General features: G+C 66.5%; 36 protein-coding genes, 1 tRNA gene and 1 pseudogene. 18 read left to right on the plus strand and 20 right to left on the minus strand.

The window, feature by feature from the left end; genetic code table 11:
• From KUG38_RS14520 to recA, 4 genes and pseudogenes are all read left to right on the plus strand, one after another.
• A pseudogene (locus KUG38_RS14520) lies at positions 1 to 595 on the plus strand (AAA family ATPase); the annotation flags it as partial.
• Positions 596 to 707: 112 nt separating this feature from the next.
• Positions 708 to 779 (plus strand) — tRNA-Gln (locus tag KUG38_RS14525).
• A 21-nt stretch (positions 780 to 800) separates the two neighbouring features.
• Positions 801 to 1,610 (plus strand): HAD family hydrolase, encoded by an 810-nt coding sequence (locus KUG38_RS14530; RefSeq protein WP_216922848.1) that lies wholly within the window; start codon positions 801 to 803, stop codon positions 1,608 to 1,610.
• Between the two features lie 170 nt (positions 1,611 to 1,780).
• Positions 1,781 to 2,983 carry a recombinase RecA gene (recA, locus tag KUG38_RS14535; RefSeq protein ID WP_286196082.1) on the plus strand — a complete coding sequence of 401 codons (1,203 nt, stop codon included), beginning with the start codon at positions 1,781 to 1,783 and terminating at the stop codon, positions 2,981 to 2,983.
• 39 nt (positions 2,984 to 3,022) lie between these two features.
• On the opposite strand, the gene KUG38_RS14540 is transcribed toward recA, so the two are convergent.
• From KUG38_RS14540 to KUG38_RS14550, 3 genes are all read right to left on the minus strand, one after another.
• Positions 3,023 to 3,388, minus strand: a complete 366-nt coding sequence (locus tag KUG38_RS14540) for a DUF1815 family protein (RefSeq protein WP_190611513.1) — start codon at positions 3,386 to 3,388, stop codon at positions 3,023 to 3,025.
• Positions 3,389 to 3,513: 125 nt separating this feature from the next.
• Positions 3,514 to 3,765, minus strand: coding sequence for a DUF2839 domain-containing protein (locus tag KUG38_RS14545; RefSeq protein ID WP_216922850.1), 252 nt, complete (start codon positions 3,763 to 3,765; stop codon positions 3,514 to 3,516).
• 28 nt (positions 3,766 to 3,793) lie between these two features.
• Entirely contained in the window at positions 3,794 to 5,251 is a 1,458-nt protein-coding gene (locus tag KUG38_RS14550) for a helicase (RefSeq protein WP_216922852.1), read from the minus strand.
• Between the two features lie 43 nt (positions 5,252 to 5,294).
• Here KUG38_RS14550 and KUG38_RS14555 point away from each other — a divergent pair, with 43 nt between their 5' ends.
• From KUG38_RS14555 to KUG38_RS14570, 4 genes are all read left to right on the plus strand, one after another.
• The gene (locus KUG38_RS14555; RefSeq protein WP_216922854.1) at positions 5,295 to 6,173 is read left to right on the plus strand and encodes a prephenate/arogenate dehydrogenase; all 879 of its coding nucleotides are present in this window, start codon (positions 5,295 to 5,297) and stop codon (positions 6,171 to 6,173) included.
• Between the two features lie 51 nt (positions 6,174 to 6,224).
• Positions 6,225 to 7,346, plus strand: a complete 1,122-nt coding sequence (gene corA, locus KUG38_RS14560) for a magnesium/cobalt transporter CorA (protein ID WP_216922856.1) — start codon at positions 6,225 to 6,227, stop codon at positions 7,344 to 7,346.
• A gap of 149 nt (positions 7,347 to 7,495) precedes the next feature.
• Positions 7,496 to 7,894, plus strand: a complete 399-nt coding sequence (locus tag KUG38_RS14565) for a hypothetical protein (RefSeq protein ID WP_216922858.1) — start codon at positions 7,496 to 7,498, stop codon at positions 7,892 to 7,894.
• Positions 7,873 to 8,898 (plus strand): ATP-grasp domain-containing protein, encoded by a 1,026-nt coding sequence (locus KUG38_RS14570; RefSeq protein WP_216922860.1) that lies wholly within the window; start codon positions 7,873 to 7,875, stop codon positions 8,896 to 8,898. Before KUG38_RS14565 ends, KUG38_RS14570 begins: the two co-directional genes overlap by 22 nt.
• Here the strand turns inward: KUG38_RS14570 and KUG38_RS14575 are convergent.
• From KUG38_RS14575 to KUG38_RS14615, 9 genes are all read right to left on the minus strand, one after another.
• A complete protein-coding gene (locus KUG38_RS14575; RefSeq protein WP_216922862.1) occupies positions 8,850 to 9,560 on the minus strand; it encodes a hypothetical protein in 711 nt (236 codons plus the stop codon). The two genes, KUG38_RS14570 and KUG38_RS14575, sit on opposite strands and share 49 nt — an antisense overlap.
• A 121-nt stretch (positions 9,561 to 9,681) precedes the next feature.
• Entirely contained in the window at positions 9,682 to 10,392 is a 711-nt protein-coding gene (locus KUG38_RS14580) for a class I SAM-dependent methyltransferase (protein ID WP_216922864.1), read from the minus strand.
• Positions 10,393 to 10,401: 9 nt separating this feature from the next.
• A complete protein-coding gene (locus tag KUG38_RS14585; RefSeq protein ID WP_216922866.1) occupies positions 10,402 to 11,214 on the minus strand; it encodes an META domain-containing protein in 813 nt (270 codons plus the stop codon).
• Positions 11,215 to 11,221: 7 nt separating this feature from the next.
• Entirely contained in the window at positions 11,222 to 11,371 is a 150-nt protein-coding gene (locus tag KUG38_RS14590) for a hypothetical protein (protein ID WP_216922868.1), read from the minus strand.
• 54 nt (positions 11,372 to 11,425) lie between these two features.
• A complete protein-coding gene (locus tag KUG38_RS14595) occupies positions 11,426 to 12,481 on the minus strand; it encodes a metallophosphoesterase family protein (RefSeq protein WP_216922869.1) in 1,056 nt (351 codons plus the stop codon).
• Positions 12,482 to 12,551: 70 nt separating this feature from the next.
• Complete coding sequence (locus KUG38_RS14600; protein ID WP_216922874.1) at positions 12,552 to 14,036, minus strand: mechanosensitive ion channel family protein; 1,485 nt, start codon at positions 14,034 to 14,036, stop codon at positions 12,552 to 12,554.
• The gene (locus tag KUG38_RS14605) at positions 14,033 to 16,189 is read right to left on the minus strand and encodes an adenylate/guanylate cyclase domain-containing protein (protein ID WP_216922875.1); all 2,157 of its coding nucleotides are present in this window, start codon (positions 16,187 to 16,189) and stop codon (positions 14,033 to 14,035) included. The genes KUG38_RS14600 and KUG38_RS14605 overlap by 4 nt, the downstream gene beginning before the upstream one ends.
• A 131-nt stretch (positions 16,190 to 16,320) precedes the next feature.
• On the minus strand, positions 16,321 to 19,428 hold the full coding sequence (locus KUG38_RS14610; RefSeq protein WP_216922877.1) for an efflux RND transporter permease subunit: 3,108 nt from the start codon (positions 19,426 to 19,428) through the stop codon (positions 16,321 to 16,323).
• Positions 19,428 to 20,651 carry an efflux RND transporter periplasmic adaptor subunit gene (locus KUG38_RS14615; RefSeq protein WP_216922880.1) on the minus strand — a complete coding sequence of 408 codons (1,224 nt, stop codon included), beginning with the start codon at positions 20,649 to 20,651 and terminating at the stop codon, positions 19,428 to 19,430. The genes KUG38_RS14610 and KUG38_RS14615 overlap by 1 nt, the downstream gene beginning before the upstream one ends.
• Positions 20,652 to 20,824: 173 nt before the next feature.
• Between KUG38_RS14615 and KUG38_RS14620 the strand changes: the two genes are divergently transcribed.
• Positions 20,825 to 21,376 (plus strand): PadR family transcriptional regulator, encoded by a 552-nt coding sequence (locus KUG38_RS14620; protein ID WP_216922882.1) that lies wholly within the window; start codon positions 20,825 to 20,827, stop codon positions 21,374 to 21,376.
• Between the two features lie 24 nt (positions 21,377 to 21,400).
• On the opposite strand, the gene KUG38_RS14625 is transcribed toward KUG38_RS14620, so the two are convergent.
• Positions 21,401 to 21,994: an HI_0983 family protein gene (locus KUG38_RS14625; protein ID WP_216922884.1), complete on the minus strand. Its 594-nt coding sequence runs from the start codon at positions 21,992 to 21,994 to the stop codon at positions 21,401 to 21,403.
• A 205-nt stretch (positions 21,995 to 22,199) separates the two neighbouring features.
• Between KUG38_RS14625 and KUG38_RS14630 the strand changes: the two genes are divergently transcribed.
• On the plus strand, positions 22,200 to 23,348 hold the full coding sequence (locus KUG38_RS14630; protein WP_353617835.1) for a serine hydrolase domain-containing protein: 1,149 nt from the start codon (positions 22,200 to 22,202) through the stop codon (positions 23,346 to 23,348).
• Here KUG38_RS14630 and KUG38_RS14635 read toward each other — a convergent pair.
• Entirely contained in the window at positions 23,320 to 23,808 is a 489-nt protein-coding gene (locus KUG38_RS14635; RefSeq protein WP_286196084.1) for a hypothetical protein, read from the minus strand. The genes KUG38_RS14630 and KUG38_RS14635 overlap by 29 nt on opposite strands.
• A gap of 224 nt (positions 23,809 to 24,032) precedes the next feature.
• Between KUG38_RS14635 and KUG38_RS14640 the strand changes: the two genes are divergently transcribed.
• The 3 genes from KUG38_RS14640 to KUG38_RS14650 all read left to right on the plus strand — a co-directional run bounded on the left by KUG38_RS14640 (position 24,033) and on the right by KUG38_RS14650 (position 27,998).
• A complete protein-coding gene (locus tag KUG38_RS14640) occupies positions 24,033 to 25,571 on the plus strand; it encodes an FAD-dependent monooxygenase (RefSeq protein ID WP_216922887.1) in 1,539 nt (512 codons plus the stop codon).
• Between the two features lie 57 nt (positions 25,572 to 25,628).
• Entirely contained in the window at positions 25,629 to 26,210 is a 582-nt protein-coding gene (locus tag KUG38_RS14645) for a Uma2 family endonuclease (RefSeq protein ID WP_216922890.1), read from the plus strand.
• Positions 26,211 to 26,324: 114 nt separating this feature from the next.
• Positions 26,325 to 27,998, plus strand: a complete 1,674-nt coding sequence (locus KUG38_RS14650) for a protein adenylyltransferase SelO (protein ID WP_353617836.1) — start codon at positions 26,325 to 26,327, stop codon at positions 27,996 to 27,998.
• 220 nt (positions 27,999 to 28,218) lie between these two features.
• Here the strand turns inward: KUG38_RS14650 and KUG38_RS14655 are convergent, their stop codons facing one another.
• From KUG38_RS14655 to KUG38_RS14680, 6 genes are all read right to left on the minus strand, one after another.
• Complete coding sequence (locus KUG38_RS14655) at positions 28,219 to 28,452, minus strand: FitA-like ribbon-helix-helix domain-containing protein (RefSeq protein ID WP_216922891.1); 234 nt, start codon at positions 28,450 to 28,452, stop codon at positions 28,219 to 28,221.
• A 173-nt stretch (positions 28,453 to 28,625) separates the two neighbouring features.
• Positions 28,626 to 28,805, minus strand: a complete 180-nt coding sequence (locus KUG38_RS14660) for a type II toxin-antitoxin system HicA family toxin (RefSeq protein WP_216922893.1) — start codon at positions 28,803 to 28,805, stop codon at positions 28,626 to 28,628.
• Positions 28,802 to 29,020, minus strand: coding sequence for a type II toxin-antitoxin system HicB family antitoxin (locus tag KUG38_RS14665; protein WP_216922921.1), 219 nt, complete (start codon positions 29,018 to 29,020; stop codon positions 28,802 to 28,804). Before KUG38_RS14665 ends, KUG38_RS14660 begins: the two co-directional genes overlap by 4 nt.
• 130 nt (positions 29,021 to 29,150) lie before the next feature.
• Positions 29,151 to 29,327 carry a type II toxin-antitoxin system HicA family toxin gene (locus KUG38_RS14670; RefSeq protein WP_286196087.1) on the minus strand — a complete coding sequence of 59 codons (177 nt, stop codon included), beginning with the start codon at positions 29,325 to 29,327 and terminating at the stop codon, positions 29,151 to 29,153.
• On the minus strand, positions 29,324 to 29,560 hold the full coding sequence (locus tag KUG38_RS14675) for a type II toxin-antitoxin system HicB family antitoxin (RefSeq protein ID WP_216922895.1): 237 nt from the start codon (positions 29,558 to 29,560) through the stop codon (positions 29,324 to 29,326). Before KUG38_RS14675 ends, KUG38_RS14670 begins: the two co-directional genes overlap by 4 nt.
• Before the next feature lie 36 nt (positions 29,561 to 29,596).
• Positions 29,597 to 32,767, minus strand: coding sequence for a DEAD/DEAH box helicase (locus KUG38_RS14680; RefSeq protein WP_216922897.1), 3,171 nt, complete (start codon positions 32,765 to 32,767; stop codon positions 29,597 to 29,599).
• A gap of 517 nt (positions 32,768 to 33,284) precedes the next feature.
• Here KUG38_RS14680 and KUG38_RS14685 point away from each other — a divergent pair.
• The 5 genes from KUG38_RS14685 to KUG38_RS14705 are packed head-to-tail and all read left to right on the plus strand — an operon-like array spanning position 33,285 to position 40,266.
• Positions 33,285 to 35,147: an HAD hydrolase family protein gene (locus tag KUG38_RS14685; RefSeq protein WP_216922899.1), complete on the plus strand. Its 1,863-nt coding sequence runs from the start codon at positions 33,285 to 33,287 to the stop codon at positions 35,145 to 35,147.
• A complete protein-coding gene (locus tag KUG38_RS14690; RefSeq protein ID WP_216922901.1) occupies positions 35,123 to 36,223 on the plus strand; it encodes a phosphoribosyltransferase-like protein in 1,101 nt (366 codons plus the stop codon). Before KUG38_RS14685 ends, KUG38_RS14690 begins: the two co-directional genes overlap by 25 nt.
• The gene (locus KUG38_RS14695) at positions 36,220 to 38,142 is read left to right on the plus strand and encodes an ORC-CDC6 family AAA ATPase (RefSeq protein WP_216922903.1); all 1,923 of its coding nucleotides are present in this window, start codon (positions 36,220 to 36,222) and stop codon (positions 38,140 to 38,142) included. Before KUG38_RS14690 ends, KUG38_RS14695 begins: the two co-directional genes overlap by 4 nt.
• Positions 38,139 to 39,272: a hypothetical protein gene (locus tag KUG38_RS14700; protein WP_216922911.1), complete on the plus strand. Its 1,134-nt coding sequence runs from the start codon at positions 38,139 to 38,141 to the stop codon at positions 39,270 to 39,272. The genes KUG38_RS14695 and KUG38_RS14700 overlap by 4 nt, the downstream gene beginning before the upstream one ends.
• Positions 39,262 to 40,266: a PfkB family carbohydrate kinase gene (locus tag KUG38_RS14705; RefSeq protein WP_216922913.1), complete on the plus strand. Its 1,005-nt coding sequence runs from the start codon at positions 39,262 to 39,264 to the stop codon at positions 40,264 to 40,266. Before KUG38_RS14700 ends, KUG38_RS14705 begins: the two co-directional genes overlap by 11 nt.
• Positions 40,267 to 40,553 lie beyond the last annotated feature (287 nt).

Genomic DNA, 40,553 nt, shown 5'->3' on the forward strand with positions numbered 1-40,553 from the left:
CCCCCGGCGCCCCGGCCCCGCCCCCCTGGCGGTGGTGCCCCTGCCCGATCCGGCGGCCCCCCGACCGGCCGCTGCCACCCCCGCCCCGGCGCTGCCCGCCCTGCGGGTCTACGGGGTGGGGCTGGCGGCCCAGCAGCTGGAGGAGGCCGTGCGCCGCCGCCAGCTGCCGGTGCAGGTGGTGGAGGGCCCGGAGCAGGCGGATGCGGTGCTGAGCGTGCGCGGCCAGCTGGGGCGCGACCCGGAGCTGCGCCGCCAGGCCCGCGACCTTGGCCTGCCGATCCTGGTGATCAAATCCGACACCCCCCACCAGCTGCAGCGGGCCATGGAGCGGCTGCTGGAGCGGCGCCGGGGGGGAGGCGGGGCGGAGGGGGAGGAACCGGCCGCTCCGGCCCGCCTCGACGACGCCCATGCGGCCCTGGAGGAATGCCGGCTGGCGGTGGAGCAGGTGGTGCTGCCCGAGGGCCGGCCGGTGGAGCTGCTGCCCCGCAGCGAGGCGGTACGGGCCCTGCAGGCCGAGCTGGTGCACCACTACCGGCTGCGCAGTGCCGTGTTCGGGCGCGGCCTGCAGCAGCGGCTGCGGGTCTTTCCCGCCTGAAGGGGCCTGCCGCCGGGGTGGACGCCGCCGAGTTGACGAAGGACCAGCCGCTGTGGGTAACTAGCAAGGCGCCGGTTTCGGACCGACGCCTGTCCCATCCCATGGGCTTGATTGGGCCGTCGCCAAGCGGTAAGGCATCGGGTTTTGGTCCCGACATTCCTAGGTTCGAATCCTAGCGGCCCAGTTTTTTCTCTCCTTCCCACCGGTGCCTGAACGCCCGTTGCTGGTGTTCGATTTCGATGGCGTGCTGGTGGACGGCATGGTCGAGTACTGGTGGTCGGCCCGGCGGGCGGCCCTGGCCCTGGCCGCCGGGGGCTTCGGCGCGCGGGCTGCCGGAACCGTCGCCCCCTCCGCCGACTGGCACCTGCCGGAGCAGGCGCCGCCGGGGTTCGCCCTGCTGCGGCCCCTGATCCACAAGGGCTGGGAGATGGTCCTGATGGCCGCCGAGCTGGGACGGCCCGACGTCGATCTCGACGCCGCCCTGGCCGATTACGACACCTTCCTCGGGGCGGCCCTGCGGCGCTGGGGCTGGACGACCGACCAGCTGCAGCAGGCGCTTGAGGGGCTGAGGGCTGAGGCCATCGCCGTCGACCCCGACGCCTGGCTGGCCCTGCACCGCTTCTACCCCGGCGTCGAGGCGCGCCTGCGGCGCCTGGCGGCGGAGGGGGCCGACTGGGCGGTGCTCACCACCAAGGGCGGGGCCTTCGCCGCCCGCCTGCTGGCCGCCGCCGGCCTCACGCCCCTGGCCCTGTACGGCCACGAACAGGGCAGCAAGCCGTCGGTGCTGGCGCAGCTGCTGGCCGGGCACGACCCCGCTGAACGCCCCCTCTGGTTCGTCGAGGACCGGCGCCCCACCCTGGAGCTGGTGCGGCGCACGCCCGGGCTGGAGGCGGTGCGCTGCTATCTGGTGTCGTGGGGGTACCTGGGCCCCGGGGACGGGGAGGGGCTGGCTCCCCTGGGCATCCACTGGCTGGAGCCCGCCAGCTTCGAGGCCCCCCTGGCGCTCTGGCCATGAACCGCTAGAGTACGCCCGTACTACACGGGATTGATACGCCGGCCTCTCCGGGTGGCACTGGTTCTCCAGAGGTCGCAGGATGGCGCCCGGTTCCGGCCCCCTCTCCCATCCCCATCCCCCGCCTGCACGGCTCCAGCCGGCTGCGGCCCGTTCCATCACCTATCCCCACCATGCCTGCCGATTCCAGGGCCACGGCCGCCGCCGCAGCGTCTTCCTCCAGCTCCCCGTCCACCTCCTACGTGTCCGCCGCCGCCCCCAGCGGTGATCCCCGGGCCGCCGCCGAGCGCGACAAGGCCCTGGGTCTGGTGCTCACCCAGATCGAGCGCAACTTCGGCAAGGGCTCGATCATGCGGCTGGGGGATGCCTCCCGCATGCGGGTGGAAACGGTCCCCACCGGGGCCCTCACCCTCGATCTGGCCCTCGGGGGCGGCTATCCCAAGGGCCGGGTGGTGGAGGTCTACGGACCCGAGAGCTCCGGCAAGACCACCCTCACCCTCCATGCCATCGCCGAGGTGCAGAAGCGCGGCGGCGTGGCGGCCTTCGTGGATGCGGAGCATGCCCTCGATCCGGTCTATGCCGCCGCCCTCGGGGTCGACATCGAAAACCTGCTGGTCTCCCAGCCGGACACCGGCGAGATGGCGCTGGAGATCGTTGACCAGCTGGTGCGCTCGGCCGCCGTCGACATCGTCGTCGTCGACTCGGTGGCGGCCCTGACACCCCGGGCCGAGATCGAGGGGGAGATGGGCGACCTGGCGGTGGGCAGCCAGGCCCGGCTGATGAGCCAGGCCATGCGCAAGATCACCGGCAACATCGGCAAGTCCGGCTGCACGGTGATCTTCCTCAACCAGCTGCGCCAGAAGATCGGCGTCACCTACGGCAACCCGGAAACCACCACCGGTGGCAACGCCCTCAAGTTCTACGCCTCGGTGCGCCTCGACATCCGCCGCATCCAGACCCTCAAGCGCGGCACCGAGGAGTACGGCATCCGGGCCAAGGTGAAGGTGGCCAAGAACAAGGTGGCACCCCCCTTCCGCATCGCCGAGTTCGACATCCTCTTCGGCCGCGGCATCAGCACCCTGGGCTGCCTGCTCGATCTGGCCGAGGAAACGGGCGTGGTCACCCGCAAGGGCGCCTGGTACAGCTACGAGGGCGACAACATCGGCCAGGGCCGCGACAACACGATCGCCTGGCTGGAGCAGAACCCCGGGCCGAAGGACGTCATCGAGACGCTCACCCGCCAGAAGCTCACCGAGGGTTCCGAGGTCACCGCCAACTCGATGAAGCCCCTGGCGGCGGCGGCCAAGCTGGCGGCCGCCAAACCCGCGGCCGGTGCCGAGGCCGCCGAGCTGGAGGAGCTGCCGGCCGCGGGCTGACCCCGGAGGCCCCTGAGCCAGGCCCCCGGGGCGCCTGGCTCAGGGCTGGGCCGGCAGAGCTGCGCCGGAAGCCCTGGTGCTCGCCGCGGCCGGCTCGGCCGTGGGCTGCAGCACCAGCACCACCCGCTGCAGTTCCTGGATGGCGTCGGCGCCCTCGAGCTTCACCAGCTCTTGGCCGTTGCGGGACTCCACCCAGCTGATGCCGAAATCGGACACCAGCAGCCGCACCATGTGGTTGTCACCCAGGTCGGCGACGAAGGAGGCTCCATGGCCGTCGCGGCCGTCGCCGCAGGTGTAGCAGGTGGCGACATGGCCCTGTTTCCGCAGGGACACTGCCAGGGCCTGGAGGCTCAGGATCAGATCCTCAACGGCCGAGCGGTACTGCTCGGCCAGACGGAGAAACATGGGTCGTTCCCATCACGATCCGCAGATCATAAGGATTTCTTCCGATTCTCGCCAGGCGCTGCGGCGCCGATGGGGAGACCCGCACCCAGATGACCCGCACCCGGGAAGCCACCCGGCCTCCCTGCTCAGCCGTCGGCCAGGGTCCACCAGCCCACCGCCGGGCCGATGAAGCGCACGGTGACCCAGAACAGGGCCAGGGCGCCGATGCCGATCCAGGCCCCCTTGGTGGTGATCGCCACGAAGCGGGAGGCCTGGTCGCGGGTCAGGGGCAGCCAGTCGACGATCCGGGGGGACGTGTCGACGGTCTTGGTTTTGCTGGCGCGTGGCTTGTCGCGGGGCGGCAGACCCTGCTCGGCCCGGCGTTTGGCTTCCCCCATCAGGCGTTCAGTGGCAACTGGCAGCAGGCTAGGAGTCGGGCCGCAACCGGTTCAGGGCCACCCAGGGCTCCAGGGCGGTGAACACCAGCCGACCCCAGCTGCGGCCCCGCAGGCGGCCATCGAGCACCGCCAGCCGGCCGCCGCTGCGGCGCAGCCCCGCCACGCCCCGCTGCAGCCGGTTGAGGGCCTCCGGAAGCAGCAGTTCCCGGAACCAGTCACGGCCCTGCTGGCGCAGCACCCCGACCCTGGCCGCCGTGAGTGGATCCTCCAGGCTGGCGATCGGCAGCAGGCCCACCACCACCTGGCAGGGCAGGGGCAGGCGCGGCTGGTGCTCCAGCCACCAGTCCCAGCTGCAGCACACCACCCCGTTGCTTTCCGGGGCCAGGTTCTGGTGGCACACGCGGCTGCCGAACTCGGCGGCCAGGCCGCTGGCCAGGCCCAGGCACAGGGCCGGATCGTCGATCAGCACCACCGACAGGCCGCTCTGGCCCAGCACCAGTCGCCGGCCCTGCTCCAGCAGGTGCTCGGCGTACTGGGGACTGTTGGGCAGGGGCTGGCGCAGGGGGGCGTAGAGGGGCAGGGGGTCGGAGAGGGGGGGATCGGCCAGGTCCAGCACCACCGCGGGCTTCAGCCCAAGGGCGGCACCGGAGGCGGGCTGGCCCTCCGCCGCCCGGCCGGTGGCCAGCTCCCCGATCAGCACCGCACCCCGCCCCACCAGCAGGCCGGCCAGTTCGTTCAGGGGTTCGAGGGGTTGGCGCAGCAGGTTCCACTGCAGCAACGACGGATCCACCCGGGCCCAGCTGCTCCAGCCCGCCCCGGCGCTCAGCCAGCGGGGCCAGGGCTCGGGCAGGGGCTCCAGCAGCCGCAGCAGGTGGCGCAGGGGAGCCTCGTCATCGTCGGCCAGGGCCACCAGCCGGTGGGGGGAGCGGGGATGGGCGAGCACCCGGCGGCTGAGGCGCTCGTGCAGGCCCAGCAGGCAGCCTTCGGCACTGGGCTGGACGCGGCGCAGCTGGTCCCAGTGGCGCGGCTCCAGCTCCACCTCCAGGGCCTCGCGCAGGGCCGCCTCCAGGGTCTCGGCCTCGGGGATCACCAGTTGCCGTTCCCCCAGTTCGCCGTGGCGCCAGGCCGTCACCAGCTCGCGGTGGTCGAGCAGCCAGAGCGGGGTGCCGGCGGGGGCCCCGGGCCCTTCCCAGCAGGCCAGTTCCAGGCCCACGCTCCGCAGCCGGGGCCACTCCACCCGCAGCAGCCGCTGGCGCAGGGCCGGGGTGACCACCAGGGCCAGGGGGACCTCGCTGAGGGCCAGGGGCACCAGCAGGCTGATCCACCAGCTGGGGGCGGTGCCGGGGGCCAGCCGCACCAGGGTGTGGTCGGCCCGGCGCAGGCTGCGGGCCACCAGCCGGCTGAGGGTGAGGTGATGGGGCCAGCGTTCCACCCCCTCTCGCTGCAGGAGAGCCTTGAGGTGCTGGTGGGCGCGGGCTTCCAACATCGCCGGATCGTAGGAAGCTGGCTCCAGCCGATCCGCAGCGACGATGACACCCCTCTGGCAGCGCGAACCGGTGGGGGTGGTGGGCCTGGGGCTGATCGGCGGCTCCCTGGGTCTCGATCTGATGGCGGCCGGGGCCCATGTGCGGGCCCTGGTGCACCGGCCGGCCACCGCCGAGCGGGCCAGGGAGCGCGGGCTGGCCAGCGTGGTCAGCACCGATCCGGCCGTGCTGGCGGGCTGCGGACTGGTGCTGCTGGCCCTGCCCCTCGACCGGCTGCTGGAGCCGGAGCCCGCCCTGCTGGCGGCGCTGCCGGCCGCGGCGGTGATCACGGATGTGGGCTCGGTGAAGGGGCCGGTGCTGCGCCGCTGGGGCCAGCTGCTGGCGGCGAACGGCGTCGGCCCGGAGGCATCCCGCTTCGTGGCCTCCCATCCGATGGCGGGCACGGCCCGGGCCGGGGTGGAGGCGGGGGAGAGGGGCCTGTTCCGGGGACGGCCCTGGGTGGCGACCCCGGAGGCGGACACCGACCCGGCGGCGCTGGAAGCGGTGCGGGAGCTGGCGGAGGCCCTCGGGGCCCGCTGGCTGTGCTGCGACGCCGAGGCCCACGACCGGGCCGTGGCGCTCATCTCCCACCTGCCGGTGCTGGTGGGGGCGGCCCTGCTGCAGGCGGCCGATGCCGGCGGCGGTGAGGCCGGCCTGGTGCGGGCCCTGGCCTCCAGCGGCTTCGCCGACACGACCCGCGTCGGCGGCGGCAACCCGGAGCTGGGGATGCTGATGGCCCGGGCCAACCGGGAGGCGCTGCTGGAGGCCCTGGATCACTACCAGCACTCCCTGGCCGGCCTCGAAGCGATGGTGCGGCAGGAGGACTGGAGCGGACTGGAGCAGTCGCTGGCCCTCAGCCATCAACTGCGGCCTGATTTCCTTTGACCGTGGGATGCGGATAGGCTCCGTGCCACATCGATGCCTCCGGGCCCGGCGATGAAGACCAGGCCATCGCGACCGTCCCCGCGCATCCGCGGCGCCAGTGGTGCCACAGGGGGCCGAGGTATCCGCAGCCGACGGATCCGGCCCGGGTCGATCCCCGGCGCCGTCGAGTTCGTGGGCGAGCAGCGGCTGGCCAAGGTGCAGATCGATGTCATCCATTACGACGCCGATGGCTGGTCGGAGCATCACGATTTCCCGGTGAACGGCTGTGCCGATGCGGTGGTGGAGGGCAGCATCACCTGGATGAACGTCAGTGGCGTCCATGACGTCGCCCTGGTGGAGCGCCTCGGCGCGTGCTTCGGCCTGCATCCGATGACCCTGGAGGACATCGCCAACACCACCCAGCGCCCCAAGGTGGAGGAGTTTCCGGGCTATGTCTTCATGGTGTTGAAGATGATCGCCTTCAACGAAGACACCAAGACGATTGACATCGAGCATGTGAGTGTGATCCTCGGCGATCACTTCGTGATTTCCTTCCTCGAGGATGACGGCGATGTCTTCGACGGGGTGCGTGACCGGATCCGCTCCGCCGGCGGCCGGATCCGCTGGATGAAGGCCGACTACCTCGCCTACTCCCTGCTGGACGCCGTTGTCGACCATTACTTCCTGGCCGTGGAACGGATGGGCGATATCATCGAGGAGGTGGATGATCGGCTGCTGGAGGATCCCCATCCAGGCGACATCAGGGAAATCCATAACCTCAAGCGGTCCATCCTCAGCCTGCGCAAGGCCGTCTGGCCGATCCGGGAGGAGGTGGCCATGATCGTCAAGAGCGAGTCGCCCTTGCTGACGGACGAGAGCCGGGTGTTCTGGCGTGATCTTTACGACCACTGCATCCAGATCATTGATCTCGTGGAAACTCACCGCGACATTCTCGGCGGCATGCATGACACCTACCTTTCGATCCTCAGCCATCGGATGAACGAGGTGATGAAGGTGCTGACGATCATCTCCACGATCTTCATCCCGCTCACCTTCATCGCCGGCGTCTATGGCATGAACTTCAAGGAGATGCCCGAGCTGGAGTGGCGCGGCGGCTATTACTCGGTGTGGGCCGTGATGATCGTGATCGGCATCTCCCTGTACCTCTATTTCCGCCGCAAGCAGTGGCTCTGAGGGCCGTGCCGGGATCAGCCTGGCTTATGTAGCCAATGCCACCAGTTTTGGCTTTTCTTTCTCCTCGCTACGGATCATTGCCGCGCGAGGCCCTCCGTGGGCAGCGCCAGGCGTCGTTTCTACGGTTGCTCAGGATGCGTTGAACACGCGTGAGTTTCCTGAGTGATGCGATGCAGCTCCTGAGGGACGCCGGCACGGCGGCGGGCCTTTCCGAAGGGGCCATCCAATGCCATGCCGGCTGCTACCGGGAGAACCTGTCCCGCTGCAGCGAGGCGATGCTGCAGTACGAGCGGGTGTGGCTGCAGCAGCAGCTGCGGGCCCTGCGGGACTGCCAGGGCCATCCGGTGCTGATGGCGCGGGTGGGCGGCGAGGGTCGGCTGCGCGCGCTGGTGTCCCAGAGCGTGCTGTTCCAGCTGCTGCTGCAGAACGAGTTCGCCCGGCGCGGCCTGACGCCCGAGGAGCCCCGCGGACCGGTGGTGGCGGCCGAGGAGGCCTGGGAAATCACCAGCGTGCAGGTCAAGCGCGAGTGGGGGATTCTCCCCACCTGAAGCGGATCGCCCTGCTGCACCTGGGGCGGATCCACGACGAGACGCCGGCGCTGCGTGCCCATCTGGCCCAGCACGGCATCGCCAGCGAGCTGGTGCCCCTGCCCCCGCTGGCTGCGGACGCGCTGGCTGGGGGCAATCCGGCTCCGGACGAGCAACTGGCAGCCGACTCCCCTGACTGGGGCCGCTTCGATCTGGTCAGCGTGCGCGACTGCCGCGGCAGCCACCGTCACGGCGACTTCCTGCCCCGCATCCGGGCCCTGGCGCAGCGGCTCGAAGCCCTCGGGGTGCCCCTGGCCAATCCCCTGCCGGTGATCGAGGCCGGCCATGCGAAGAACGCCTACCTGCCCCAGCTCGCCCAGGAGGGGGTCGCCCTGATCCCCAGCCGTTGGCTGCCCCGCGGCTGGTGCGGATCCCTGGCCGAGCTCCTGGAGGACGGCGGCTGGCAGGAGGCGGTGCTCAAGCCGGCGGTCGGCTCCCTGGGCTGGCACACCTACCGGGTGGGCCGCGATGGAGCGCACCTGGTGGTCACGGCGGCCGATGGCAGCCGGCCGGTGGTGGCCGGCGCGATGGGGGCCGGCGCAGTCGATGGCTGGCTGGCCTCCCTGGCCCGTGACGGCGAGGTGTGCCTGCAGCCGTTCCTGCCCGGGGTCTGCCGGGACGGGGAGTTCAGCGCCGTGATGCTCGGCGGCCGTTTCTCCCACGCCGTGGCCAAGACCGTGGCGGCCGGAGGCTGGATCGCCCACGAACGCTTCGGGGGCTGCAACACCCCCTGCCAGGCCAGTGCAGCGGAGCGGCAGTGGGCCGAGGCGATCGAGGCGCGCCTGCGCCGGCGCTTCGGGGTGTTGCCCTATGCCCGCATCGACGGACTCCGCGATGGGGAAGGCGAGCTGCTGCTGCTGGAGTGCGAGCTGGTGATCCCGCGCCTGTTCCTGGGCGAGGGCGGGGCCTTCGACCGTTACGCCGAGGTCCTGCTGGGACCCGCCAGCACCCGCATGGCCTGGTAGCCGTCGAGGGTGGGGGGTTCGCTTTCGGGCAGCTCCTCGGAGCGCAGGGCCACGGCCACGGTGGCGACCCAGGGGCGGGTGCCGGCGTCGGTGGGGAACACCAGCACCACGGTGCCGGCCGAGGGGGTGGTGGCGGGATCCTCCGCCACGATTTCCAGGGCCACCCGGGTGCGGCGGCACTGGAGGGCACGGGCCTCCAGCAGGGCCACGAACTCGTCGGTGTTCCAGCGGGCCTCGGCGCCCTGGCAGGGGAAGCGCTCGCTGAGGCCGGCGGCGCTCAGCTCCTCGATGGCGCTGCCGCGGCGCCCATCCCAGACCAGCAGAAGGTTGGCGTCATGGCTGAGGGCGTTGTGCTCGACCCGTTCGCGATCGAGCACCAGACGGCGCTCGAGGCCCTGCTTCTCGGCGGGCATCGAGAGGCACACCTTGAGGGCCTGGGCCACCTCACAGCTGCGGCCTTCGCAGAACCCCCGATGGGCGGTGAGGATGTCGTCGGCAGCCGCCACGATCTCCAGGGCCGGCAGGCTCTGGGTCAGCTCCTGCATCATGGCGTTGAACAGAACACCCCCATCCCCGAAGGGGCCGCGGTCGGGATCGGTGGCCTCCAGCATCTGATCGATGGCGGAGCGCACCAGCTCCCGCCTCCAGGTCAGATACGTCATGGGGATTCACTCCGGGTGCAATTTTTTTTCAGTGTGTCCCCAGCGGCGAAAACAAGCCACGAGCTGTTACATTCACCGGCTTTTGTATCAACGGCCACTGTTCAAGGTGTTGGATTCGTGATCAAGCGGCGTCCCGTCGCAGCCGCAGCATCGGCGTTTCGCCCTCGAAACCCTCGTCGTAGGCCGTGTCCTCGAGCTGGCCCCGCCAGCCAGGGGGCAGCGTGGCCAGCAGGGGCTCCACCCAGGGATGGACCTTCGGGCGCCGCTCGATCGTGTGGGCGGGGTAGAGGCGCACCTCCCGCCGGCTCACCCGCAGCAGTTCGGCCAGGGCGCGGCGGTGCCATTCCAGGTCGAAGTCGGGTTGTTCGCTGAGCCCGCCGTCGGCGATCGGTGCGTAGCAGAAGAGCAGGTGGCCGCAGAGCACCAGATCGAAGCTGGCCGCCTCGAAGGGAAGGGAGGGCAGCGCCGCCGCCCGGTAGGCCTCCGGGTGGTCGCGCCGGTCGGCCAGGAACGCCTCCAGCGCCTCCAGCTTGCCCCGCTCGAACCGGGGCAGGTCGAACTCCGGCCGCAGCGAGTGACTGCGGGCCAGGCGCTCCATGGTGAAGGCGACGTCGTCGCGGCAGCGTTGTTCCAGCTCCGGCAGCGAGAGGTCGTAGAGGGGGTCGGCCGCCACGCTCTCCACGCCGGCGGCCCGGGCCAGGGCGGTGAACGAGCCGGGGCCGCCCGGGCAGTCGAGCACCCGCTGGCCGCGCCAGTCCGCCAGATCGAGGTTGAAGAAGGCCAGGGCGTCGGCCCCGGTGCGTCCGAAGAACACCACCCTTGGCAGATCCATACGTGTTCCTCAGGGCCCCGCGATACGCCGGAGACTCAGGGCGATGGCGCCGTCGGCGCGGCGCAGCTCAAGGGCGTCGCCCTCCAGTCGCAGGCTGACGGCCGTGGGCAGGGCGGCCAGGAACTGCCGCTCCTGCTCCATCACCCCGGCGCCCGGACAGCGCCGGCGGGTCGCCACTGGCGTGCCGATGCGCAGGCGGGTGCCCTCCAGCCGCGCCGGGGCGGTGAAGTTGTTGCAGCCCGCCGAGCCGGCCAGCTGGCCGCCCTTGAGCAGGCGCACCGACAGGGAGGTGCCCAGGATCGGGCTCACCAGGGCCTGGCGGCCGTTGTTGAAGCCCGCCACCCGCCAGGTGCTGCCCACCAGCTGCTGCGCCTGGGGCGCCAGCACCAGCAGGGGCCGGCCGTCGGCGGCGAGCAGGCGCAGGCGCTGGCCGTCGAAGCGGAAGCTCCGGCTGTTGCGCAGGGCGCTCTGGAAGGCCTCCGCCTGCTGCATCACCGCCGGCGGGCAGGCCATCTTCGTGCTCATGCCCCGTTGCGACACCTGCAGGGCCGTTCCGCGCACGGTGACGGGGGCGCCATAGCGGTTGCAGCCGTCGCTGCCGGCCACCCGGCCGTTCTCGAAGCGCAGCGTCAGGCTGGTGCTCCCCACGGGCGGGCGTTCCCCCAGCCGCTCCACGACCCAGGCGGTGTTCTCCAGCCGGGCGGCGGGTGCGGTGGAGGCGAGCGCCGGGGCCTGGGGAGCCACCGGCAGGAGCACCAGTGCGGAGAGGCCGGCCAGGACGGCCAGGGGGCGGCGCTGTTCGTTCGCTTGCATCGTGATCATGGGTGGCTCAGGAACCCAGACGGGAGGCGAGCCAGGCGCCGATGCCGCCGCGGACGGTGTGGGGCGCCACGTCGCGATCGACCCACCAGAGCGAGAGCGCCACCACGTTCAGACCGATGACCAGGGCGTAGATCCGCCAGCCTTCCGGCAGCTTCATGACGTCGGCGTGCGTTGGCGGCGACGATAGATCCGCCGGCGCTGACTCCGCCCCTCAGGCACCGGGCCGCCGGGGCAGCGCCCGGCCGGCGGCATCGCTGAGGGAGCGGGGCAGCCTGTTGGGGTCGATGCGCCGCAGGGTCTGCAGATCGAAGCTGGTGTCCACCAGCCGGGGCGGGCTGCCCACCAGGTCCAGCACCGTGAGGGTCTGGAAGGGGTTGGTGGCCTGGCCCAGCAGCCGGCGGGGGCCGCTGCCCATGGCGCCGAGGTGGAACAGATCCAGCTGGCCGAGGCGGGCCGGGAAGTAGGCGTGCTGGTGGCCGCTCACGTAGGCCTCCACCCCGTGGCGCTCCAGCAACTGCTGCAGGGCCGCCGGCTGGGCCAGCACCTCCCCCGGCCGGTCGCGGCCCTGGCTCACGGCCCGCAGCGGCAGGTGGCCCACCACCAGGCGCCGGCCGGCGGAGCGGGCGGCGGGGCCCGCCAGGACCCGCTCCGCCCAGCGCAGCTGCTCCGCCGGCACCTGGGCGGTGGAGGCGTCCCACACCAGCACGAAGGCGTCCTTCTGGCGGATGGCGTAATGGAAGGGGAAGTCGCCGCTGTCGACGAACGTCAGCCCGAGGGCGTCGCGGCGCGCCCGCCAGAAGCGGGCCGCCTCGCGGCGTTCGTCGTCGAAGAGGAAGCGGCCGCCGGAGCGGGCGCCGGAGGCGTCGTGGTTGCCCATGGCCGGCGCGAACGGCAGGCCGGCGCGGCGCAGCGGACTGAGAACGCTGCGATCGAAGCCCGCCCACATGGCGGCCAGCCGCGCCTGCCCCAGCCCCGCCTTCTGGCCCGCCACCATGTCACCGGCGCAGATCACCAGATCCGGGCGCAGCGAGGGGATCAGGGCCACGCCCCGGTGCACCTCGTCGATGTAGGTGGTGGAGCCGTAGGCAGCGTTGAGGTCGCTGATCAGCACCAGGCGGGTGCCGCCGCGGGGGGGGGCCACCAGGCCGCCGGCCGCGGCCAGCTCATCGGCCAGGGATCGGGCCGGCCGGATCGCCTGCCAGAGCCCCGCCCCCAGGGCCAGGCCCGAGAGGGTGAGCAGCTGACGGCGGCCAAGGGGCGGTGGCATGGGGCGACAGCGGGGGTGGACCACGACAATCCTGACGCCGGCAGCCCCTGGGTCCGGCAGGGGCCGCCCTTCACATCAGGCCAGGTTCCGGGCTGCCGAAGGGGGTCTGGGTCTGGGCCTGGGTCGTCTCCTGGATAGCCAGGCGGCGGCTCTCGAGGATCTGGCCGATCTCGCGGGCGAAGCTGGGCTGGCGGTCGATCATCTGATTGACCACCGTGGCGGAGATCTTCATCACCTCCAGGTCGTTGCTGGCCGCGATCGTGACGGCGCTGGGTTCGCCGGAAAACAGACTCATCTCCCCGAAGAATTCCCCGCTTCTGAGGGACAGCAGTTCGCGATCCTCGCCGGTCCCATCGCGTCGGGTCATCAGGGCCTGACCGGCCACGATGATGTAGAGGGCGTTGCCCATCTGGCCCTGGCGGATCACCTTTTCGCCGGCGGCGAAATGCTGCAGGGAAATGCCCGAGGCGGAGGGGGTGACGCTGTCGTCCTCCCGGTTGATCGGCACGTAGGAGGGGATGGCCTGCAGGCTTTCGCTGAACTTCTTGGCGAGGCCCTTCTGCTGGCTGGTGGGGCCGTGGAAGTTGTAGACCGTGCGGATCGGGAAGGGGATGGAGAGATTGTTGCGTTTGGCCGCGTACCACACCCGGGTCATGAAACGTTCGCGGATCTGCTCGGTCTCGCCGTAGTCACGGATGAAGAACTTCACCTCATAGGTGACAGCGGAATCGGCATAGGCGAGGGTGAACACATCGGGCTCGGGATCCAGCAGGATGCCCTTGGTTTCCAGGGCCGTGCTCTTGAGCACCTGCCGGGCCAGGTTGGGCGGATCGTTGTAGGAGAAGCCGATCTGAATCCGCTCGGCATGGATCGGGGTGGGTTTGGTGAAGTTGCGGATCACCTCGCTGCTGATCAGTTTGTGGGGGATCACCACCATCTCCTGCTCCAGGGTGAGCAGGCGCACGGCGCGCCAGTTGATGTCGATCACCTGGCCCACCACGCCGCCCACCTCGAGCCAGTCGCCCACCGTGAACGGCCGCTCGAACAGCAGGGCGATGCCCGACATGACGCTGCCGAGGGTGTCCTGCAGTGCCAGGCCGATGACGATCGAGCTCACCCCCAGGGCGGTGACCAGGCCGGCCAGATCGGCGTTCCAGACCGTGGCCAGCACGAAGGCGGTGCCCAGCAGGATCAGGAACAGGCGGGCCAGGTCGATCAGCAATTTGGGCACCCGGGAGCGCCAGGTGTCGGCTTCGGCCTGCTCGAACAGGATCACGTTGAGCAGGGAGAGGGAGGCGTGGATCACGCACACCCAGAACACCGTCTCCACCGTGCGGAACAGGCGGGTGCCGGGATCCACCTGGAGCAGGTGCTGCAGGAAGACCAGCAGCGCCAGCATCGGCACCAGCACGTCCCGCACCAGGCGCACGGTGCCGGCGATGGCCCGCCGCCGCCGCTTGAGCCGGTGGATGATTTCACCCAGCAGGATCGTGGCCAGGGGGAAGCCGAAGGCCAGGCCGATCCCCCAGAGCCAGATGGGGGTGGGGGTGCTCATGGGGTTGTGACCGCTTCACCGGCCGCCGCCGCGGTGGTGCTGGTGAGCCGCCAGACCTGCAGGGCGGGCTGGGCCTCGGCGGCCGCGCTGGTGCGCTCGAACTGGTAGAGGTCCTCGAGCCGGTGGTGGACCACCGCCGAGACGAGCACGGCACCGGAGGGAGAGACCTGGCTGAGCAGGTGGGCCGTTTTCACGGTTTCTCCCCAGATGTCGTAGACGACCCGGCTCTTGCCGACGATGCCGGCGAGGATGTCGCCGGAGTGCACACCGATCTGGATGCCGAGGTCGAAGCCCCGCTCCAGGTTGAAGCGCCGCAGGATGCCGAGCATTTCGATGGCGAAATCGAGGGCCCGTTTGTCGTGGTCGAGATAGGGAACCGAGAGGCCGCACACGGCCAGATAGCTGTCGCCGATCGTTTTCACCTTCTCGAGGCCGAAGCGTTCGGCCAGGTCATCGAAGGAGGCCACCAGGTCGTTGAGAATCGCCAGGGATTCATGGGCGCTGAGGGTGGAGACGAGCCGGGAGAATCCCTTGAGGTCGGCGAACAGGACGGCCACGTTGGTGACCTCCTCGGCGATCTGGGTTTCGCCGCGCTGCAGACGGCGGGCGATGGCGGCGGGGAAGACGCTGAAGAGCAGCTTCTCGTTCTCCTGGTTCTTCTGGTCGACCAGGGCCGTCTGGGTCTGGAGGCTCTGCACGACCGCATTGAAGGACTGGGCCAGCTCGCCGAACTCATCGCCCGAATTCAGGGCCGGGATGCTGGTGAGTTCGCCGGAGGAGACCTTGCGGGCGCTGTCGATCAGCTGCTGCACCGGCTTGACGAACAGATGGGCCAGGGCCATCGCCAGCACCGTGACCACCAGGATCAGCAGGGTGACGGTGATCAGGATCTGATGCTGGAAGGCATGGATCGGGGCGTAGGCCTCCGACAGGTCCATCTGGGCCAGGATCACCCAGTCGAAGCCCTTGATCTGCAGGGGGGCGTAGGAGCTGAGCACCGGCACGCCGCGGTAGTCGATCACCTGCTGGGTGCCGCTGCCGCCGGCGATCGCCTTGGTCACGGCCGGGGTCGCCACCGGCTGCTGCAGGATCGTGGTGCCGTACTGGCGCAGGCGGGCGATGGCATCGTCCTTGACTCCGCGGGAGGAGAGCTGGGCCAGGTAGGCCTTGGGATCCTCCAGGTAGAAGCGCGAGGCGGAGCGCATCAGGGTGTCCTGGCCCACCAGGATGGTTTCCCCCGACTCGCCGAGGCCGTCCTTCTGCCAGGCCTGGTTGCCGGTCATGACGTTGTTGATCTCGTCGACGGGCATCTGGAAGGCCAGGACCCCCACCAGGGTGGAGCCGTTGTAGATGGGGGCGGCGATGAAGGAGGCGGGGGTGCCGTAGGAGGGGGCGTAGGCGGCGAAATCGACCAGCTGGGTGAAGCCCTTCTCCTTGGAGGCGATCACCTGACGCACCAGCTGGGCGAGGTTGCTGTCCTTGTAGGGGCCGTTCTGGAGGCTGGTGGCGTAATCGGTTTCCTTGAAAACGGTGTAGACGATCTGTCCCTGCGGGTTGATCAGGAACATGTCGTAGTAGCCGAATCTGGCAACGATGTTGCGGAAGATCGGGTGATAGCGGCCATGCACCTTGGAGTAGGTGCTGCCGTCGCGGGCGGCCACGAGCTGCTGCTTCTTGCCGACGGGATTGGGGTTGGCGGCGATGTAGTTGTACTGCAGGTGCCGCGTGGCCTGCCCGTTGGGGAGATAGGCGGGCAGATTCGGTGTGCCGGAATGGATCTTGTCGAGGCGCGGAAGGAACTGGGTGCGGTAGTAGTTCTCTAACGCCTGCCCAGAACCGGCAGGCTCGGGGGCGGTGGCGAGCTGGCGATAGGCCGCGTCGAACTGCTCGACGGCAGCAATGATCGACAGATCCTCACTCAGGGTCTGGGTGTGATTCTGGATGGTGCGGAAATAGGACTCAATCTGATAGGCCTTGGAGGCGCGAACGCTGGTGAGCTGATTGAAGACGCGATCGGTGAGATTGATCTGGCCACTGCGATAGCCCAGGGCGGCGGAGAAGAGGGTGGAAAAACCACTCACCAGAAGCAGCATCAGGATCAGCTTGGATTTGATGCTGAGCTGATTCACCGAACCCCTGGAGAGGTGACGCATCCACACCAGAGCTGTGACCGCTGAAATGCAGAAGGTCAGCGTAGTCGGCCGATTCCACTGTTTTGTATTGATTGCAACCCTTCCCTTCGCCGTGGCCTGCCGGGGCACCGCGTCGCCTCAGGGCCGGCGCTTCATGCCGCCGAGCTCTGACCAGGAGCCAGGGATGTCGGGTCAGCCGCGGCTGTGGTGGCCCGCGCCAGCAGGCCGTGGGCGGCCGGCACGTAGTACAGGGCCAGGGCCGTGGCCCCCACCAGGCCGCCGCAGACCGCGATCGCCAGCGGCGGCCAGAAGCCGGAGGGATCGAGCATCAGGGGCAGGAAGCCGACCACGGTGGTGATCGTGGTGGCCAGCACATGGCGGGTGGCGTGCAGCACCACCGCGGCGGTGGCGGCCGGATCGCCGCTGCGGGCCAATGGATCGGTGCGGATGGCGGTGAGCACCACAATCGAGTCGTTCACCGCCAGCCCGATCAGCCCGAGGGTGCCGAGGATGGCGGTGAAGCCGAAGGGTGAACCGCTGAGCCTCAGGGCCAGGGCCGCCAGTCCCACCGACAGCAGCGCCACCGAGGCGATCAGGGCGGCCATCCGGAAGGAGCGGAAGGACAGCACCAGGGTGGCGGTCATCAGGATGGCCAGCACGCCCACCGTGGAGAGCAGGTTTCCGACCGCCTCGCCGCGGGCATCGGCCTCGCCGCCGTAGGCCAGGCTCACCCCGGCCGGCAGCTGCCAGCCCTCCCGCTCGAGCTGGCGGCGGAAGTCCCGCAGCACGGATTCCGGCAGCGCCCCCGCCGTCAGGAAGGCCTGCACCGTGTTGACCCGCTGCCCGTCGCGCCGTTCGATCGCGGCCAGCTCCGGCTCCAGCCGCAGCCCGGCCAGGGCCCCGAGGGGAATCGGTGCCTCGCTGCCGGGGGCGACCAGATCCAGGGAGGCCACCTGCTGGAGATCGCTGCGCTGGGCCTCGGCCACCCGCACCCGCACCGGCACGCTGGTGACCCCCTCCAGGATCGACCCCCCCACGGTTCCCTCGAGGCCCCCCTGGAGCTGGCGGGCGATGGCGCGGTTGTCGAGGCCGCTGCGGCGGGCCTGCTCCTCGTCCACCGCCAGGGCCAGACGGGGCACGGCCTCGCTCAGGCTGGCGGCGGTGTGGGTCACCGGCTCCAGCTGGGCCAGGTGGCGGCGCAGCTCGTCGCCGGTGCGGCGCAGCTGCCCCAGATCGGCCCCCTCCAGCCGCAGCTCGATCGGCGCCTCGAAGGGGGGCCCCTGCTCCAGCTGCTTCACCAGGATCTGGGCCTCGGGGAAGTCCTGATCCAGCGCCTGCTGGAGGGAGCGGATCGTGGTTCGGACCCCCTCCGCCCCCCGCAGCTGCACCAGGCCCTGGGCGTAGTGGGGGGCGTTCTCCTCGGAGGCGATCACGTTGTAGAAGAACGGCGGGGCGCTCTCGCCGAGAAACCAGTGCACGTCGTCGACGTGGGGGTCCTGACGGATCCGCTGCCGCACCGCCATCGCCAGGGCCTCGGTGCGCCCCAGGGCGCTCTGCTGGGGCAGGCGCAGCTCGATCCGGAACTGGTCGCGGTTGGTGGGGGGGAAGAACTGCTGCTCGAGGCTGCCGAAGGCCAGAAACCCCAGCAGCGGCAGCAGCAGCGACAGGGCCACCCCCTTCCAGGGATGGCGCAGGGTCTGGAGCAGGGAGCGGCGGTAGGGGCGGTCGAGCAGGGCCGGGGTGATCCCCTGCTCCCACCAGCGCACACCCGGCCCCAGGGGCTGCCAGGGCTGCAGCCGGGCGGTGAGGGCCGGGATCACCGTGAGGGAGAGGAACAGGGAGCTGGCCAGGGCCAGGATCACGGTGAGGCCGATGGTGCCGATGAATTCCCCGGTGGCCCCCGGCGAGGTGGCGATGGGCACGAAGGCCAGCACGGTGGTGAGGGTGGAGGCCAGCAACGGCACCAGCAGGTACCGCACCGAGCGGCGCACCGCCTGCCCGGCGCTGTCGCCGGAGCGCAGCCGCTGCTCCACCTCGTCGACCACGACGATGGCGTTGTCGATCAGCAGGCCCAGGGCGATCACCAGGCCGGTGGCCGACATCTGGTGCAGGGGCACCTCCAGCACCCGCATCCAGCCGAACACCATCAGGGCCGACAGGGGCAGGGCCGCCCCCACCACCAGGGCGGCCCGGCCGCCGAGCATCAGCACCGACACGGCCACCACCAGCAGGGAGCCGGTGATCAGGTTGCTGATCACGCCGTCGAGACGCTCCTGGACGTAGCGGCTCTGGTCGAGCACGGTGTGCAGCCCCAGGCCCGCGGGCAGGGTGGCGCGCACCGCGTCGAGCTGGGCGCGGGCCTGGCGGGCCCAGAGGTCGACCCGGGAGCCGGAGGCCACCGTGGCCGACACCACCACGGCCGGTCGGCCCCGCACCAGGGCCAGGCGGGAGGCGGGCTGGCGCACCCCGCGGCTGACGTCGGCCACCTGCCCCAGGCGGGCGCCGGCACCGTCGTCGCCGGTGCGCAGGGGGATGGCGCGGATGCGCTCCAGGGAGTCGAGGGCGCCATCCACCTCCAGCAGCAGCTCGCTGCGGGGGCCCCGCACCTGGCCCGCGGCCTCCTTGGCGTCGCTGGCGGCGATCCGTTCGGCGAGCGCGCCTGGGGTGAGGCCGAGGCGGGCCAGCTCCCGGGCGCCGATCTCCACCCGGATCTCCTCCTCGGGTTCGCCGCTGAGCTCCACCCGGTCGGTGCCGGGGAGGGCGCGCAGTCGGCTGGCCAGGTCGTCGGCCAGCCGGGTCAGCAGGCCCAGGTTGGCGGGGGTGTCGAGCTCCCAGGTGAGGCCGACGATCAGGGCGCTGGCGCCGATGTTGCCGTCGCGGAATTCCGGGTCGGTGGCCTCCGGCGGCAGGTCGGGGGTGGCGTCGTCGATCTTGCTGCGCACCTTCCCCCACACCGGCGCCACCTGGCGGATCGACTCCTTGAGGCTCACGGCGATCACCGAGGTGCCGGTGGAGGAGGTGGAGTCAAGGTGGTCCACCTCTTCCAGCTCCAGCAGGGCCTCCTCGAGGGGTTCGGTGACGAGGGACTCGACCCGCTCCGGCGTGGCGCCCGGCAGGGCGGTGACCACCAGGGCGTTGCGCTGGGTGATCAGGGGGTCCTCCAGCCGCGGCAGGGTGAGCAGGGCCGACAGCCCCCAGACCACCACCAGCAGCAGGGTGAGCAGCTGCAGCTGGCGGTTGCGATGGAAGACATCGAACATCAGGGCGCCTCCGTCACCCGGACACCCGGCACGACCCGGTGGGTGCCGGCGGCGATCACCCGGTCGCCGGGGCGCAGGGTGCCGCGCACGAGGGAGCGGTCGCCCTCGCTGTGCAACGGCTCCACCAGGCGCCGGACCACCAGGCGGCCGTGCTCCGGCGAGGGGCCGGCGGGGCCCAGCACGTACACCGACCAGAGCCCCCGCTCGGCGGCCACCAGGGCGGTGGTGGGCAGCCAGAAGCCCGCGCCCGTCTCGCTGCGCCGCAGGCTGAGGCGGGCCGTGGCCCCCACCGGCAGATCCTCGGCCGGCAGCCTCAGCACCACGGTGGCGGTGCGGCTGCCGGCATCGAGCTCCGGCAGCAGGGCACTGACGGTGGCCTGCAGGCGGCGATCGGCCACGCGCACCGGGTGGCGCTGCCCCGGCCGCAGGTCCCGGGCGGCGTCGGGGGGCACCCCCACCCGCAGCTCCAGGGGGGCCGCCTCCACCAGGGTGATCAGCGCCTGGCCGCCGCTCACCACCACGCCCTCATCGAGCCGCCGTTGGCTCACCGTGCCGTCGAAGGGGGCCACCAGCACGCTGCGGGCCAGGTCGACATCGATCTGGCGCAGGCGGGCCTCGGCCTCCTCGACCTGGCCTTCGGCCTGGACCAGGCGGCTGCGCAGGGCGGCGCTGCCGTGGATCTGCTGGTCGAGGTCTTCGCGGGAGATCGCCCCCTGGGCATGGAGCCGCCGGCGGCGGTCGCGCTGCAGCTCCGCCAGGATCAGCTGCTGACGCACCTCCTCCACGGCGGCCCGGGCGACATCCCGCTGGGCCAGGGACTGCTGGCGCTGGGCCCGGAGCCGGCGGCGATCGAGGTGGGCCAACGGTTGGCCGGCCACCACCCGGTCCCCCTCCTCCACCAGCACCCGCTCGAGGGTGCCGGGCAGCTCGAAGCCGAGGCTGCTGCTGCGGCCGGCCACCACCTCACCGGTGTAGTCGCGGCTGGTGAGGAACCGGCTCACCGGCTGGGCGGTCACCACCGCCACCGGCAGGGGGCGCTGCACCTGGGGGCGGGGCTGCCGGGACAACGCCACGGCGATCGCGAGGCCGGCGGCGGCCGCGGCGATCGCGATCGCTGGCCCCCAGGAGGGGGGCCGGCCCCAGCGGGCCCGTCGCAGGGCGCTCAGCAGCGCTGGCGGCGTCGCTGGGGGTGTCCCTGGTGGCGTCGCGGTGGCGGAATCCATAGGGGGACGGCGGCGGGACCCCCTCTGCCCGGCACAACCTGTGCCAGGCACAGTGCTATGCAACAGATTGGGTATGCGCCAAAGTGTATGCACAACTTGTTGGGCAGGTCAATCGGGTCCGGCGGCGGCTGGGTCAGGATCGACGTCCCAGCCGCTGCGATCTCCCCCCTGCCATGGCCCTGGCGCACACGATCCTCACCGTGCTCTGCGAGCGGGACGCCAGCGGCTACGACATCAGCAAGCAGTTCGAGGAGACGATGGCCTGCTACTGGACCGCCAGCCAGCAGCAGATCTACCGGGAGCTGGCCCGGATCGAGGCGAACGGCTGGGTCCGCTGCCAGGTGGTGCCCCAGCAGGGCCGGCCGGACCGCAAGGTGTACGCCATCACCGAGGCGGGCCGGCGGGAGCTCAGCCAGTGGGCCGCCGAGCCCTCGCTGCCCACCCCGATCCGCGAGGACCTGCTGGTGAAGGTGCTCGGCGGCCCCTACAGCGAGCCCGCTCAACTGCTGGCGGAGGTGCGCCGCCGCCGCGCCGTCCATGCCGGCCAGCTCGCCTCCTATCGGGAGAAGGAGGCCCTGGTCCACAGCCATCCGGCCCTGCCGCTGCAGGAGCAGTACCGCTACCTCACCCTGCGGCGGGGCATCCTGTTCGAGCAGGAGTGGATCCGCTGGTGCGATGAGGTGATCGCCTTCCTGGAGGGGCAGCCACTGGCGCCCGAAGGCTGACGGCGGGGCCGCTGTTGCCCCGGCTCAGGGGCCGGCCGGCTCGAGGACGCGGTGGGAGGGAATCGGATCGAGGGCCATCAGGCGACGTTCCACGGTGGGTCCATTCGCCTGCAACCAGGCCGCCATGGCGTCCCCGGCCTTCTGGCCATAGTGGCGGTGGCTGTAGATCACCGCTGTGCCGCGGCCGTCTGTCAGGCGCCAGCGGGCGAAGACGGCCTCGCTGAAGGCGCGGGTGGGGAAGAGGGCCACAACCAGGTGCTCGGCGGGGCGCTCGGCGGTGCGGGGAATCGAGGCTGTGCGCAGCACCGTGGCCCCGTGGCGCCGGTAGTTGGCGAGGGCCCGGTTGGCCATCTCGGCCAGCCCCTCGCCGTCGCTGACCCCGGGGTAGGTGTTGATGGTGACCATGTCCGTCCAGCGGCTCAGGTCGTCCTGGCCCGCCGGGGTGAACTCGTGCTGGTGCTGGGACGACCAGCGCAGCCGGTAGGTCTGGCCGGAAAAGTCCAGCGTCTCCGGGGTGGCCGGGGGGCCGGCTGCCGCGGGCGTGGCCATCGCTCCGCTCAGCGCAACAGCCGCCAGCAGCGGGGCGGCCCAGCGACGCGGGCCATGGGGGCTGGGCATGGCATGTCGCAACCAGGGGCAGGGTAGGAAGCTCACCGGGGGGCGGCAGGCGCCAGGGCGCGTAGCGTTGCCGCTTGATGAGCGAGCCGGTGTGGATCGTCGCTGGTTCGCCCCACAGGGACGACGGGTCCTGGGAGCCCTCCTGGCGGGTTGCCTGGGCGGAGTGGGCCCCGTCCAGGCCGGGACCGCTGACGGGGGCCCGCCGGTGGTCTCACCCCAGGCGGCCGGCATCCTGCGGATCGTTCGTCAGCGCTTGGCCGACGACCACCTGAGGGCGGTGATCGTGCGCGTCACGATCGACGGCAAGGAGGTGGTCACCGAGGCGATGGGCGAATCCATGACGGGGGTGCCCGCCACGGAGGACATGCACGTCCGCAACGGTGCGATCGCCATCTCCTACGTGGCGACGCTGCTGCTGCAACTGGTTGACGAGAACCGGGTGAGCCTCGACGACAGGCTCGCGAAGTGGCTGCCGGAGATCCCGAATGCGGAGCGGGTCACCCTCGGCCAGCTCGCCCGGATGACCTCCGGCTACCGCGACTACGTGATCGGCAATGCCGCGTTCGAAAAGACCCTGCTCGAGAACCCGTTCCGGCAGTTCTCCGTGCAGGACCTGCTCGCCTACGCGGACCTGAAGACGCTCTGGTACGAGCCCGGCACGAGCTGGAACTACGCGCACACGAATTACCTCCTGCTGGGCCTGGCGCTGGAGCGCATCACGGGCCAGACGATGCCCGTGCTGATGCAGGAGCGGATCTTCGGGCCCCTGAAGCTCCGAAACACGCGGGACCCCGGCGGTACGCCCGCGATCGCGCCGCCGGTGTTGCACGCCTTCTCGTCGGAACGGCGCCAGGGCCTCGGCATCCCGGCGGGGACGCGCTTCTACGAGGAGTCGACCTTCTGGAATCCGTCGTGGACGCTCACCCGCGGTGCGGTGCAGTTCACCACCATCCACGACATGGCGACCTCCGCCGAGGCGATCGGAACGGGCCGGCTGCTGTCACCGCAGAGCCACAGGCTGCAGATCGCTCCGACGCTGCGGGGCTTTGGCCGGCCGATCGAGGGCTGTGCCACCTGCGCCACCCTCGGCGACTTCTACACCTACGGGATCGGGATCGTCCTCTCGGGCCCCTGGCTGCTGCAGAACCCGCTGTTCTCCGGGCAGGCCGGGGTGATGGCTTACCTGCCGTCACGCAAGATCGCGATCGCGGTGGCGGTCACCTTCGACGAAGAGGCCTTTGATGCCAGCGGTGGTTACTGCAATGCCGCCGATGACATCTTCCGCGCGATCGGCGCCCATCTGGCGCCGCAGGACGCCCCGCCCGTCAGGGCCCCTGCCAGAGAAAGGTGTTGAAGGATCGCTCGCCCAGCTGGCTGCGGTACTTGAGGGTGCTCTCGCTGGAGAGACTCACCACGGCGCCGAGCCGGTCGGCCAGCTTGAGGCACTGCTGGAACTGCGGGGCGCTGTAGCACTGCACATCGAGCTGGTTGCAGCCCGCCGTGGGCAGCAGGCTGGCCTGGAACGGCTGGATGCTGCAGAAGATCGGTTTCGGGTACAGCCGACGCAGCAGATAGAAGTCCTCCAGGGAGTAGTTGGCGAAGAAGTGGTCGTCCACCTGGATCGCGTCGCCATGGCGGGCTTCGGCCACCAGTTGGTCGATCCGCAGCCCCCGGTACTGGGGCGACTGCACCCACACCACCGGCAGCAGTCCCTGGCGCCGCGCCTCCTGGGCCGCCTCCTGCTGCATCGCCTCCGACACCTTGCGGACATCGAGGAACACCACCTTGAAGTCGCTGCCCCGGATGTCGGCCATGACGCCGTTCAGGGACTGCCGGGAGGCGTAGTACCAGATCTGGGGCTGGGACAGCCAGGTGCCGTTCGGGCCCGCCGCCGCTGCCGTGCTGAGGGCCAGGGCCGCGGCCAGGCCGACGGTCGTGGCGGTGGCCAGGGAGCGGAAGGGGTTGGCCAGGACCGAGCCCCGGGGTGCGTTTAGTGTGCCCCGCGCTGGCCCCTGCCAGCTCGACCCGCCCGGGTGCCATGCCGTTATCCCTTCCCCGCCAGACCAGCGTGCTCGTGGTGGGGGCCGGTCCCACGGGCCTGCTGCTGGCGGGGGAACTGCAGCGCCGCGGCGTTCCCAACCTGTTGATCGACGCCCGCGCCGAAGCCCTGCACTGGGACCGGGCCACGGTGATCCACCCCCTCTCCCTGGAGATCTTCGAGGCGCTGGGGCTGGTGGACCGGTTTCTCGAAGCCGGCTGCCGGCAGCGCCGGATCCTGATCCACGCCGATGGCCAGCGGCTGGGGGAACTGGATCTGGCCGAATGCGGCAGCCGCTTCGGCTTCAACCTCGGCCTCTCCGAAGAGGTGACCGAAACGATCCTCACGGACCACCTCGAGGGGCAGGGGGGCACGGTGCACCGCTCCTGCCGGCTGGTGGCTCTGGCGCCCCACGGCGAGGGGGTGACCGCCACGGTGGCCTGCGGTGAGCAGGAGCACGCCGTGCAGGCCCGCTGGGCGGTGGGCTGCGACGGTCTGCGCAGCACCACCCGCGCACTGAGCGGCCTCGACTTCGAGGGCCATGGCATCGCCCGCCCCTGGGCCGTGTTCGATGCGGCGGTGGAGGGCTGGGCCGAGAGCCACGAGGTCAACGCGGCGTATCTGGACGCCTCGCCCCTGATCCTCACGGCCCTGCCCGACGAGCGCTGGCGGGTGTACCTGCGGCCCGCCGCCGAGGAGGGTGATCTGGTGGCCGAGGCCGCCGCCGTGCTGGGGCGCTACCTGCCGCAGGCCCGCTTCAGCGCCGTGGAGAACCCCAGCCGCTTCCACTGCCACAGCCGGGTGGCCAGCGCCTTCCGCGCCGGGCCCGTGTTCCTGGCCGGCGATGCCGCCCACGTGTGCTCCCCCGCCGAGGGGCACGGCATGAACTGCGGGCTGCACGATGCCGCCAACCTGGCCTGGAAGCTGGCCCTGGTGCACCAAGGGGCCGCGGCCCCCGCCCTGCTGGACAGCTACGAGCAGGAGCGACGTCCGGTAGCAGAGCAGATCTGCCGCTCCGGCGACGCCACCGAGCAGGCCCACGGGCTGCAGGAGCCCACGGAACGCGCCGCCCGCGACCGGGCGATCGCCGCCATGCTGGCCAACCCGGTGGCCCGCCAGCAGGAGGTGGTGGCGGAGACCGAGATGAACGTCAGCTACGCCGGCACGGCGATCATCGGCGGTGGCGGCGGACAGCGCCTGCCCACCACGATCGCGCTGCCGCCCGGAGCCGGCGCGTCCCTGCTGCACTCCCTCACCCACCGCTGCGGCCACACGCTGCTGCTGCTGGCCGGCCTGGAGACGCCCCCGGAGGCCATCGCCGAACTGCAGGCCGAACTGGAGGCCGACCGGGCCGCCGGAGCGGTGCCGCCGGAGCTGGTGGAAGCGGTGGTGACCGTGCGGCTGGAGCAGGCGCCCAGCCTGGGCCTGGGGCCCCTCACCTTGCTGGCGGTGCGGCCGGATGGGTTCATCGGCCTGAGGGCTGACGTGGATCACCGCAGCGCGGTGCGGCGGTATGGGGGTCTGGTGTTGGGCCGCTGAGGCGGCGCCCTGAACCCTGCCTAGGATCAAAGCAACTGTTTGCGCCTCCGCAGGGCCATGCTCACCCTGCCCCGCCAACTCAGTGAAGCGCTGCGGCTCACGCCGGCCCAGTTCGCCGAACTCTGCGCGGCGAATCCGGAGGCGGTGCTGGAGCTGGCGGCGGACGGGCGGTTGATCGAAATGACCCCTGCAGGTGGCGAAACCGGGCGGCGCAACAACCAGCTGGCAGTTCAGCTGGGTCTGTGGGCCCGCGTCCAGCCCGGCTGGTGCGTGTTCGACAGCTACACCGGTTTCCTGCTGCCCGATGGTTCCGTGTTGAGTCCGGATGCCAGCGCCGTGCTGCTGGAGCGCTGGCAGGCCCTCTCCAGCGAAGCGCGCCAGGGTTTTCCGCCCCTCTGTCCGGATCTGGTGGTGGAGCTGGCCAGCCCATCCGACCGGCTGCCCGACCTGCGCCGCAAGATGGCGACCTACCAGGCGAATGGGGCCCGGCTGGGCTGGCTGCTGTTGCCCGAAAGCCGTGGTGTGGAGGTGTGGCACGCCAGTGGCGAACCGCAGCGGCTGGAGGGGCTGGCGGTGTTGGACGGGGAGCCGGAACTCCCCGGGCTGCGGCTGGATCTGGCGGAGTTGTGGGACGTCTGACGGGTGACCCGTCACCGTGCGGGTGCTGCTCGCCAGGATGGTGACCTCAGCGTCAGTGAGAGACCCGTGCCGACCACCGTGCCGACGCCCGTAACGACAGCAGTGACCACAGGCGTGCCGACCACCACGTTCGCGGCGTTCGCACAGCGGGTCGACTATTCGCTGCTGGATGGATTGCGGCCGGATCCCCAGGCCACCGCCGATGGCCAGGACCACCGGCCCCGCCAGGTGTTCTCCGGCCATTACGTGCCGGTGACACCCACCCCGCTGCCGGAGCCGGAGCTCGTGGCGCACAGCAGCACCCTCTTCCAGGAGCTGGGCCTGGGCGATGGGCTGGCCCATGACGACCACTTCCGCCGTCTGTTTTCCGGCGACATCACCGCTTCCCAGGAACCGATGCGGCCCTATGGCTGGGCCACTGGCTATGCCCTCTCGATCTACGGCAGCGAATACATCCAGCAGTGCCCGTTCGGCACCGGCAATGGCTACGGCGATGGCCGGGCCATTTCCGTGTTCGAAGGCGTCTTTGGCGGCCGGCGCTGGGAGATGCAACTCAAGGGCGGTGGCCCGACGCCCTACTGCCGTGGCGCCGATGGCCGCGCCGTGCTGCGCTCCAGCGTGCGCGAGTTCCTGGCGCAGGAGTTGATGCACGCCCTGGGGGTTCCGACTTCCCGCTCGCTGACGCTCTATGTGTCTGGATCGGAAACGGTGCGCCGGCCCTGGTATTCGCCGAACTCCCGCTCGTTCGATCCCGACGTCCTGGTGGACAATCCGGCGGCGATCAGCACACGGGTGGCGCCGTCGTTTCTGCGGGTCGGCCAGCTGGAGCTGTTCGCCCGCCGCGCCCGCAGCGGTGCCCATCCGGAGGCGCGCAACGAGCTGCGGATGATCGTTCAGCACCTGATCGAGCGCAACTACCGCCAGGAGATTGATCCGGCTCTGGAGTTCGTTGATCAGGTGGTGGAGCTGGCGGGGTTGTTCCGCGGACGGCTCACGGCCCTGGTGGCGAACTGGATGCGGGTGGGTTACTGCCAGGGCAATTTCAACAGCGACAACTGCGCCGCCGGTGGTTACACCCTCGACTACGGCCCCTTCGGCTTCTGCGAACTGTTCGACCCCCGCTTCCAGCCCTGGACCGGCGGCGGCCAGCACTTCTCCTTCTTCAACCAACCGGCAGCGGCGGAAGCCAACTTCCAGATGTTCTGGGCCTCCCTGCGGCCCCTGCTCGAGGGCAGCCCAGAGGCGCTCGCGCGGCTGGATGCGATCCGCGACGGCTTCGCGGAAGCGATGGGCCAGGCGCTCGACGCGATGTGGGCCAGCAAGCTCGGCCTGCTCCGCTACGACGCCGAGCTGGTGCAGGAATTGCTGCAGCTGATGGTGAGCTCCAAGGTGGACTACACGATCTTCTTCCGCAGGCTGTCGGATCTCCCTGACGACGTCTCGGCCCTGCAGGAGAGCTTGTACGTCCCCTGCTCAGAGGAGCTCGATGGGCAATGGACGCAGTGGCTGCAGCGCTGGCGGCAGCAGGTGACGGGCAGTGGCGACCTCCGCGAGACAGCCGCTGCAATGCAACGCGTCAACCCGGCCGTCACCTGGCGCGAATGGCTGATCGCCCCCGCCTATGAACAGGCGGCGCAGGGTGACTACGGCCTGGTCAGGGAGCTGCAGGAGGTGTTCCGTCATCCCTACGACGCGCTGCCTGCGGACCTGGCGGCGACCTACGACCGTCTGAAGCCCAGGGAGTTCTTCAACGCCGGAGGGGTGTCGCACTACAGCTGTTCGTCCTGAAGGGCGCTCGGGCAGCACCAGCTCGGCCAACTGCTGCAGGCGACGATCGAGGCTCATCAAGGTGGCGGCTTCCCGCCGGGCCAGCGTCAGATAGAGGCAGCCGTAGACGGGGTGATGGTGATGGCAGGCCAGGGCAAGGGCCTCTGCCTGCAGGTGGCGATCGGGGACCCAAGGATCAGCCGCACGGCAGCCGAGGCATCAAGAACGCAGGCGAGGGCCATCAGCGCTCGCGGTCGGCGCGGATCAGCGCTTCCGGCGTCTGGTCCCCGGCCAGGGGCCCGCGGCGGGCGATGCGATCGAGCACCAGGCGGCGACTCTCGCGCCCATCCTCGCCGGCGATGGCCTCGAGATCCACCAACGCCTGCTGGCTGAGGCTGCGCTTGTGCGCCTGGGCGCGGTGCTGCAGCAGCCGGTGAAGAGGCTCAGGCAGGTCGCGGATCTGCAGGGATGGCATGGCTGCGCCAGTCGTGAACTCAGGTTATTCGGGGCGCATGCGGTTTGCATGCATCACTCATCGCTTCGGCTGTCTTGCCTGCGCTTTTCTTGCTCTCCCGGTGGAACAGGGAGGGGCCGAGTGCCAGGTCGCGGTGGGCTGATCAGGCAGGGGGTCTTTGGCTGATTCAGAACTCAACTCGCACCGAGGCTGGTGAGAATCTTCCGGGCCAGCGGCTCTTTGATTTCGTTGTGTCTGGGAATGGCTTCCTTAACTCCAGTCGCCGGGTTGATCCAGATGGAGTGTGAAGCTCCTTCCCGTTTAAGGACACATCCAGCCATGCGAAGGCGCCGTTCCAGATCGTGGCGTTTCATCCGATCTGCAGGGGCATGCGCACGGCATCCGGTGGCAGACCACGGCTGATATCAGCTTCGCGATCCTCAAGGAGCAGCTCAATAGCGGCCTGCAGATCCTTTCTTGCTTCCTCCATGGATTCTCCCTGGCCGTTGGCGCCGGGAATCTCCAGGCAGATCGCCCAGAAGCCACCCTCCGGAGCAGGCTCGATCACGGCAGTCAGTTCCCCCTTCATCAGATCCACCCGGGCTAAGTGTTTTTTCATTTTAGGTGCAAAGAAGTTTTTCGGCTGCCAGTGGCTGACCAGGCGCCTTTTCTATTGACGGGTTGCTTCCCTCAAACCGCCAACGAATCGGCCTCTTGACTCAGCGCAGCTCTCGGAACTCCTGAGGCGTGAGGCCGGCGTCACGGGCAAGGGCACCCATGGTGATGGCGTTGATCGGATCACGGCGGGGAATCACCATGCGTCGCTCGCCATTTCTCATGATCAGATGCCCGTATTCCCGCAGCATCAGATAGCCAAGTTTGTGGAACACCCTCACCGCCTCCTTCTGGCTGATCCCCGGAAGCCTGGGAATTTCATAGCCAACTCCAGCGTTTCCACGCTCTTGACGCCTGCCTCCTCGGCCTCAACCTCAAGCCAAAGGGTGATGGCCTCCCGAATGTTGCTGAGAGCTTCCTTGCGTGTGTTGCCCTGGGAGTGGCAGCCAGGCAGGTCGAGGAAGCTCACGGCCCAGCTTTCTTCGGTTTCGAGCAGGCGGATGCGGTAGGTCATGGGGCCTGCCCCTTGGTGTGAACAGTCTGGCCGACCTCACACCGCCAACGCCAGCTCCGGCACGAACGCCGCCGGAATCGCCCGGTGCAGCCTCCAGCGAATCGCCATCGGCCGCTCGCCCTCGTGGCTCACGTAATCGGCAAACCCCAGGCATAGGAACGGCAGCGTCACTCCACCGCGCCTGTTCTCCTCCCGAACAAACAGCAGCACCCGGCTGCCGCGCGCCACGTGGTGGATGTATCGCTGCCCGGTGGCGGACGCTTCCCGGGTGAGGCTCTGGCTCTCCCAGTGGAACTCCCACGGCGAGATGGCGTAATCGTTGTAGCGGGTGGTGGGGGAGAAGAGGCGCTCGGACTTCTTGAGGGTGATGAAGAACACGTCGCACTGGGTGGCTTCGTCAAAGAACACCCCCTCACGGCCGGGGAAGGGCCGGGCCTCGTTCAGCAGCCCAATCGCGGCGAACACCTCGGCGCGGGAGTAGCGGCCGTGGAGTTTGAGGGGGACGGGGGGCGGATCGGCGCGGCCCCAGTCGAGCGGGCTCACCAGGTGGTCGGTGCGCTCGTGCAGCAGCGCGAACAGCTCCACCAGTTCGGCGCGCAGGTCGGCGGCGGCCCAGAGCCGGACGAGGGCCTCGGCCAGGGGCAGGTGCTGCCGGCCGCTGCCCCAGAGCTGGGCCATCAGCATGCGCCAGCTGCGTTCGGTGGCGGGATCGAAGCCCGCCGGATCGGGCGCGATGGGCCGCCGCAGCTGATCCGCCAGCCAGTGCAACCGCTCGGGGTCGTCCAGATGCAGCAATCCGCCGGCGATCCCCCGCCCCAGCCGCTTTTCATCGTCGCTGGGCTCCCCTAAGGCCGCCCCGGCTACCCAACCCAACTCCCGCTGCAGCAACGCCCACGACTTCGCCACTCCGTAAAACTCCCCCACCTCCATCCCAAGCCCCTCCAGCACCGCCGCCAGCGAACAGCGCCCGAGGCGGCGGGCTTCGGCGAGCAGCTGGGGCCGGCGCGTGGGCAGCGACTCGCGCAGGTTGGCCAGCACCCGCTCGCTGGACACCCGATCGAGCTGCAGGCTGCAGCCGGCCGGCAGGAAGGGAAACCCGTCGTTGATCTGCTGCTCCAGCTGGTCGCGCGTGCCACCGAGCAGGGCGCGGTAGCGCAGGTCGAAGCGGAAGTCCCGGTGGGCCTGGCCGATGAAATCGAGCACCGTGAGGCAGCTCTTGCCCCGGCAGAGGCGCAGACCACGGCCGAGTTGCTGCAGGAACACGATCGCGCTCTCGGTGGGCCGCAGGAACAGCACCGTGTCGATCTCGGGGATGTCGAGGCCTTCGTTGAACAGATCCACCGCAAACAGGATCTGCAGCTCGCCGGATCGCAGGCGGCGGATCTGCTCGGCGCGCTGCTCCCTGGGACTGGACGCATCCAGGGCAGCGGCGCGCAGGCCGGCCGCCACGAATTTGCGGGCCATCCAATGCGCGTGCTCCACGCTCACGCAGAAGCCCAGGGCCCGCATCGAATCCAGGTTGGTGACCTTGTCTGCCAGTTCGCTCAGGATCAGGCGCAGGCGGGCGTCGTCGGCGGTGTAGAGGTTGGAGAGGGCTTCTGGGGCGTAGCCGTTGCGGCGCCATTCGATCTGCGACAGGTCGGTGCCGTCGTGGAGGCCGAAGTAATGGAAGGGGCACAGGAGGCCCTGCTCCAAGGCGCTCCAGAGGCGCAGCTCGGCGGCAATGCGGCCATCGAACCAATGGAGGATGTCCTCGCCGCCGGTGCGCTCGGGGGTGGCGGTGAGGCCCAGCAGCAGGACGGGCGCCAGGTGGCGCAGCCAGCGCTCGTAGCTGGCGGCGGCGGCGTGGTGGAACTCATCGACGATCACCACGGCGAACGTGTCCGGCGCCAGGTCCGCCGGATCCAGCCCAGCGAGCGACTGCACCGAGGCGAACACATGGCGCCACTGGCTGGGGCGCTGGCCATCCACCAGCAGCTCGCCGAAGGAGCCATCGCGCAGCACCTGGCGGAAGGTGGCGAGGCTCTGCTGCAGGATTTCGCGCCGGTGGGCCACGAACAGCAAGCTCGGGTGACCCGGACCGCCCTGGCGGGCGTAATCGAGGGCGGCGATCACGGTTTTGCCCGTGCCGGTGGCGGCCACCACCAGGTTGCTCCAGCGGCCATGGAGGCTGCGCTCGGCCGACAGCTTGTCGAGGATCTCCTGCTGGTAGGCGTAGGGGCGGATGTCGAAGAAGCTGAGCGGGGTGGCGTCCGCGGCCGAGTCCCCAACCGACTCCTCGCGCGCGGCCCGATCAAAGCGGCGCTGCTCCAGTTCGCTGGCTCGGCAGGGCTCGAACTCGCCCTCCTCCCAGTAGCTCTCAAAGGCGGCCTGGAACTTGGCCAGGATGCCCTCGTTGTCGTGGGCGGAGAGGCGCACGTTCCACTCCAGGCCATCGTGCAGGGCGGCGGTGGAGAGGTTGGAGGAGCCGATGTAGGCGGTGGAGGCAGGGGTGGCACCAGAGAGACCAGGCCGGTGGAACAGCCAGGCTTTGGCGTGCAGGCGGGTGCGGCGGGTGTCGTAGCTGACGCGCACCTCGGCGCCATGGGCCACCAGCCAATCGAGGGCGCGGCGGTCGGTAGCTCCCAGGTAGACGGTGGTGAGCACCCGCAACTGTCGGCGGGGCTGGGCTTGCAGGAACTCAGACAGTGCCTGTTGGAGCAGGCGCAGGCCGCTCCACTTGATGAAGGCGCAGAGCAGGTCGATCCGCTGGGCGGAGGGGATTTCGTGGATCAGCGCCTGCCCCACCGACGGTTCGCCGTTGGCGTTCGCCAGCAGGGTGCTGTCGGCCAGGGGGATGAGCGGGCGGATGGTTTCGGCCTGGCCGGGCAGGAGCGCCGTGGATCGGATCTCCGAAAGCAGCCGACCGGAGGGATGCAGCAGGTCGGCCTTGGAGATGGCGCGGGGTGCCTTGCTTTGGAGCAGGCCCACCAGTTGGTTCAGCAGCTCCAGCTGGCGCTCTGTTGTGGAGCCCCCGCTCAGGTGCTCCAGGGCAATGCGGGCCAGACCTGCCAGGTGCCGGGCCAACAGGCGCGGGGCTTCCTGGGGATCCAGGCCGTCAGTGGCGACCAGGCTGTCCTGCAGTTGGCGCAGCTGCTGCTCCAGGCCCTCGGTGAGGAGTTGCTGGTAGAGGCCGGAGGGTGGGTCTTGGTTGGTAGAAGACGGCAAATCTAGAGGGGTTGCGTTCTTGCCAGCAGTCACAGTATGAGGCTGTAGGACTTTCCTGCAATATCTGGACTCAAAGCACTACCCACTCTCGGTGAGATCTAGAACATCATCATATCATGTGCAGAAATAGGGCCAGTTACGCATAGCAAGCCAGGCGTCATAGAAACACATAGTTATCATTTCTCGAATGATTTCGGGTTCAGTTGGCATCCGCAGCTTGCATGGAGACCAACAATAGATTGACAGGATAGCGCTAAAGCCATCTCTTGCAGAAGGGAATGAATTAAGACAATTAATTGCAAGCAGTCATTCTAATCAAATTGCTAGTTGGCCTACGACCTTACTCTCGTCGATCGAATCGATACGATCAGTATAAGTCGTCTATCCGTCGACAGCGAGGGGACTAACCTCCGCTGGGTTCCTGTTGAAATGAGTCCAACGCGTGTCCGCATTTACAACTTTCGTGACAACGTCCGCTATGGTTTGTCGGACAAGAACCTGACCATCGGGAACGTGCATGGGTAAGGCATTCACGAGCGAGCTGGCCAATCTGGAAAGCACACTCAGCTGGGCAAATTCCTGCGATGTGAACCCTCTCGAGAAATTTGTCGAGGATGTCGCAAGTTTGCCCATTGTAGCCATTGGCTCAGGAGGTTCTACGACAGCTTGCCACTTGACAGCACTCCTTCATCGAAGGCGGTACCAGCGACCGGGGCAGTTTATGACACCCCTAGACGCATCAGCTATACCCGCAGGCCTTCATCGTGCAGGTGTTTTTCTCGCATCAGCTTCAGGTAAAAACAAGGACATTCTAGCGTCACTCAACACCTGCATCACTGAGGAGGCACCTGCTGTTGCGGTGGTCACCCTTAGTGGCACGAATCCATTGACTGAGATGGCTGGTAGCTATCCGAGAGCTCGCGTCCTTGCCCTAACTTCACCCTCGGGCAAGGACGGATTCCTGGCTACGAATAGCCTAATCGCCACTTGCGCTTTAGTCGTACGTGCCTATGGCTTCACAATCCCTGCGAAAGATTCCCTGAACAAGCCACTTGAAGTGAAATGCTTTGAGAGCCGGGATATGGTGCAGATTTTGCACGGAGGCTGGGGATCACCAGTTGCAACTGATCTCGAATCAAAACTGAACGAGTCTGCGCTTGCGGCAGCACAAATCTCCGACTACCGGAACTTTGGCCATGGAAGGCATTTGTGGCTTGCGAAGAGATCGGCTGAAACTGTTGTTGTAGCACTTATTACGCCAGGTACTTTAGCAATTGCAGAATCAACCCTGAAGCATTTCCCAAAGGATGTTCTGGTCGTACGTATAGAGACAGATCTTGATGGACCAGCAGGAACTATGGATCTTCTTCTTCAATCTTTCCACCTTGTCGAACGTGTTGGTGTATCTCGTAAACAAGACCCAGGCCAGCCGCATGTTCCAGAGTTCGGGCGAAAGCTGTATCATCTCACACCCCCTCGCGTTAGGCCGCCATTTGATGCCCCGATCCAACGCAAGCTTTGGGCATCACCTGAGACTGGGAATGATGGTAAGGCGTTCCAGCAGGGTCTCAAGCAGTTTCTTCGCTTTGCTCGGACCAACCATATTGGTGCAGTGGTTCTTGATTATGATGGCACTCTTTGCACTAAAGATGCCCGGTTTGACGGTCTCCGAGAAGATGTTTTGGCTGAATGCACAAGGCTACTCAGTGCCGGAATCTTTCTGGGGATCGCAACGGGTAGAGGCAAATCTGTCCGGGCAGAACTTCAGAAGGCTTTAAGCCTAGAGCTATGGAGTCTTGTATACATAGGCTATTACAATGGCATGGTTATTGGTCGCCTTGGTGATGACATGCTGCCTAAGACTGATGGACAAAGTCTTCATGCGTTGATCACAGCTCGGGCACTACTATTGAGCGACGCCTTACTTTCCGAGACTGCTGACATAACGATGCGACCCCAGCAGCTGACTGTTGAACCCAGGGCCTCTTTAGGGACTGACGCTCTAGCAGCCCACGTCATGGCTGTCCTAGCTCCTCTCGAAGGCTCAGGTGTACGCATTGTCGTATCCTCACACTCACTTGACGTACTGGGGCCTCAGCTTGGGAAGACCTCCTTAGTCTCCTTTTTGCGCGATAAGTTCAGCCAAAAACTTGATGTTCTTTGCATCGGGGATCGAGGAGCATGGCCAGGAAATGACTATGCACTGCTTACAGAACCGATGTCGTTAAGTGTTGACGAAGTGTCAAGCTTGCAGAATGTCTGCTGGAATCTTGCTCCGTTTGGAACTATGGGCCCAGATGCATTACTTCTATACCTCCGGGCGATCAGAGCATGCGAGGGTTATGGCATCTTCGAATGGAAGGAGTACTCGCCAAGATGAGAGACGCATTAGCAGAACTTCTTCTTGGGACAGTAATGGAATGGACTGACGAGGAAGTAGGTAGCCAGCGGCCCGTGCTCCAGGCTCTTGCTGGAATAAAGTATGATGAGTACCAACAGTTCAGCCCCGGAATGCGATTTGTGGAGAGTCTTGCTCTCTGGCTTAAGCAGTTCGAAACGATGGATGAGCGTAGAGCTGCTTATGATTTCGTCATCAGTCGGCTCGTTTTTTTGTCGCATGCTGAAATGGCACACTTTTCGACAATCGCTTACCCTGATGTAATTCGGCCGGTGTTTATCGAACAAGCTGCGCGAGATTCTAGCCTCACACCCTTTCGGATAAGCAAGGTCCTCGGCACTAATGAATTCAAGCGCCTAGAAGCCTCGAGCCTGTTCTTCGGGCTCAGTGACGGCGCACGTATCGATCAATTCCGCCGCAGTAACAAGGAACTGAGTCACGAGCAAATCTTTACAAGCTATGAGATTTCCGACGAAAAGGTGGAAAAGATACAAGAGTGGCTCTTAAAGCGCGGTGGTAATTCTGTGGCTCCGGCACTTGTTCTTTTAGATGATTTTTCCGCAAGTGGCAAAAGCTGCCTTTTGGCTGAAGGTGAGGTGGCGACGGGTAAGGTCGCCAGATTTATCTGCAAGATCAAGGATAACAAAGCCTGGCAGTCTGTAGTCTCATTTCCCAAGACCCGAATTCTCATTATTCTCTACGTCGCAACGGAACAGGCTTTAGCCAACATTCGCGCGGGAGCCGAGATCTTAAAAAGGGAGTTAGGAATTGAGCTCACCGTTTTGTGCGTGCAGCGCATCGCTGATGACATCTCCCTCAAGGCAACAGATAGTGGCCTATTCATTGAAATGATCAATAAATACTATGATGAGTCCGTTGAAGATGAGCATACGAAGACGGGTGAATCTGATTTGAAATTTGGTTATGCTTCTGGAGGCCTGCCTCTCGTCCTTCATCACAATACGCCAAACAACTCGATCTTCCTGCTATGGGTCGAAAATAGTAAATTGTTGACGCCTTTATTCCCCCGCGTGAGTCGCCACAAGAGGGAATCATGAAGGACGTCCGCAATCCCTTCCGTCTGCAGACTGCTGAGAGCATTGACTCAGATGCCGACTTCCTTCGTTTATTCGGCTTTGGAGTACTTGATCTTCTTCCCGCCGAGGCACTTACTGGTCGACCGCTTTTCATTAGAAGCGCGCCCGGCGGAGGCAAGACATCTCTTCTCAAGCTTTTCACGCCATCGGTCTTGCAACACCTCATGAGAGTAAAGGGAAATGAGACGGTCAAGGAGCTCTTTGGCAAGCTGAAGGGGTTAGGCGCTGTCTCAGATCACCACGTAAAGGTGCTCTCTGTAATGTTGCCTTGTGCGCGTATGTTGCCAGCCCTTGCCGATGTTGAACTCAAACCTGTTCGTGCAAAGCGATTACTTCTCGCATTAATAGATGCACGAATCATCCTAGGTGCATTGCGTGCAATTCTCATCTCGCGTGGTCTTCGATTTCCTGACGACCTCTCTCGTTTGGGACTCGTAGCGCCACCTGATGGCCATGTTCCGGGTCTGTCTTTTCCCTGCGACGGTATAGCTGTCCAACAATGGGCACAGGCTGTTGAGCAAGGAGTCGCCGACCTCATCGACACCCTCATGAGACCTGAAGCCGCCGGTCCCCCTGGACATGATGCGATGCTATCGCTTCAGCTGCTCGATGCGAATTGTATTCAACTCGACGGGATTCCATTCGAGATTCGGTGGCTGGTTTCCTTCGATGACATGCATAAGCTCGCACCTGATCAGAGAGCTGCTTTGGTCGAAGTCGTCGTAGACCAACGCGCGCGGACGACAGTTTGGTTAGCTGAAAGATTTGAAGCGCTCTCCACTGAGGAGCTACTTGCTTCCGGCGCACTATCCGGCCGTGACTACGAAGTGATCAATCTTGAAAGCGAGTTAAGGAAAAAGGGACGTTTCGAGCCTGCAGTCAAACTAATCGCTGAACGCCGTTCGCGCATGGCTGCAGAATCGGCGGGGACCAATGCACCGGATGCGTTTGCACCTACCATCGAAGTCGATCTTGACGCACCTAGTTGGAATGAGAGATCCCAGGCTGCGCTCGATGAAGTTCGAATGCGTGTTGAGGCCCTTGCGGCACGCGAGCCTCAATACATTGAATGGGTCAAAAGCCCAGCAAGTGGTGAGGGTACTCTTCGCCAGCAGCTTATATGGTGGCGCACACTTGAAATCTTGATTGCTCGTAAGCAGGGGAAGAGACAATTAAGTCTCCCGCTCGGACCGCTCAGTACGCAAGAACTTGATGACAGGAACGATTCTGATGTTCGTGCTGCCGCAGAATTATTTCTAAGCAAAGAATTTGGCTTCCCCTACTACTTTGGTCTCAACAAGCTCGCGAGCCTTGGCTTCTTCAACGTGGAGCAGTTTCTTCGGCTAGCAGGCGACCTCTTCGAAGAATCCTTGGCGGCGTCTATAATGAGACGCAGTCCGCAACTCGGCCCCGAGCGTCAGCAACGTATTCTTCAAGAGGCATACGACACACGCGTTAAAGACCTGCCACGTCGCGCTAAGAATGGCCGTGTCGTTTTGCACTTCCTGGATGCCGTTGGCAGGTTCTGTCACGATGTGACTCACCAACCAAACGCTCCTTACTCCCCCGGCGTCACAGGTATTGCGATTCATATGCACGAGCGAGATCAGCTTCTTGACGATAATTACTTGAAGAAGAATCCAGGAGCGGCTATGTTTAAGTCAGTTTTAGGTACCGCGATTGCTAATAATCTGCTCCTTGTTGAACCTGACTATAAGGTCAAAGGTACGCGATGCATGGTTCTTTATCTTAATCGGCTCCTTTGCCCAAAGTACGAGCTGCCACTCCAGTATGGCGGATTTCGCGAAAAGCCGCTACGTGAATTCATTGACTGGGCAGCTACTGGCTATAGATCTCCGAAGGCTGAGATGCTCCTATGAGCCCTGATGCGCTTCGGTGGCAAGACTATTTCCTGCGCCATGGAGATGGGTTTGATCAGTTTTGGCAGCATTTTTTGGCTGAGCGAGAAAGGGATTTGCTTTTCATTCTCGGCTATGGCTTTGATGCACGTATGTGCGATGGGATCGAGCGCATACTCGGACTAGGTGGAATTGGGAGGCGAGATGTCGCTCTAGTAACATTTAATGAGGGAGATGAGTCTCCATCGCAAGATTATGCGGACATGTGTCACGCCAATGGTGAGCGCATCAGGCAACTGACTCACGGACGCGGTATTGTTAATCATAGGATGATTAAGATGTTTTCTGCTGATAATCGAAGGGTTGGTGCTCGAAGTATTGCCCAGGAGTTTGCATCGCAGGACGAGTTCCGGTCATACAGTGATGTTGTTGTAGACATCAGTGCATTGCCTCGTAGCCTCTATATGCCCTTATTGTCGAAGCTTCTAGCTCTTTTTGACAGCGATGAGAAGGACAATGCTAGTCGCAATCTTCATGTCATAGTTTCTCATTCTCCAGATATTGATGGATCGATTACTGAGGAAGGGCTCGAGGAGAGTGCAACTTATCTCCACGGCTTTGCTGCCGCTGCTCTGGAGAGTGAGTCGTCAAACAGCCAACCAAAAATCTGGATCCCGGTTCTAGGGAAGGGCCAACAGGTACAGCTAGAGCGAATTAACCAGTTTGTCAACCCAGACGAGATTTGTCCGGTACTACCATCCCCAGCTCAAGATCCGCGCGAGGGTGACTCAATCATGATTGAGTATCGTGAGCTTTTGTTTGATCAACTTAGGCTGGATCCTCGCAACATAATCTATGCGTCTGAATCCAACCCCTTTGAAGTCTATCGACAATTAATGCGATCGATTCTTCAATACAGCCGAGCGCTTAAGCCACTTGGGGGTTGTAAGGTTGCCTTATCCGCGATGTCATCGAAACTAGCATCGATTGGGGTGATCCTTGCAGCATATGAGCTAGCTCGAGTAGAGCCAAGGGTGCTGGTTGGCGTTGCGCATGTCGAGGCGCAGGGATATAGTTGCAACTCATTTGGCGCCACTCATTCGAAGTCATTGTATACGATGTGTCTATTTGGTGAATGCTATGTCAGATAAAGCAATTCAATACAGTTGCGTAGGCACCGGCCTCATAGTTCTTGATGTAATTCGAGGCTTTTTAGGTACTTCTATATCCGAGCATCGTTATGCAGGTGGCTCGTGCGGAAATATTTTGACCATACTCTCATATTTCGGATGGGATTCCAATGCTATTGGTCGCATTGGCGACGACCAAGAAGGACGTGATCTCATTGAAGACCTTCGTTTATGGGGCGTCAATACCAACTTCATGGAAGTTGAGACTGGTCGAGAAACGCCCGTAATCGTGCAAGAAAACTTCTTGGATGCTAAGGGCCGTCCACGTCACCGCTTTTTACAGTCTTGTTCAGCCAGCGGAAGAAGGCTTCCACCATACCGGCCGCTGCTTTGTAGTCAGACTGATTTCATTTCAGGACAGTTGTCACCTCACTCTGTCTTCTTCTTTGACCGCGTTGCTCCTGGAACACTTCGACTAGCGAAGAATAGCCGGGCCACCGGGGCACTCGTCGTATTTGAGCCTTCGGGAATCAAGGAAGAAGTTCTTTTTGTGGAATGCCTCAAGACGGCACATGTTGTTAAGTATGCTAACGACAGAGTTCGTGGCATCCAAGCCTTGATTGAGGAGGCGAAGGTTCCAGTCGAGATAGTGACTTTTGGTGCGAAAGGCTTAGGCCTCCGATTGCGAGCCGCTGAAGGTTTTGGTGAGTGGATGAAACTACCTGCTTTTTCTACACTGGACTTTGTTGATGCGGCTGGTAGTGGTGACTGGACAACGGCTGGATTTATTCACAGCTTAATGTCGAGCGGTGCGCCATTAGATAAGATTCTTGCTGACACTCAGCCTTTGATTAATGCGATCCGGCGGGGTCAAGCGATGGCATCCCTAAACTGCGCTTTCGAAGGGGCTCGCGGCATGATGTACGCCGCTGAGTCGAAGCGTATCCTATGCCTGGCCAATCAAATTGTGGATGAAGACATAACTCCAGGCGCATCTCTTCTGCATGTTTCTTAGATCCTCGTCTTGGTAGTATCTTTGTCGCTGTTGCTCACTTGTCATTGGCGCTGCCTGTTGTGACAACGTTGCAACTGACTCCAGCAACACCGCTGGAGCACTTCTTGATCTGCTATATCGCATTTAGAGGATTGTTGGGCGGAAGTTCTGTAACGTCGATCTTCCCTTGTAATCTGACGTAGTATCAAGATGTTGATGTCTTTGCCGGTGCGCACCCGGCCCACCAGCTGCTTGACGCGCTCTGTGTAGGTCTCGATCTAGGGTGCGGGGGGGGGGGGGGGGGGGGG

The sequence above is a fragment of the Synechococcus sp. CCAP 1479/9 genome, from assembly GCF_019038535.1.
In the GTDB taxonomy this organism is placed as follows: Bacteria; Cyanobacteriota; Cyanobacteriia; order PCC-6307; family Cyanobiaceae; genus Cyanobium.

Excerpts from the sequence above, each read along its gene's own strand:
- KUG38_RS14595 (WP_216922869.1), bottom strand. The coding sequence starts at position 12,481 with ATGCCACCGCCCCTTGGCCGCCGTCAGCTGCTCACCCTCTCGGGCCTG.
- KUG38_RS14675 (WP_216922895.1), bottom strand. The coding sequence starts at position 29,560 with ATGACCTACCGCATCCGCCTGCTCGAAACCGAAGAAAGCTGGGCCGTG.
- KUG38_RS14600 (WP_216922874.1), bottom strand. The coding sequence starts at position 14,036 with ATGAGCACCCCCACCCCCATCTGGCTCTGGGGGATCGGCCTGGCCTTC.
- KUG38_RS14610 (WP_216922877.1), bottom strand. The coding sequence starts at position 19,428 with ATGTTCGATGTCTTCCATCGCAACCGCCAGCTGCAGCTGCTCACCCTG.
- KUG38_RS14705 (WP_216922913.1), top strand. The coding sequence starts at position 39,262 with ATGTCAGATAAAGCAATTCAATACAGTTGCGTAGGCACCGGCCTCATA.
- KUG38_RS14700 (WP_216922911.1), top strand. The coding sequence starts at position 38,139 with ATGAGCCCTGATGCGCTTCGGTGGCAAGACTATTTCCTGCGCCATGGA.
- corA (WP_216922856.1), top strand. The coding sequence starts at position 6,225 with ATGAAGACCAGGCCATCGCGACCGTCCCCGCGCATCCGCGGCGCCAGT.
- KUG38_RS14545 (WP_216922850.1), bottom strand. The coding sequence starts at position 3,765 with ATGGGGGAAGCCAAACGCCGGGCCGAGCAGGGTCTGCCGCCCCGCGAC.
- KUG38_RS14575 (WP_216922862.1), bottom strand. The coding sequence starts at position 9,560 with ATGACGTATCTGACCTGGAGGCGGGAGCTGGTGCGCTCCGCCATCGAT.
- KUG38_RS14640 (WP_216922887.1), top strand. The coding sequence starts at position 24,033 with ATGCCGTTATCCCTTCCCCGCCAGACCAGCGTGCTCGTGGTGGGGGCC.
- KUG38_RS14685 (WP_216922899.1), top strand. The coding sequence starts at position 33,285 with ATGGGTAAGGCATTCACGAGCGAGCTGGCCAATCTGGAAAGCACACTC.
- KUG38_RS14620 (WP_216922882.1), top strand. The coding sequence starts at position 20,825 with ATGGCCCTGGCGCACACGATCCTCACCGTGCTCTGCGAGCGGGACGCC.
- KUG38_RS14615 (WP_216922880.1), bottom strand. The coding sequence starts at position 20,651 with ATGGATTCCGCCACCGCGACGCCACCAGGGACACCCCCAGCGACGCCG.
- KUG38_RS14635 (WP_286196084.1), bottom strand. The coding sequence starts at position 23,808 with ATGGCCGACATCCGGGGCAGCGACTTCAAGGTGGTGTTCCTCGATGTC.
- KUG38_RS14665 (WP_216922921.1), bottom strand. The coding sequence starts at position 29,020 with ATGAAGGGGGAACTGACTGCCGTGATCGAGCCTGCTCCGGAGGGTGGC.
- KUG38_RS14585 (WP_216922866.1), bottom strand. The coding sequence starts at position 11,214 with ATGATCACGATGCAAGCGAACGAACAGCGCCGCCCCCTGGCCGTCCTG.
- KUG38_RS14540 (WP_190611513.1), bottom strand. The coding sequence starts at position 3,388 with ATGTTTCTCCGTCTGGCCGAGCAGTACCGCTCGGCCGTTGAGGATCTG.
- KUG38_RS14695 (WP_216922903.1), top strand. The coding sequence starts at position 36,220 with ATGAAGGACGTCCGCAATCCCTTCCGTCTGCAGACTGCTGAGAGCATT.
- KUG38_RS14580 (WP_216922864.1), bottom strand. The coding sequence starts at position 10,392 with ATGGATCTGCCAAGGGTGGTGTTCTTCGGACGCACCGGGGCCGACGCC.
- KUG38_RS14605 (WP_216922875.1), bottom strand. The coding sequence starts at position 16,189 with ATGCGTCACCTCTCCAGGGGTTCGGTGAATCAGCTCAGCATCAAATCC.
- KUG38_RS14660 (WP_216922893.1), bottom strand. The coding sequence starts at position 28,805 with ATGAAACGCCACGATCTGGAACGGCGCCTTCGCATGGCTGGATGTGTC.
- KUG38_RS14645 (WP_216922890.1), top strand. The coding sequence starts at position 25,629 with ATGCTCACCCTGCCCCGCCAACTCAGTGAAGCGCTGCGGCTCACGCCG.
- recA (WP_286196082.1), top strand. The coding sequence starts at position 1,781 with ATGCCTGCCGATTCCAGGGCCACGGCCGCCGCCGCAGCGTCTTCCTCC.
- KUG38_RS14690 (WP_216922901.1), top strand. The coding sequence starts at position 35,123 with ATGGAAGGAGTACTCGCCAAGATGAGAGACGCATTAGCAGAACTTCTT.
- KUG38_RS14625 (WP_216922884.1), bottom strand. The coding sequence starts at position 21,994 with ATGCCCAGCCCCCATGGCCCGCGTCGCTGGGCCGCCCCGCTGCTGGCG.
- KUG38_RS14590 (WP_216922868.1), bottom strand. The coding sequence starts at position 11,371 with ATGAAGCTGCCGGAAGGCTGGCGGATCTACGCCCTGGTCATCGGTCTG.
- KUG38_RS14550 (WP_216922852.1), bottom strand. The coding sequence starts at position 5,251 with ATGTTGGAAGCCCGCGCCCACCAGCACCTCAAGGCTCTCCTGCAGCGA.
- KUG38_RS14655 (WP_216922891.1), bottom strand. The coding sequence starts at position 28,452 with ATGCCATCCCTGCAGATCCGCGACCTGCCTGAGCCTCTTCACCGGCTG.
- KUG38_RS14555 (WP_216922854.1), top strand. The coding sequence starts at position 5,295 with ATGACACCCCTCTGGCAGCGCGAACCGGTGGGGGTGGTGGGCCTGGGG.